General features: G+C 61.6%; 56 protein-coding genes, 1 tRNA gene and 1 pseudogene (1 of these 58 running past the window's edge). 32 read left to right on the forward strand and 26 right to left on the reverse strand.

Annotated features, from left to right (window positions below):
- The 7 genes and pseudogenes from OC537_RS18110 to pepA form a co-directional block, all read right to left on the reverse strand.
- A pseudogene (locus OC537_RS18110) lies at positions 1-660 on the reverse strand (IS3 family transposase); the annotation flags it as partial.
- Between the two features lie 104 nt (positions 661-764).
- Positions 765-1,592 carry a D-alanyl-D-alanine endopeptidase gene (pbpG, locus tag OC537_RS18115; protein ID WP_106885045.1) on the reverse strand — a complete coding sequence of 276 codons (828 nt, stop codon included), beginning with the start codon at positions 1,590-1,592 and terminating at the stop codon, positions 765-767.
- A gap of 137 nt (positions 1,593-1,729) precedes the next feature.
- Positions 1,730-2,395: a DedA family protein gene (locus OC537_RS18120; RefSeq protein ID WP_234690196.1), complete on the reverse strand. Its 666-nt coding sequence runs from the start codon at positions 2,393-2,395 to the stop codon at positions 1,730-1,732.
- An 18-nt stretch (positions 2,396-2,413) separates the two neighbouring features.
- On the reverse strand, positions 2,414-3,706 hold the full coding sequence (locus OC537_RS18125) for a hemolysin family protein (protein WP_262113371.1): 1,293 nt from the start codon (positions 3,704-3,706) through the stop codon (positions 2,414-2,416).
- Between the two features lie 243 nt (positions 3,707-3,949).
- Positions 3,950-6,802, reverse strand: a complete 2,853-nt coding sequence (locus tag OC537_RS18130) for a valine--tRNA ligase (protein ID WP_262113373.1) — start codon at positions 6,800-6,802, stop codon at positions 3,950-3,952.
- Positions 6,803-6,867: 65 nt separating this feature from the next.
- Positions 6,868-7,323 carry a DNA polymerase III subunit chi gene (locus tag OC537_RS18135; RefSeq protein ID WP_025325629.1) on the reverse strand — a complete coding sequence of 152 codons (456 nt, stop codon included), beginning with the start codon at positions 7,321-7,323 and terminating at the stop codon, positions 6,868-6,870.
- A 249-nt stretch (positions 7,324-7,572) separates the two neighbouring features.
- The gene (gene pepA / locus OC537_RS18140; RefSeq protein ID WP_041206455.1) at positions 7,573-9,084 is read right to left on the reverse strand and encodes a leucyl aminopeptidase; all 1,512 of its coding nucleotides are present in this window, start codon (positions 9,082-9,084) and stop codon (positions 7,573-7,575) included.
- 172 nt (positions 9,085-9,256) lie between these two features.
- On the opposite strand from pepA, the gene lptF reads away from it, so the two are divergent.
- Together lptF and lptG are read left to right on the forward strand one after the other, a co-directional pair.
- Positions 9,257-10,369 carry an LPS export ABC transporter permease LptF gene (lptF, locus tag OC537_RS18145; protein ID WP_163147984.1) on the forward strand — a complete coding sequence of 371 codons (1,113 nt, stop codon included), beginning with the start codon at positions 9,257-9,259 and terminating at the stop codon, positions 10,367-10,369.
- 135 nt (positions 10,370-10,504) lie between these two features.
- A complete protein-coding gene (lptG, locus tag OC537_RS18150) occupies positions 10,505-11,575 on the forward strand; it encodes an LPS export ABC transporter permease LptG (protein ID WP_106885041.1) in 1,071 nt (356 codons plus the stop codon).
- A 384-nt stretch (positions 11,576-11,959) separates the two neighbouring features.
- Here lptG and OC537_RS18155 read toward each other — a convergent pair whose 3' ends face one another.
- Complete coding sequence (locus tag OC537_RS18155) at positions 11,960-12,478, reverse strand: RDD family protein (RefSeq protein ID WP_162520007.1); 519 nt, start codon at positions 12,476-12,478, stop codon at positions 11,960-11,962.
- 142 nt (positions 12,479-12,620) lie between these two features.
- On the opposite strand from OC537_RS18155, the gene OC537_RS18160 reads away from it, so the two are divergent.
- Positions 12,621-12,705 (forward strand) — tRNA-Leu (locus tag OC537_RS18160).
- Between the two features lie 64 nt (positions 12,706-12,769).
- Here the strand turns inward: OC537_RS18160 and OC537_RS18165 are convergent.
- A complete protein-coding gene (locus OC537_RS18165) occupies positions 12,770-13,138 on the reverse strand; it encodes a VOC family protein (RefSeq protein WP_262113381.1) in 369 nt (122 codons plus the stop codon).
- A 561-nt stretch (positions 13,139-13,699) separates the two neighbouring features.
- Here OC537_RS18165 and amt point away from each other — a divergent pair.
- The 4 genes from amt to OC537_RS18185 all read left to right on the forward strand — a co-directional run bounded on the left by amt (position 13,700) and on the right by OC537_RS18185 (position 17,568).
- The gene (amt, locus tag OC537_RS18170; protein WP_262113383.1) at positions 13,700-15,127 is read left to right on the forward strand and encodes an ammonium transporter; all 1,428 of its coding nucleotides are present in this window, start codon (positions 13,700-13,702) and stop codon (positions 15,125-15,127) included.
- A gap of 234 nt (positions 15,128-15,361) precedes the next feature.
- Positions 15,362-16,714, forward strand: coding sequence for a 23S rRNA (uracil(1939)-C(5))-methyltransferase RlmD (rlmD, locus tag OC537_RS18175; RefSeq protein ID WP_262113385.1), 1,353 nt, complete (start codon positions 15,362-15,364; stop codon positions 16,712-16,714).
- A gap of 121 nt (positions 16,715-16,835) precedes the next feature.
- Positions 16,836-17,345, forward strand: coding sequence for a GNAT family N-acetyltransferase (locus OC537_RS18180; protein WP_262113788.1), 510 nt, complete (start codon positions 16,836-16,838; stop codon positions 17,343-17,345).
- An 82-nt stretch (positions 17,346-17,427) separates the two neighbouring features.
- On the forward strand, positions 17,428-17,568 hold the full coding sequence (locus OC537_RS18185; RefSeq protein WP_234690142.1) for a fructose-bisphosphate aldolase: 141 nt from the start codon (positions 17,428-17,430) through the stop codon (positions 17,566-17,568).
- Here the strand turns inward: OC537_RS18185 and tppF are convergent.
- A complete protein-coding gene (gene tppF / locus OC537_RS18190) occupies positions 17,562-18,179 on the reverse strand; it encodes a type IVa pilus pseudopilin TppF (RefSeq protein ID WP_262113790.1) in 618 nt (205 codons plus the stop codon). The genes OC537_RS18185 and tppF overlap by 7 nt on opposite strands.
- A 40-nt stretch (positions 18,180-18,219) precedes the next feature.
- On the opposite strand from tppF, the gene OC537_RS18195 reads away from it, so the two are divergent.
- The 7 genes from OC537_RS18195 to deoD all read left to right on the forward strand — a co-directional run bounded on the left by OC537_RS18195 (position 18,220) and on the right by deoD (position 25,455).
- Entirely contained in the window at positions 18,220-19,011 is a 792-nt protein-coding gene (locus tag OC537_RS18195) for a TatD family hydrolase (protein WP_262113388.1), read from the forward strand.
- A gap of 209 nt (positions 19,012-19,220) precedes the next feature.
- A complete protein-coding gene (locus OC537_RS18200) occupies positions 19,221-20,495 on the forward strand; it encodes a NupC/NupG family nucleoside CNT transporter (protein ID WP_106885034.1) in 1,275 nt (424 codons plus the stop codon).
- A gap of 123 nt (positions 20,496-20,618) precedes the next feature.
- Positions 20,619-20,789, forward strand: a complete 171-nt coding sequence (locus tag OC537_RS18205) for a XapX domain-containing protein (protein ID WP_005332215.1) — start codon at positions 20,619-20,621, stop codon at positions 20,787-20,789.
- Between the two features lie 390 nt (positions 20,790-21,179).
- Positions 21,180-21,953 carry a deoxyribose-phosphate aldolase gene (gene deoC, locus OC537_RS18210; protein ID WP_262113391.1) on the forward strand — a complete coding sequence of 258 codons (774 nt, stop codon included), beginning with the start codon at positions 21,180-21,182 and terminating at the stop codon, positions 21,951-21,953.
- An 83-nt stretch (positions 21,954-22,036) separates the two neighbouring features.
- Positions 22,037-23,368, forward strand: coding sequence for a thymidine phosphorylase (gene deoA, locus OC537_RS18215; protein WP_106885032.1), 1,332 nt, complete (start codon positions 22,037-22,039; stop codon positions 23,366-23,368).
- 14 nt (positions 23,369-23,382) lie between these two features.
- Entirely contained in the window at positions 23,383-24,591 is a 1,209-nt protein-coding gene (locus OC537_RS18220; RefSeq protein WP_025325642.1) for a phosphopentomutase, read from the forward strand.
- Between the two features lie 147 nt (positions 24,592-24,738).
- On the forward strand, positions 24,739-25,455 hold the full coding sequence (gene deoD, locus OC537_RS18225) for a purine-nucleoside phosphorylase (protein WP_111912111.1): 717 nt from the start codon (positions 24,739-24,741) through the stop codon (positions 25,453-25,455).
- Positions 25,456-25,758: 303 nt separating this feature from the next.
- Here the strand turns inward: deoD and OC537_RS18230 are convergent, their stop codons facing one another.
- The 3 genes from OC537_RS18230 to OC537_RS18240 form a co-directional block, all read right to left on the reverse strand.
- Positions 25,759-26,700 (reverse strand): DUF2950 domain-containing protein, encoded by a 942-nt coding sequence (locus tag OC537_RS18230; RefSeq protein WP_262113399.1) that lies wholly within the window; start codon positions 26,698-26,700, stop codon positions 25,759-25,761.
- The gene (locus OC537_RS18235) at positions 26,700-28,376 is read right to left on the reverse strand and encodes a DUF3300 domain-containing protein (protein ID WP_262113400.1); all 1,677 of its coding nucleotides are present in this window, start codon (positions 28,374-28,376) and stop codon (positions 26,700-26,702) included. The genes OC537_RS18230 and OC537_RS18235 overlap by 1 nt, the downstream gene beginning before the upstream one ends.
- A gap of 508 nt (positions 28,377-28,884) precedes the next feature.
- Positions 28,885-29,523 carry an AhpA/YtjB family protein gene (locus OC537_RS18240; RefSeq protein WP_106887793.1) on the reverse strand — a complete coding sequence of 213 codons (639 nt, stop codon included), beginning with the start codon at positions 29,521-29,523 and terminating at the stop codon, positions 28,885-28,887.
- 127 nt (positions 29,524-29,650) lie between these two features.
- Between OC537_RS18240 and serB the strand changes: the two genes are divergently transcribed.
- Both serB and OC537_RS18250 read left to right on the forward strand, forming a co-directional pair.
- Positions 29,651-30,655, forward strand: coding sequence for a phosphoserine phosphatase SerB (serB, locus tag OC537_RS18245; RefSeq protein ID WP_262113401.1), 1,005 nt, complete (start codon positions 29,651-29,653; stop codon positions 30,653-30,655).
- Positions 30,656-30,684: 29 nt separating this feature from the next.
- Positions 30,685-31,590 carry an alpha/beta hydrolase gene (locus tag OC537_RS18250; protein WP_262113403.1) on the forward strand — a complete coding sequence of 302 codons (906 nt, stop codon included), beginning with the start codon at positions 30,685-30,687 and terminating at the stop codon, positions 31,588-31,590.
- Between the two features lie 91 nt (positions 31,591-31,681).
- On the opposite strand, the gene OC537_RS18255 is transcribed toward OC537_RS18250, so the two are convergent.
- On the reverse strand, positions 31,682-34,051 hold the full coding sequence (locus OC537_RS18255) for a PilZ domain-containing protein (protein ID WP_139743688.1): 2,370 nt from the start codon (positions 34,049-34,051) through the stop codon (positions 31,682-31,684).
- Between the two features lie 100 nt (positions 34,052-34,151).
- Here OC537_RS18255 and radA point away from each other — a divergent pair, with 100 nt between their 5' ends.
- A complete protein-coding gene (gene radA / locus OC537_RS18260) occupies positions 34,152-35,516 on the forward strand; it encodes a DNA repair protein RadA (protein ID WP_106885025.1) in 1,365 nt (454 codons plus the stop codon).
- 58 nt (positions 35,517-35,574) lie between these two features.
- On the opposite strand, the gene OC537_RS18265 is transcribed toward radA, so the two are convergent.
- Positions 35,575-35,958: a PilZ domain-containing protein gene (locus tag OC537_RS18265; protein ID WP_106887790.1), complete on the reverse strand. Its 384-nt coding sequence runs from the start codon at positions 35,956-35,958 to the stop codon at positions 35,575-35,577.
- A 110-nt stretch (positions 35,959-36,068) separates the two neighbouring features.
- Positions 36,069-36,542, reverse strand: a complete 474-nt coding sequence (gene rsd, locus OC537_RS18270) for a sigma D regulator (protein ID WP_106885024.1) — start codon at positions 36,540-36,542, stop codon at positions 36,069-36,071.
- 338 nt (positions 36,543-36,880) lie between these two features.
- Here rsd and hupA point away from each other — a divergent pair, with 338 nt between their 5' ends.
- Together hupA and OC537_RS18280 are read left to right on the forward strand one after the other, a co-directional pair.
- The gene (gene hupA, locus OC537_RS18275; protein ID WP_005305063.1) at positions 36,881-37,153 is read left to right on the forward strand and encodes a nucleoid-associated protein HU-alpha; all 273 of its coding nucleotides are present in this window, start codon (positions 36,881-36,883) and stop codon (positions 37,151-37,153) included.
- Between the two features lie 113 nt (positions 37,154-37,266).
- Positions 37,267-37,692 carry a hypothetical protein gene (locus OC537_RS18280; protein WP_106887789.1) on the forward strand — a complete coding sequence of 142 codons (426 nt, stop codon included), beginning with the start codon at positions 37,267-37,269 and terminating at the stop codon, positions 37,690-37,692.
- Positions 37,693-37,766: 74 nt separating this feature from the next.
- On the opposite strand, the gene OC537_RS18285 is transcribed toward OC537_RS18280, so the two are convergent.
- Together OC537_RS18285 and dusA are read right to left on the reverse strand one after the other, a co-directional pair.
- Complete coding sequence (locus OC537_RS18285) at positions 37,767-37,916, reverse strand: hypothetical protein (protein ID WP_106885023.1); 150 nt, start codon at positions 37,914-37,916, stop codon at positions 37,767-37,769.
- A 2-nt stretch (positions 37,917-37,918) separates the two neighbouring features.
- Entirely contained in the window at positions 37,919-38,905 is a 987-nt protein-coding gene (gene dusA, locus OC537_RS18290; RefSeq protein ID WP_262113410.1) for a tRNA dihydrouridine(20/20a) synthase DusA, read from the reverse strand.
- A 136-nt stretch (positions 38,906-39,041) separates the two neighbouring features.
- Here dusA and zur point away from each other — a divergent pair, with 136 nt between their 5' ends.
- Genes zur through OC537_RS18305 form a run of 3 tightly spaced genes read left to right on the forward strand, consistent with a single transcriptional unit; the run spans position 39,042 to position 40,184 of the window.
- Entirely contained in the window at positions 39,042-39,500 is a 459-nt protein-coding gene (gene zur / locus OC537_RS18295) for a zinc uptake transcriptional repressor Zur (RefSeq protein WP_025325656.1), read from the forward strand.
- Positions 39,490-39,951, forward strand: coding sequence for a chemotaxis protein CheX (locus tag OC537_RS18300; protein ID WP_025325657.1), 462 nt, complete (start codon positions 39,490-39,492; stop codon positions 39,949-39,951). The genes zur and OC537_RS18300 overlap by 11 nt, the downstream gene beginning before the upstream one ends.
- Positions 39,952-39,956: 5 nt before the next feature.
- Complete coding sequence (locus OC537_RS18305; RefSeq protein ID WP_025325658.1) at positions 39,957-40,184, forward strand: hypothetical protein; 228 nt, start codon at positions 39,957-39,959, stop codon at positions 40,182-40,184.
- A gap of 88 nt (positions 40,185-40,272) precedes the next feature.
- On the opposite strand, the gene brnQ is transcribed toward OC537_RS18305, so the two are convergent.
- Positions 40,273-41,535 carry a branched-chain amino acid transport system II carrier protein gene (brnQ, locus tag OC537_RS18310; RefSeq protein WP_234569036.1) on the reverse strand — a complete coding sequence of 421 codons (1,263 nt, stop codon included), beginning with the start codon at positions 41,533-41,535 and terminating at the stop codon, positions 40,273-40,275.
- 236 nt (positions 41,536-41,771) lie between these two features.
- Positions 41,772-42,482, reverse strand: coding sequence for a tRNA1(Val) (adenine(37)-N6)-methyltransferase (locus tag OC537_RS18315; RefSeq protein ID WP_262113413.1), 711 nt, complete (start codon positions 42,480-42,482; stop codon positions 41,772-41,774).
- 128 nt (positions 42,483-42,610) lie between these two features.
- Here OC537_RS18315 and srmB point away from each other — a divergent pair, with 128 nt between their 5' ends.
- Positions 42,611-43,834 (forward strand): ATP-dependent RNA helicase SrmB, encoded by a 1,224-nt coding sequence (gene srmB, locus OC537_RS18320; protein WP_106885020.1) that lies wholly within the window; start codon positions 42,611-42,613, stop codon positions 43,832-43,834.
- A 183-nt stretch (positions 43,835-44,017) separates the two neighbouring features.
- Here srmB and yaaA read toward each other — a convergent pair whose 3' ends face one another.
- Genes yaaA through tapT form a run of 3 tightly spaced genes read right to left on the reverse strand, consistent with a single transcriptional unit; the run spans position 44,018 to position 46,994 of the window.
- Positions 44,018-44,791 (reverse strand): peroxide stress protein YaaA, encoded by a 774-nt coding sequence (yaaA, locus tag OC537_RS18325; protein ID WP_262113416.1) that lies wholly within the window; start codon positions 44,789-44,791, stop codon positions 44,018-44,020.
- Positions 44,792-44,823: 32 nt separating this feature from the next.
- Entirely contained in the window at positions 44,824-45,933 is a 1,110-nt protein-coding gene (locus OC537_RS18330; protein ID WP_262113418.1) for a PilT/PilU family type 4a pilus ATPase, read from the reverse strand.
- Between the two features lie 26 nt (positions 45,934-45,959).
- Positions 45,960-46,994, reverse strand: a complete 1,035-nt coding sequence (gene tapT, locus OC537_RS18335; RefSeq protein WP_111912129.1) for a type IVa pilus ATPase TapT — start codon at positions 46,992-46,994, stop codon at positions 45,960-45,962.
- Positions 46,995-47,033: 39 nt separating this feature from the next.
- On the opposite strand from tapT, the gene OC537_RS18340 reads away from it, so the two are divergent.
- From OC537_RS18340 to OC537_RS18360, 5 genes are all read left to right on the forward strand, one after another.
- On the forward strand, positions 47,034-47,735 hold the full coding sequence (locus OC537_RS18340) for a YggS family pyridoxal phosphate-dependent enzyme (RefSeq protein WP_262113421.1): 702 nt from the start codon (positions 47,034-47,036) through the stop codon (positions 47,733-47,735).
- An 83-nt stretch (positions 47,736-47,818) separates the two neighbouring features.
- Positions 47,819-48,643 carry a pyrroline-5-carboxylate reductase gene (proC, locus tag OC537_RS18345; protein WP_234690131.1) on the forward strand — a complete coding sequence of 275 codons (825 nt, stop codon included), beginning with the start codon at positions 47,819-47,821 and terminating at the stop codon, positions 48,641-48,643.
- 23 nt (positions 48,644-48,666) lie between these two features.
- Entirely contained in the window at positions 48,667-49,218 is a 552-nt protein-coding gene (locus OC537_RS18350; RefSeq protein ID WP_025325667.1) for a YggT family protein, read from the forward strand.
- Positions 49,218-49,526: a DUF167 family protein YggU gene (yggU, locus tag OC537_RS18355; RefSeq protein WP_111912133.1), complete on the forward strand. Its 309-nt coding sequence runs from the start codon at positions 49,218-49,220 to the stop codon at positions 49,524-49,526. Before OC537_RS18350 ends, yggU begins: the two co-directional genes overlap by 1 nt.
- 4 nt (positions 49,527-49,530) lie before the next feature.
- Positions 49,531-49,950 carry a DUF4426 domain-containing protein gene (locus OC537_RS18360; protein WP_234690130.1) on the forward strand — a complete coding sequence of 140 codons (420 nt, stop codon included), beginning with the start codon at positions 49,531-49,533 and terminating at the stop codon, positions 49,948-49,950.
- Between the two features lie 77 nt (positions 49,951-50,027).
- Here the strand turns inward: OC537_RS18360 and OC537_RS18365 are convergent, their stop codons facing one another.
- The 3 genes from OC537_RS18365 to OC537_RS18375 all read right to left on the reverse strand — a co-directional run bounded on the left by OC537_RS18365 (position 50,028) and on the right by OC537_RS18375 (position 51,774).
- Entirely contained in the window at positions 50,028-50,858 is an 831-nt protein-coding gene (locus OC537_RS18365; RefSeq protein ID WP_262113429.1) for a CPBP family intramembrane glutamic endopeptidase, read from the reverse strand.
- 194 nt (positions 50,859-51,052) lie between these two features.
- The gene (locus OC537_RS18370; RefSeq protein WP_005332293.1) at positions 51,053-51,349 is read right to left on the reverse strand and encodes a hypothetical protein; all 297 of its coding nucleotides are present in this window, start codon (positions 51,347-51,349) and stop codon (positions 51,053-51,055) included.
- A 50-nt stretch (positions 51,350-51,399) separates the two neighbouring features.
- The gene (locus OC537_RS18375; protein ID WP_025325672.1) at positions 51,400-51,774 is read right to left on the reverse strand and encodes a YacL family protein; all 375 of its coding nucleotides are present in this window, start codon (positions 51,772-51,774) and stop codon (positions 51,400-51,402) included.
- Positions 51,775-51,983: 209 nt separating this feature from the next.
- Between OC537_RS18375 and OC537_RS18380 the strand changes: the two genes are divergently transcribed.
- The 4 genes from OC537_RS18380 to OC537_RS18395 all read left to right on the forward strand — a co-directional run.
- Positions 51,984-52,133, forward strand: a complete 150-nt coding sequence (locus OC537_RS18380) for a sugar diacid recognition domain-containing protein (RefSeq protein WP_393935046.1) — start codon at positions 51,984-51,986, stop codon at positions 52,131-52,133.
- Positions 52,120-53,235, forward strand: a complete 1,116-nt coding sequence (locus OC537_RS18385; protein ID WP_262113434.1) for a sugar diacid recognition domain-containing protein — start codon at positions 52,120-52,122, stop codon at positions 53,233-53,235. Before OC537_RS18380 ends, OC537_RS18385 begins: the two co-directional genes overlap by 14 nt.
- A 119-nt stretch (positions 53,236-53,354) precedes the next feature.
- The gene (locus OC537_RS18390; protein WP_111912139.1) at positions 53,355-54,617 is read left to right on the forward strand and encodes a GntP family permease; all 1,263 of its coding nucleotides are present in this window, start codon (positions 53,355-53,357) and stop codon (positions 54,615-54,617) included.
- A 9-nt stretch (positions 54,618-54,626) separates the two neighbouring features.
- Positions 54,627-55,127, forward strand: partial view of a glycerate kinase gene (locus OC537_RS18395; protein ID WP_262113438.1) — the start only. The gene runs 633 nt beyond the window's last position; the window shows 501 of its 1,134 coding nt (coding positions 1-501); its start codon is at positions 54,627-54,629; its stop codon lies off the right edge, out of view.

Below are 55,127 nucleotides of genomic sequence, written 5' to 3' on the forward strand. Positions count from 1 at the left end.
ACGCCCGCCTGGGCTGCACCAGCAGGCGGTGCTCGGCCAATATCTGAAACAGCCTGTCCCGCCCGACCTTGAGCCCGCCATCATCCTGACCCTGCAGCAGATAATGCAGCTTGCGGGTGCCCACCCGCGGCTGGCGTAACCGTACCTGACGCACGTAACGTACCACCTGCAGCCCCTGTGCATGGCGCACGTCTGCAACCCGATTGCGCTTGTAGTAAGCCTGACGGCTTATCCCCAGAAACCGGCAAGCCCTGACGATGGTCAGCCTCTCGACTTGCCGCTGCGAGAGGACTTGCCGGGTCGCTTTTTTACGATGGAGACGCCGTAGTCATTCTTCAGCACATCGACGACGGCCTCAAAGAACTGGGCCTTCTGGCTCATCAGCGCCAGCTGCTGCTCGAGTTCCTTGATGCGCTGTTCGGGCGTCTGGTTGTCGGGGTCAGGCATGGTGATACTCCTGCCGGCGCGCACAGAAGCCCCCTGGCTCCAATCCTGCCGACCATGTTTACGCAACCATACCAGAACGGTGGAGTTGCCCTGAATGCCGTATCGGGCTTGTGCCTGCTGGCAGGTGAGCTCGCCTTTTTCAATCTGCTCGACCAGCGCCAGTTTAAAAGTCAGCGAGTAATCGCGCTGTGTCCGTTTCACACCTTGTCCCATCGGATTCTCCATTGATTGGGGGGAAAGGTGTAAACCATATTCAGGACGGGACACGGGCAACAAAAAAGGATGCCGAGGCATCCTTTTTTACTTGAATCGTTCACTCAGCTCTTCAGCCATTTGCGAATGCGGTTGGCATCGCCGATCGGGGTACGTTTGCCCACAGAGTTGAGCAGCACTATGGCGAGCTCCTGACGGTCCGGTTTGGCGCGCATCAGCAGGCAGCGACCCGCCTCGTCGGTGTAGCCGGTCTTGGAGAGGCGCACGTCCCAGTCCGGGTTCTTCACCAGGGGATTGGTGTTGTTGAACATCAGGCTGTAGGCCGGCGTGCTGAAGCGCATCTCCTTGTTGGTGTCCTGGGTGAACTGGCGGATCAGCGGCTGGCGATAGGCGGCTGTGATGAGCTTGGCGAGATCCCGGGCGGTGGAGACGTTGCGAGTCGACAGACCGGTGGAGTCGTAGAATCGGCTGTTGCGCATGCCGAGTTGCCTGGCCTTGTTGTTCATGGCGCGAATGAAGGCCGAGCGGCCACCCGGGTAGTGGCGGGCGAGGGCAGAGGCCATGCGATTCTCGGAGGACATCAGCGCCAGGTGCAGGGCGTCGCGACGGCTCACCTTGGTACCGAAACGAACCCGGGAGTAGGTGTGCTTGATGTTATCCCTGTCGTTCTGATCTATGGTCAGGGTCTGATTGAGGTTCTGGCGGGCATCCAGCACCACCAGTGCCGTCATCAGCTTGGTGAGGGAGGCGATGGGGCGCACCTGGGCAGGGTTCTTCTGATAGAGGGTCTTGCCCGTGTTGATGTCCATGACCAGGGCACTGCCCGACTTGATTTGCAGTTTGGCCGGGTTGGGCGCCGCCAGGGCTGCCTGCGATCCGAGCAGTCCTATCAATCCACATACCAGCGCGATTGCGCGAATCCGACACCCCATACAACCGACTCCATCCACAGCGAAAAAAGGCGCTAGATTCACTCATTTTTGCCCTCGCTTTACAAGAGCGGGAGGGAGGAATTCGTCACTATTTTCCATAAAAAAGGGCCGCCTGCCGGCGACCCCTGTGATTTCTCTCAATCCCTGGAGATATGGACCTTGCGTCTGCTCAGCCAGCGCCAGATCAGCGCTATCAAGCCGCCCACCAGCAGCACCAGCGGCAGGCAGAGGATGATGCTGAGGAACTGGGACTCATACTGCGCGGCCAGCTTGGTGTGGCTCAGGTAGTAACCCAGCCCGACCAGGGGGCAGATCCACATGATGGAGCTGATGAGGTTCACCACCAGGAAGCGACCCTGGGGTATCTCGTTGGCGCCGACGATGTAGGGATAGGCGGTGCGCACGAAGGCGATGTAGCGGGCGGTGATCAGGGTGATGATGCCGTACTTGTTGAGCAGGTAGTGCACCTTCTCCTTGTGCTTCTCATCCAGGTGGGACATCAGCCTGTGGTACATCTGGGTGTGGCCGAGGAAGCGCCCCTGCATGTAGCCGAGCCAGGTGCCGACGAAGGTCGCCAGGATCAGCAGCGGGACGACAGCGAGCGGCAGTACCCCCTGATAGATGAGCACGCCGGTCAGGATCAGCAGGGTGTCACCGGGCAGGAAGGCGGTCGGGATGAAGCCATTTTCCAACACCAGGAAGGTCAGCAGGACTATGTAGACCATGAAGACCATGTTGGGGTCGGACAGGGTCGCCAGATCCTGATTAATGAAGGCGTGAGCCAGGTGGTAAAACTGCTCCATACATGCAAACTCCGCAGGTTAGCTGGGTTGGTCGGTCAAAGGCATGGCAAGCACCTTGTCGATGCGCAGGCCGTCCATATCCACGATTTCCAGTTGCCACTGTTCCAGGGTGACCAGGTCTCCGGTCTGGGGAAGGCGGCCAAGGAGCAGCATGATAAGCCCTCCGAGGGTGTGATAGTGATGTTTTTCTTCTTCCGGCAGGCGAACCAGTTCCAGACAGTCCTTCAATTCCGGCAGCGGGATCAGGCCGTCGAGCAGCCAGCTGCCATCGGCACGCTGGAAGGCCCAGTTGTCCTCTCCGTCTTCCTGCTGGAAGTCGCCCGCCAGCGTCTCCAGCAGATCCTGCTGGGTGACCAGCCCCTGCAGCTCGCCGTATTCATCCACCACCAGCACCATGTGCTCGGCGTGGGCGCGGAAGTGGTTGAGCAGCTCCAGGCCGTTGAGGGTCTCCGGCAGCAGGCTGCCATCCTGGGTGAGGGCCGCCAGATCGATGGGCTCCCCCTTGATGTAGGCGTGCAGCACCTTGCTGACGTTGAGTATGCCCACCAGATCAGAGAGGCTGCCGTCGCAGACCGGGAAGAAGCTGTGGCGATACTCAACCAGGCGCTGCAGGTTGGTCTCCAGCGGCAGGGAGAGATCCAGGTAGCGGATGTCGCTGCGGGGCACCATCAGGGAGGAGAGGCTGCGTTCGTCGAGGCGGAACACATTGCGCAGCATGGTGTGTTCGTGGTCTTCGATCACGCCGGCTTCGGAGCCCTCCACCAGCATGGCGTGGATCTCCTCCTGGGTGACGTTGTTGCTGTTGTTCTGATCGACCCGCAGCAGGCGCAGGCTGGCGTGGGTGGAGGCGGACAGCAGCCAGACGAAGGGGCGGGTCAGAGTCGCCAGCCAGAGCATGGGGCGGGCCACCAGGCAGGCGATGCGTTCGGCACTGAGCTGACCGAGGCGCTTGGGCACCAGTTCCCCCACGACGATGGAGAGGTAGGTCACCAGTACCACGACAATCACGGTGGCGAGCAAGCTGCTGCTCTTGGGAGACAGCCCCCACTCCTGCAACCACTGCGCGAAGGGCTGGGCCAGCAGGGACTCACCGTAGATGCCGTTGAGCAGGCCTATGCTGGTGATGCCGATCTGGACGGCGGAGAGGAAATGGGTCGGATTCTCCCCCAGCTTGAGGGCGATGGCGGCAGAGCTGCTCCCCTCGCTGGCCATCTTGCTGAGACGGGCCTTGCGTGCGGTGACGATGGCGATTTCCGACATGGCGAAGACGCCATTGAGCAAAATCAATCCAAGCAGGATCAATATTTCCATACTGCAGCAGCACTCCCGGTAGAAAAGATCGCTGGCAGTGTAATGAATTTGCGGGCGATGCGCTTGTGAAAGGAGGTGATTTGGCCCGTGAATTTTTCAATTCCATCCATGACAAGAGGGCATCAGCCCTGAACGGACTCGTCGTCAGATTGGCAGCGGGACTATATATGCGGGCTTGTCATCCGGGGGCGGAAAATGAAAAGCCCCCGATAGACGGGGGCTTTTTGGACTGGCGATGGGCACTTAGAGCGCCGCGATCTCGGCCTGCTGGGCTTCCAGCTTGGTCAGCTGGAGACGGTAATCTTCCAGCTTCTCGCGCTCCTTGGCGATGACGGCGTCCGGCGCCTTGGCCACGAAGGCCTCGTTGCCGAGCTTGCCTTCGATACGGCCGCACTCACCGACCAGACGGGCAACCTCTTTGGCCAGACGGGCCAGTTCGGCCTCCTTGTCGATGAGACCCGCCATCGGGATCATCAGCTCGGTGGCACCGATCAGCTTCTTCACCGACAGGGGGGCGACTTCACCGTCCGCCAGCACGCGGATGGACTCCAGACGGGCCAGGGACTTGAGGAAGGCCTCGTTGTCACCGGCGCGCTGGCTATCCTTGCCATCGCACTTGAGCAGCACGTTGAGGGCGACGCTCGGCGCCACGTTCATCTCGGCGCGGATGTTGCGGATGCCGACGATGAACTCCTTCACCCACTCCTGATCCGCCATGGCGGCATCGTCTACCTTGGCGGCATCGAATTCCGGGAAGGCCTGCAGCATTATGGTGTCGGCGTTGACACCGGCCAGCGGGGCCACCGACTTCCAGATGGTCTCGGTGATGAAGGGGATGATGGGGTGCGCCAGACGCAGCAGGGTCTCCAGCACTGTGACGAGGGTGTGACGGGTGGCGCGCTGCTCGGCCTCTGAGCCCTTGCCCAGCACCGGCTTGGTCAGCTCCAGATACCAGTCGCAGAACTGGTTCCAGATAAATTCGTACAAGACGCCGGCCGCGATATCGAAGCGGTAGGTATCGAGCGCGGTACGGAAGTCACGGATGGCCACCTGCAGCTGGGACTGGATCCAGCGATCCGCCAGGCTGAACTGCATCTCGCCACCGTGCAGACCGCAATCCTGATCTTCGGTGTTCATCAGCACGTAGCGGGAGGCGTTCCACAGCTTGTTGCAGAAGTTGTTGTAGCCGTCCAGGCGCTTCATGTCCCAGTTGATGTCGCGACCTGTGCTGGCCAGCGCCGCCAGGGTGAAGCGCAGGGCGTCGGTGCCGTGGGCCTCTATCCCTTCCGGGAACTGCTTGGCGGTGCGCTTGCCGATCTTCTCGGCCATCTGCGGCTGCATCATGTTGCCGGTGCGCTTCTCCAGCAGATCTTCCAGGGAGATGCCGTCGATCATGTCGAGGGGATCCAGCACGTTGCCCTTGGACTTGGACATCTTCTGGCCTTCTTCGTCACGGATCAGGCCGGTGATGTAGACGGTCTTGAACGGGACCTGCGGCTGGCCGTTTTCGTCCTTGATGAAGTGCATGGTCATCATGATCATCCGGGCAATCCAGAAGAAGATGATGTCGAAGCCGCTCATCAGCACGTCGGTCGGGTGGAAGGTCTTGAGCGCCTCTGTGTTGTTCGGCCAGCCCAGGGTGGAGAAGGTCCACAGGGCGGAGCTGAACCAGGTGTCGAGCACGTCTTCGTCCTGACGCAGTGTGGTCACGGACGGGATGCTGTGCTTGGCTCGCACTTCTGCCTCGTCACGGCCCACGTAGACATTGCCGGCGTCGTCATACCAGGCCGGGATGCGGTGACCCCACCACAGCTGACGGGAGACGCACCAGTCCTGAATGTCGCGCATCCAGGAGAAGTACATGTTCTCGTACTGCTTGGGCACGAACTGGATGCGGCCATCTTCCACCGCCTCGATGGCGGTCTTGGCCATGGGTGCCACGCGCACGTACCACTGGTCGGTCAGCATGGGCTCGATGGGCACGCCGCCGCGATCGCCGTAGGGCTGTTGCAGCACGTGATCCTTGATTTCGGCCAGGAGGCCCAGCTCGTCCAGCCTGGCGACGATGGCCTTGCGGGCGGTGAAGCGCTCCATGCCGGCGAACTCGCTCGGCAGGGCGGCGTCATAGGCGGTGCTGGGGTTGCCGTTGGTGTCGACCACTTCGGCCTCGGCACGCACATGGGCGTCCAGGGTGAAGATGTTGATCATCGGCAGGTTGTGGCGCTTGCCCACTTCGTTGTCGTTGAAGTCGTGGGCCGGGGTGATCTTCACGCAGCCGGTGCCCTTCTCCATGTCGGCGTGTTCGTCGGCGACTATGGGGATCAGACGGTTCACCAGCGGCAGCAGTATGTGCTGGCCGATCAGCGCCTTGTAGCGCGGGTCTTCCGGGTTCACTGCGACCGCGGTGTCACCCAGCATGGTTTCCGGACGGGTGGTGGCGACGATCAGGTGATCCTGGCCCTCGGCGGTCTTGGCGCCGTTGGCCAGCGGGTAGCGCAGGTGCCACATGTGGCCCTTGATCTCGCGGTTTTCCACTTCCAGATCGGAGATGGCGGTGTTGAGCTTGGGATCCCAGTTCACCAGACGCTTGCCGCGGTACATCAGGCCATCTTCGTAGAGACGCACGAAGACTTCCTGCACGGCCGCCGAGAGGCCCTCATCCATGGTGAAGCGCTCGCGCTCCCAGTCCACGGAGTCGCCGAGGCGGCGCATCTGGCGGGTGATGGTGCCGCCGGACTCTTCCTTCCACTGCCAGATCTTGTCGATGAAGGCATCACGGCCGTAGTCGTGACGGGTCTTGCCCTCTTCGGCGGCGATCTTGCGCTCAACCACCATCTGGGTGGCGATACCGGCGTGGTCTGTGCCCGCCTGCCACAGGGTGTTCTTGCCCTGCATGCGGTTGTAACGGATCAGGGTGTCCATCAGGGTCTGCTGGAAGGCGTGACCCATGTGCAGGCTGCCGGTGACGTTCGGCGGCGGGATCATGATGCAGAAGGAGTCTTTGCTGGTGTCGCCGTGGGGCTTGAAGTAACCCTGGGCTTCCCAGTGCTGATAGAGCGCCTGTTCGATGGCGTTGTGATTAAAAGTCTTTTCCATGGTCTCGCCGTATTCTGGATGGATGGAGTCTGGTGTTGAGTCGTCGTGGATCGAGGGTGGCGCAGTCAGGGCTGCGCCGGATCCGGTGCGGCAAGGACGGGCTGATCCCTCATTTCGAGGGTGTGGCCCGCCTGGCGATAGTGCTTGTAGCGCTCGCGGGCTTGCTGCTTCTGCGTTTCGTCAGTGGGGACAAAATCTACCACTTGAGCGAAGTGTCCTGCAAACAAAGGTGTCTGCTCGGCCAGGTTGATGAGGCGGGCATAGCGCCGTTTCGGCGGCTGATGGCCTATCTCCACCGGGGCCTGGCCGCTCTCCCCCTGCAACTGGTGCGGCACGAAACGATCCGGTGGCAGTTGCCACAAGAGTTCGTCCAGGCGCAGGGCCTGGGCCTCGTCGTTGCAAAACAGATAGAGGTGGCCGGCACTCCAGCCATCAGCCGCCAGCTGGCAGGCGAGGCGTTCGACCGCAGACGCCTGCGCGTCGTCCGGCTCACTCATCAGGTAAAAGGTCACTTGGCTCATCAGGTTGGTCCCGTTTGGCTGTGACGGACAGCGATTGGCCGTCTGCGGGGAGCCGTGCCTGGCACGATCTTCCCGGATTCTCTCAATGAAACAAGGAAGAGGCAGGCCTCTTCCTTGTGGTACCACTCCCCTGATGCGGGCATCCGAAGAGAGGGGTTACTCCTTGTCTTCGACATCCGCCACGCCGGCTCGATTGAGCAGGAAAATGCTGGCTCGGCAGGGGCAACCGACTGTCGGGCAAGGATGGTTTTACTCTTTATCCTCAACGTCTGCCACGCCAGCTCGATTGAGCAGGAACTGGGTCAGCAGGGGCACGGGGCGACCGGTGGAGCCTTTATCCTTGCCGCTCTTCCAGGCGGTCCCTGCGATGTCCAGGTGGGCCCAGTTGTACTTCTTGGTGAAGCGCGACAGGAAGGCGGCGGCCGTGATGGTGCCGGCCGGACGGCCGCCTATGTTGGCCATGTCGGCGAACGGGCTTTCCAGCTGTTCCTGATACTCGTCGAACAGCGGCAGGCGCCAGGCGCGATCGCCGGCCTGCTCGGAGGCGTTGAGCAGCTCGTGGGCCAGTGGGTTGTGGTTCGCCAGCAGACCCGAGGTGTGGTGACCCAGGGCTATGATGCAAGCGCCGGTCAGGGTCGCCACGTCGATCACGGTTTCGGGATCATAGCGATCCACATAGGTGAGGGCATCGCACAGCACCAGGCGACCTTCCGCGTCGGTATTGAGCACCTCGACGGTCTGGCCGGACATGGTGGTGAGGATGTCACCCGGGCGATAGGCGTTGCCGCCCGGCATGTTCTCGCAGCCCGCCAGCACGCCGATGACGTTGATGGGCAGCTGCAACTGGGCCAGGGCGTGCATGGTGCCGAGTACGGAGGCGGCGCCACCCATGTCGTACTTCATCTCGTCCATGCCGTCTGCCGGCTTGATGGAGATGCCGCCGGAGTCGAAGGTCAGCCCCTTGCCCACCAGCACTATGGGCTTGGCATCGGCGTTGCCCTTGTACTCTATGATGGCCATCATGGCTTCGTTCTCGGAGCCGCGGGCCACCGCCAGGTAGGAGTTCATGCCGAGTTCGGCCATCTCCTGCTCGCCTATCACCTTGGTGGTGATGTTGTCATAGGCATCCGCCAGACGGCGGGCCTGGGAGGCGAGGTAGGCCGGATTGCAGACGTTGGGCGGCATGTTCGCCACGTCGCGGCAGATGCGCACCCCTTTGGCCACGGCCAGGCCGTGGGTGATGGCGCGCTCGCCTATGGTCAGTTCCCGACGCGTCGGCACGTTGAATACCAGCTTGCGCAACGGGCGGCGCGGCTCGGCCTTGTTGGTCTTGAACTGATCGAAGCTGTAGAGGCCCGCCTTGGTGGTTTCCACCGCCTGGCGCACCTTCCAGTAGGTATCTCGGCCCTTGACGTGCAGCTCGGTCAGGAAGCAGACGGCTTCCATGGACCCGGTCTCGTTCAGGGTGGTGATGGTCTTGTTGATGATCTGCTTGTACTGGCGTTCGTCGAGTTCCCGCTCCTTGCCGCAACCGACCAGCAGTACGCGCTCGCTGAGCACGCCCGGTACTTGATGCAGCAACAGCATCTGGCCTGGTTTGCCTTCCAGATCGCCGCGGCGCAGCAGCGAGCTGAGGTAGCCGTCGCTGATCTTGTCCAGCTGTTCGGCAACCGGAGAGAGGCGGCGAGGCTCAAAAACGCCGACCACGACGCAGGCGCTGCGTTGCTTCTCAGGACTGCCACTCTTTACACTGAACTCCATGGAATCTCCTACATCCTAAAGACAAAAGGCACCATTTATTGAATAATGCGGTGCTTGTTGGGGTATCAGAGGCGGAGCGAACAGCCACAGGCTCCGCAGTTCAAACTGGTAAAAATCCAATATAGGGCCCTATTTTTCAGGCATTCGACTAAAAACACAAGTTTACTTGGGAATGACTGTGATCGTTTTCCGATATTTGTTCAGGGAGACCCTGAAAACCCAGCTAGCGGTGCTGTTCGTACTGCTGCTTATCTTCGTCAGCCAGCAATTTATCCAGATCATTGGCGACGCCGCCGATGGCGAGGTGCCGACGCGCCTGGTTTCCACCCTGCTGCTGCTCAACCTGCCGAATATGGCCCTGTTGATGCTGCCTATCAGTCTGTTTTTAGCCATTCTGTTTGCTCACGGTCGTTTGTATGCGGAAAGCGAGATGACGGTGATGCATGCGGTGGGCTTCAGCCACCGCTTCGTGATGGGCAGCGCCATGCTGCTGGCCCTGCTGACGGCCGCCGTGGCGGCCTTCAACACCGGCTGGATTGCTCCCCAGGCCAAGGAGCGCGAGTACCAGGTGATCGACGAGTTCAAGGCCGATCCGGGTATCTCCTTCCTGCAGGCCGGTCGTTTCATGGAGCTCGACAAGGGGCGCCTGGTGGCCTACATCCAGGATCTGAACGACAAGGGCTCCGAGCTGCAGAAGATCTTCGTGCTGCAGCGCGCCGAAGGGGGCTCTCCCCCTTCAGTGGTGGTGGCCAACGAGGGACAGGTGACGGCCGACAGCAACGGCTTGCAGTGGCTGACCCTGAAGGATGGCTCCCGCTACGAGGGCCAGTTCACCGGCAAGCAGTTCCAGGTCTCCGAGTTCAGCGAATACAGCCTGGTGATCCGTCAGCAGGAGATGGAGCGATCCAATCGCAAGGCGGCGGCCAAGCCGACCCTGGAGTTGCTCGGCACCCAGAGCAACCAGCTGATGGCCGAGTTGCAGTGGCGCCTGTCGCTGCCCTTCTCCATCCTGGTGCTCACCTTCCTGGTGGTGCCGCTGGCCCGGGTCAACCCCCGCCAGGGGCGTTATGCCAAGCTGCTGCCGGCCATACTGCTCTATCTCTCCTATTTCCTGCTGCTCAGTGCCGCTCGTTCGGCCATCGACAGCGGGCGTCTGCCCCACTGGCCCGGCATGTTCCTGGTGCCGCTGATTTATCTGCTGCTGATCGGGGTGCCGCTCAACCTGCAGGGCACCAGCTGGTGGAACGGGGTCAAGGGCCACTTTTTCAAAGGCAAGTCAGCATGATGCTGCAACATAGGAGTTTCTGCTGATGTTCGGCATTCTCGATAGACATGACAGTCGGGTCATTTTTGATGCCGTTCTGGTGCACCGCATTGCAGGAGAAATCAGCATGAAGCTACAAGATAGGGGTCTCGGCTGATGTTCGGCATTCTCGATAGATACATCGGTCGGGTCATCTTCATGTCGATCCTGCTGTGTGAACTGACCCTGGTCGGGCTGGCGGCGCTCATCAAGTATGTGGAGCAGCTCAGGGCCGTGGGGGAAGGCAACTACGACATGCTCAATGCCCTCTACTTCGTGCTGCTCTCCATGCCCAAGGAGGCGGTGCTCTTCTTCCCCCTGGCGGCCTTGCTGGGGGGCCTCATTGGCCTCGGCCAGCTGGCGACCAGCTCGGAGCTGGTGGTGATGCAGGCATCGGGCCGCTCCAAGATCAGCATCGTCATGGCGGCGCTCAAGACGGCTATTCCCCTGATGCTGCTGGTAGGCCTGATGGGCGAATACGTGGCCCCGGCCGCCAAGCGGATGGCGGATGACATCAAGGCGGGCGCCATGTCGGAAGGGCGGCTGACCGTCTCGGCCTACGGGGTCTGGGCGCGGGATGGCAACAACTTCGTCAACATCAACGGGGTGCGCAACGACGGCGCCCTGACCGGCATCACCCTGTATCGTTTCACCCCGTCTCGCAACCTGATCGACGTGGTCCAGGCGCAGGAGGGGGTGTTCGAGCAGCATCACTGGCTGCTCAAGCAGGTGCACATCACCCGTTTCGACGATCCCAAGCAGATCCTTGACGAGAAACATGCCGAGATGGCGTGGCAGTCCGAGCTGACCCCCAAACAGCTGGGGGTGGTGAGCATAGACCCCGAGAACCTGCCCATCTCGGGGCTGCGGGACTACATCGGCTATCTGGATGCCAACAAGCAGGATGCCGGGCGCTACAAGCTGGAGATGTGGCGCAAGCTGCTGTCACCGCTCTCCGTGGTGGCCATGATTTTGCTCGCCTCTTCCTTCATCTTCGGCCCGCTGCGCTCGGTGAGCATGGGGGCCCGGATGCTGATGGGGATCATGACCGGCTTCGCCGTCTATGTGAGCGACCGGGTATTCGGCCCCGTCAGCCTGGTGTATGCGGTGCCACCCATCCTTGCGGCCATAGCCCCCAGCCTGCTGTTTGGCGGCATCTCCTTCTACATCCTAAGCCGCAAGCAGTAGCAAGAGAATGAGAAGTGCGGCGGTGCCAGCCCTATGCTGGCGGCCATAGCCCCCAACCTGCTGTTTGGCGGCATCTCCTTCTACATCCTGAGTCGCAAGCAGTAGAGAGAGAAGGAGAAGTGCGGCGGTGCCAACCCTATGCTGGCGGCCATAGCCCCCAGCCTGCTGTTTGGCGGCATCTCCTTCTATATCCTGAGCCGCAAGCAGTAGCGAGAGAATGAGAAGTGCGGCGGTGCCCCCCATCCTTGCGGCCATAGCCCCCAGCCTGCTGTTTGGCGGCATCTCCTTCTACATCCTGAGCCGCAAGCAGTAGCGGCCTGTATTGGCCAACAAGAAGGGCACCCAGTGGGTGCCCTTCTTGTTTCTCATCTCGTACTCACTGGGTCACTTGTTCAGCTGCTCCAGGTTCTCCTGCTTGCTCAGCACCACCACTTCACACTCGGCCCAGATGTCCTGGAAGGCGCGGGGCCGCTCGCGATTGAACACGCACATCAGGTTGCCGAGGCCGAAGGCCGAGGTCGCGAGCCGGATCAGGGCCTGGGTGATGCGAATGTTGCTACCGTCCAGATTCTGGATGCGCAGGCGCCAGGCACGCATGCCTATGGTCTGGCCGGCACGGGTCCAGAACCAGGTGTAGAAGCCGCAGATCACCAGGGCGAGCCAGGCGCTGTAGAGGGGGCTGGTCAGCAGCCAGGCCGCATCCTTGCCCTCGGGGACTGTTGCCATCCCGGTGGCCAGCAGCAGGTAGGCTACCCCCATGCCGATGAAGCCGGCGATGATCAGCAAGGCGATGACCACCAGGTAGTCATAGAGCAGGGCACCCAGGCGCCGCAGCAGGCCGGCCGAAGGGTGCTGGTGCTGGGGGGGAGGCTGGAGAGAGGAGGGGGTCTTGCGCTTGGCCATGATGATTATTCCATTAATATGATGCGGGCATTCTATGTAACTGGCCGAACATCGGCAAGGCGTTGAATAATTGAGCAAACGGTGGCCGCGCAAGAAAAACACCTTGCATGCCAAAACGCCATTCGTATAATCCCTCGCAGTTGCCCGGGTGGCGAAATCGGTAGACGCAGCGGATTCAAAATCCGCCGTTGCAAGACGTGTCGGTTCGAGTCCGACCCCGGGCACCATCAGATTCCATGACAAAAGGCCATCCTCGCGGATGGCCTTTTGTTTTTCTGCGCTCGCGGCCCTTCAGTCGATATTTTGTGCGATGTGCCACAGCACGCCGGAGGGGTCGTACAGGCAGAACTCCTTCATGCGCCAGGGCTGGGTGGCGATCTCGGTCACCCTGACGCCGTAGCGACTGACGACCTGGCTCGCTTCCACCTGGGCCCGCCAGGCGGCCAGGTCCTCCACCAGGATATGCATCATGAAGTGCTCGGCCAGCGCCTCGTGGTAATGGTCTTGCAGCAGGAAGCTCACCTCCCCGAAATGGAAGTAGGCCACCCCGTCGCCGTCGGAGGCCAGGGTGAACCCGAGATCCTGATAGAACTGCCTGGAGAGGCTGAAGTCGCGGGCAGGCACGAATGCCTTGATTTCGGTCACGGTGAGATTGGGCATGGGTTCCTCGTTCGGGTGACAGGGCAAACCTGGTTGCGCCAGTATGGCCCGGAAGATCGGGCGCAGGCCAGATCAGGCGCTGCATCCCCCTCTGTGATCCCCTCCTTCCCCTCGGATGGGTGAGCTCCCCCCCTCTGTCATCATTTGATTATTTAATGCAAACGCATCTTTCATTTGTTCAATAAATGATCTCGAGGGCAAAACGGGTCAGCCGGGCCCCCATTGCCCCGGGATCCCCCCCGTTTGGCATGCCCAGGTGCCATCTTGGTGCAGTTGCCCGGCGCTGCACAGCCGAAGTGCGCCCCCCTTACTGATAGTGGGCAGGATGCGCCAATATGGTGCATGAAATCGTGAGATTAAAGTCAATCCATTGAAAGTAAAGGATTATATTTTTTGGCCTGCTTTATGCTTTAGATAAGCCAGGTCGCCATGAAGAGCCCGCCGAGTCATGCCCGAGGGGGTGGGCAAGCTGGATGTGACGATGCGTGCAAGTGGCCAAGTTTGACATTCATATCAGGAAATGGACCCGGCCGGGCGCCGGGACGACAAGGAGAGGGCTGTATGTTCAATAGACTCGTAATGACTGGCCTGCTGGCGCTGAGCGCCACCATGGCTGCCCCTGGTTGGGCTGAAGAAGTGGCCGCGCAGGCCGAGGTGGTGCAGGCTGCCGCGACCGTGACCATCAACAAGGGGGACAACACCTGGCTGATGCTGGCGTCCGCCCTGGTGATCCTGATGTCCATCCCGGGGTTGGCCCTGTTCTACGGTGGCCTGGTGCGCGCCAAGAACATGCTGAGCGTGCTGATGCAGGTGTTCACCCTGTTCTGCCTGATCACAGTGCTCTGGGTCATCTACGGCTATTCGCTGACCTTCACCGAGGGCGGGGCCTTCTACGGTTCCTTCGACAAGCTGCTGCTGGTCGGGGTGACGCCTGAATCGATCGCCGCCACCTTCAGCAAGGGGGTGGGGATCAGCGAGTTCATCTATGTGGTGTTCCAGGGGGCCTTTGCCGCCATCACCTGCGGGCTCATCGTCGGTGCCTTCGCCGAGCGGATGAAGTTCTCTGCCGTGCTGCTGTTCGCCGTGATCTGGTTCACCTTCGCCTACATTCCGATGGCGCACATGGTGTGGTACTGGGCCGGTCCGGATGCCTACACGGATGCCGCCGCCGCCGAGGCGGCCGGTGCCACCGCAGGCTATCTGTTCCAGCACGGCGCCCTCGATTTCGCCGGCGGCACTGTGGTGCACATCAACGCGGCGGTCGCCGGTCTGGTCGGTGCCTTCATGGTCGGCAAGCGGGTTGGCTACGGTCGTGATCCCATGGCCCCCCACAGCCTGACCATGACCATGATAGGGGCCGCCCTGCTCTGGTTCGGCTGGTTCGGCTTCAACGCCGGCTCCGCGCTGGAAGCCAACGGCACGGCCGCCCTGGCCTTCCTCAACACCTGGCTGGCGCCGGCGGGTGCCGCGCTCTCCTGGACCTTGGCCGAATGGGTGATGAAGGGTCGTCCTTCCCTGCTGGGTGCCGTGTCCGGTGCGGTAGCTGGTCTGGTGGCCATCACTCCCGCCGCCGGTTTCGTCGGTGTCGGTGGTGCCCTCATCATAGGTCTGCTGAGCGGTGTGGCCGGTCTGTGGGGCGTGCATGGCCTCAAGCGCCTGCTGGGGGCCGATGACAGCCTGGACGTGTTCGGCCTGCACGGAGTGTGCGGCATCCTGGGGGCCGTGCTGACCGGGGTGTTCGCCAGCCCGGATCTGGGTGGCACCGGGGTGTGGGACTATGTGACCAATCAGGTGGCCGAGGGCTACTCCATCCTGACCCAGGTGAAGATCCAGGTCATAGGTGTGCTGGTGACGGTGGCATGGACTGCCCTGGTCTCCGCCGTGGCCTACAAGCTGGTGGATCTGCTGATTGGCCTGCGGGTCAAGGAAGATGCCGAGCGGGAAGGGCTGGATGTCACCAGCCATGGGGAGAAAGCCTACAGCCTGTGATCCCCTCAGGCTACCGTTGACCACCTGCCGCCGGCCTTGTCCGGCGGTTTTTTTATGGCGACCCATGAGGCGCCGCCTATCCAGAGTTCCCTGATCCTGCCCGTTGTTATTTCCTTCAAGGGATGTTTTATGCCTGCAATTTGGCCGGATCTCCGCTAAACTCTGCCACCCTTTATTTGGGGTAGCCGGGTCAGCCCTGCTTCCACCCTTTCTTCTATGCCTTCGGAGCCGCTCATGCCGTTAGTGGGACACCAACATCAGATCGATATTCAGGAACTGACCGACAAGGGGGATGGCAAGGGTCGCCTGTTCGATCGCCCCCTGTTTGTCGAGGGTCTGCTGCCCGGTGAGCAGGCGCTGGTCGAGTTGACCGAGGTCAAGCCGAACTATCTGCACGGCAAGCTGGTCGAGCTGACCCAGCCGTCCGCCGACAGGGTTCCCGATTTCTGCCCCAACACAGAGTGCGGCGGCTGCCAGGTGCGCCCGCTGGCCTATCCGGCCCAGCTCAAGCTGAAACAATCCCTGGTGCAGAGCGCGCTGGAGCAGGTCGGCCTGGGTGAGACCCAGGTCAACCGCATCCTCGGCATGGACAGCCCGTTCGCCTACCGCAACAAGGCGCAGTACGCCGTGCGTGGCAGCGAGGCCGGCGCCGAAATAGGCTTCTACCGCAAGCACTCCCACGATCTCATCACCGCCGACGACTGCGCGGTGCAGGACTCCCTGCATGTGGAGCTCAATGCCCGGGTGCGTGGCTGGATGCGCGCGCACGACATCGCCGCCTATGACGAGGTGGCCCACACCGGCTGCGTGCGCAACCTGATGACCCGCAAGGGCTTCAAGAGCGGCGAGCTGATGGTGGTGCTGGTGACCCTGGGCGAGGCGCTGCCCTTCGAGGCCGAACTGCTGGCGGCCCTGAGCGATCTGCCCATCACCACGCTGGTGCAGAACATCAATGACGAGCGCACCAACCGCATCCTGGGAACGAGCAACCGCGTGCTACTGGGGGAAGGGGTGATCCGCGACAAGATCCACGAGCTCGCGTTCGAGATCTCGCCCCTCTCCTTCTTCCAGAACAACCCGAGCCAGACCGATGTGCTCTACTCCAAGGCGCTGGAATACAGCGAGCTGACCGGCAACGAGACTGTGTTCGACATCTATTGCGGCATCGGCACCATCTCCCTGTTCCTGGCTGGCAAGGCCGCCAAGGTGGTGGGCATCGAGTCGGTGGAGAGCGCCATCAACGATGCCCGCCGCAACGCCGCCCTGAACGGCATAGAGCACACCGAATTCCACGTGGGCAAGGCCGAGCAATTGATGCCCGAGCTGCACGCCCAGGGCGTGACCGCCGATGTGGTGGTGCTGGATCCGCCCCGCAAGGGCTGTGACAAGGCGGTGCTGCAGACCCTGGTCGCCATGGCACCGCGCCGCCTGGTCTATGTCTCCTGCAACCCCCAGACCCTGGCCCGGGATCTCGCCTGGCTGGTCAAGCAGGGCTTCGTGCTGGACGAGGTGCAGCCAGTGGACATGTTCCCGCACTCCATGCACGTGGAAGCCGTTGCCCGCCTGAGCCTGCCAGCGAAAGACTGAGCAGGCTGCTGCGCCATGAGGGCATGGCATTAGCCAGATGGCTCTGATAAAACGACTCCCGTTGGAGTCGTTTTTTTATGGCCGTGGACCGGCATGACAACCAGGCAGGGAGAGCAGGGTGATGATTCGTTTGGCGGACGTGGAGGATGCGGCGGCGCTGGATCACTTCTTTGGACAACTGGATCGGGAGACCCGCTTCATGCTCTATGAGGCGGGGGAGCGCCCCTCAAATATCGAGGGGCAGCGCCAGCGCCTGGCCGCCATGCAGGGGACGGCCAACCAGCGAATGTGGCTGCTGGTGCTGGCCGGAGAGGTGCAGGGGTTTGCCGTGCTCATCGGAGGCGGCCTGGCGCGCAACCGCCACTGCGCCCTGGTGGTGATGGGATTGCGGTCGAGTGCGCGCGGCCAGGGCTGGGGCGAGCGGCTGCTGCGTACCCTGATCGCGAGCGCGCCGGATTGCGGCATCAGCAGACTGGAGCTGGGGGTGATGGCCCATAACGAGGTGGCTCATTCACTTTATCGCAAGTGCGGTTTCCGGGATGAGGGGCTGCGGCGGCAGGCGTATCGGATGGACGAGGGCTATGTCGACGAGATCAGCATGGGGCTGCTGTTGCCGTTCATGGCCCCATGACGCCGCTGGGCCCGTGAGGCTGGTCCGGCGCGCGCGATTGAGGCAGGCTGTATCGGGAGAATAATAGAGACGGGGAGGGCCCATGAAGGGGATGTTGCTGCGTTGGCTGGCTCGCTACGATGCCTGGTGTCAGGAGTGGGGCCTGGTGCCCGAGAACCGGCGCTGCTGCGCGCCGGTGCGACATGATGAGGACGTCAGACAGGGGCGAGGCTGGCCTCACTGAAAATTGCGCGTCACGGCCCCGTTAACGCTGTTGTACTCAAATCCCAACCCGTCCGGATAAGCGGGGAAGCGGCCGATGGAGTCGCGCAGGGTATAGCTGCAGTTGCTGTGTTCTAGGCCTCCAGCCTCTGTTTGATCGTATGCAGGGATGAGTTGCGAAATATAATCTGGTTCGGCACCTGTTTTATCTTCATCCGCCACTGTTTGTTCTGTATCGAGTAGTCCGGTGAAGAGAAGCTCGCAGTCTGCTCTGCTGTTGACAGATATTTCATTGCTTTTTCCGCCAGGGAAAATGGTGTCAATCCCCATACCTGGTCGATTTTCATCGGTCCCTACTGGCCAGCCATAGTGGTTGATGTCGAGATCCTGCCTGCCCATGCCGCTAAAGTTATAGAGTGCCAGCGGCTCCCCCTTCACCTTGACCGCCCAGCCCGCATGGGCGAGTTGCACGGCGCTGGCAAAACTGCCCGCGGTCGCCGAGACGCTGCTCTTGAGCGCATCGTCCTGGATGTTGATGAAGCGGGGCAGGGCGGTGACAGCCAGTATGGCCAGCACCACGATGACCAGCACCAGTTCTAGCAGGGTAAAGCCGTGGGAAAGGTGTTTTGGCATGGAATCAACCCATTGAGTACGACGAACAGGTAAGCGCGATATGGAACTGATAGACACCCACTGCCACCTCGATTTTCCGGTCTTCGATACCGATCGGGAGGCATTGCTGGCCCAGTGGCGCCAGCTGGGGGTGGGCGAGTATATCATCCCCGCCGTGGGAGAGGAAAACTGGGGACGGGTGATGGCGTTGGCCGAGCGTCATCATGACATTCGTTATGGTCTGGGGGTGCATCCCTGGTATGTGGGGGTCCAGACGGAGGGGGCGCTGGCAAGGCTGGAGGCCCTGCTGGCGGGCAAGCCCCGGGGGCTGGTGGCCATCGGCGAATGCGGGCTGGACTTGCGCACCCAGGTGCCCCAGGAGGGGCAGCTTGAGCTGTTCGAGGCGCAAGTGAGGTTGGCCATGGCCCATGATCTGCCTCTCATAGTCCACTCGGTGCGGGCCAACGACACTGTCGCCAAGATCCTGCGGCGCTTCAAACCGGAGAGGGGGGGCGTGATCCACGCCTTCAGCGGCTCCCTGCATCAGGCCGAGGCGTTCTGGCAGCTGGGTTTCAGGCTGGGGATCGGAGGGGTCATCAGCTATGAGCGGGCCAACAAGACCCGGGAGGCGATCCGTGCCATGCCGCTGGAGGCCCTGCTGCTGGAAACCGACGCCCCCGACATGCCGCTGCAGGGGCGCCAGGGGGAGATCAATACCCCGGCCAGCCTGCCGACCATAGCCCGGCTGTTGGCGCAATTACGGCAGCAGCCGCTGGCGGATGTTATTTCGGTGTTACATGAATCCACTCTGCGGCTTTTCCCGCGGTCGACCACAAATTTAACAGCCGATTAACGCCCGATGCCGGTGTGATAAAAAACAGGACCCATAAAAATCGTTTGCGGTCTAATTAAACGACGTTCAGCCCATTTCAGGCTTATAAAATGTGACCAGTATTCTATTTTGTCGCACCGTAATTAGTATAATGCGCACCCTTGATTAGCGGCTTTCATACACAAAACGTTAACAAGCTGGCAGGTGCTACTAAAGAGGAAGTGTTAATAATGAATCTGATAATGGGTCTGGTAGGGATGGCGACGCTCATCCTTATCGCGGTGCTGTTCTCCAGCAATCGCAAGGCAATCAAAATTCGTACCGTGGGCGGTGCCTTCGCCATTCAGGCAGGTCTGGGTGCCTTCGTGCTGTATGTCCCGGTTGGCCGGGATATTCTGGTGAGCGTGTCCGATGCCGTCTCCAGCGTCATCGGTTATGGTCAGAACGGTATCGAATTCCTGTTCGGTGGTCTGGTCAGCAACAAGATGTTCGAAGTGTTCGGTGGCGGTGGTTTCATCTTCGCCTTCCGTGTGCTGCCCGTCATCATCTTCTTCTCTTCCCTGATCGCGGTTCTTTATTACCTCGGCATCATGCAGTGGGTAATCAAGCTGCTGGGTGGTGGTCTGCAGAAGGTGCTGGGTACCTCCCGTACCGAATCCCTGTCTGCCACTGCCAACATCTTCGTCGGCCAGACTGAAGCCCCGCTGGTGGTACGTCCCTTCATCTCCAAGATGACCGACTCCGAGCTGTTCGCCGTCATGTGTGGTGGCCTGGCCTCCGTTGCCGGCTCCGTGCTGGCCGGTTACGCCTCCATGGGCGTCAAGATGGAATACCTGATCGCCGCCTCCTTCATGGCTGCCCCGGGTGGTCTGCTGTTCGCCAAGCTGCTGGTACCGGAAACCGAGACCCCGAGCTACGACGAGAACTCCGCCGATGGCGAGCTGGACGACAAGCCTGCCAACGTGATCGACGCCGCCGCTGCCGGTGCCTCCGCCGGTCTGCAACTGGCCCTGAACGTGGGTGCCATGCTGCTGGCCTTCATCGGCCTCATCGCCATGATCAACGGCATCTTCTCCGGCGTGGGTGGCTGGTTCGGCATGCCTGAGCTCTCCCTGGAGCTGCTGCTGGGCTGGCTGTTCTCCCCGCTGGCCTTCCTGATCGGTGTGCCCTGGAGCGAAGCCGTGGTGGCCGGTTCCTTCATCGGTCAGAAGCTGGTGGTGAACGAGTTCGTGGCTTACCTGAACTTCGCCCCCTACCTGAAGGATGAAGTGCTGATCAACGGCGTGGCCATGTCCGATCACACCAAGGCCATCATCTCCTTCGCCCTGTGCGGTTTCGCCAACCTGTCCTCCGTTGCCATCCTGCTGGGTGGTCTGGGCTCCATGGCACCGAACCGTCGCGGCACCATAGCGCGCTTCGGCCTGAAGGCCGTGCTGGCCGGCTCTCTGTCCAACCTGATGTCTGCCACCATCGCAGGCTTCTTCCTGGCACTGACAGCCATGTAATGCTTGTCTGACAGACAAGTTAAAACGAGCGCCACAGCGAAAAGCTGTGGCGTTCTCGTTTGGGGCGGTGACAACCGTTTTCCTTTCTAGACTAATAATAAAATGAGTCAAATCGGAGGTTTTATGAATGAAGTGCTACTGGCGATTGCTGCCGGCTTTATCGTTGGCGTGTTGTTTTCTTTCCTCAAGTTGCCGATCCCGGCACCTCCCGTACTGTCCGGGGTAATGGGGATTGTGGGGGTCTATCTGGGGGGGATTGCCTACTCCTGGATCCTGACCCGCTTCTTCTCTTAAGCACCTTCCAGTGCTGGATTTGCCGGGTGTGAGGTACCTCTGAAATTGGCAAATCCGGCTTGCAAACACGGGGTATCTCGGCTGAAATAGGCGATGCCAGCAGGGTGCTGGCATTGACTAATGCCCACATGAGGTGGGTGTTGGCGGTCAAATGGAATTGATTGGGAAGTCGGGTCTGCGGTTGTCGGCCTTTCTCAAGTCTTCATGGAACCAAGTCCGCACTTTTGTAAGAAAGTGACAGGGCTCTTGCCTTATTTGCAGCCGTATTGCCTGTGCATTTGCGCTGTAATTCCATATCCCTTTCGCCTGGGATCTTCGTTTGCCGATCCTGTGTGTTCGGTGGCGGCGGATCGCGGCTGAGGGGACTTATCGAGACTTTGGAGACATAGCATGACTGATCTGAAACTGGCCGCCCAACGCGCCCTGAACCTGATGGACCTGACCACCCTGAACGATGACGACACCGATCAGAAGGTCATCGACCTGTGCCGCAAGGCCAAGTCTCCGGCCGGCCTCACCGCCGCCGTCTGCATCTATCCCCGTTTCATCCCTATTGCTCGCAAGACCCTGCGTGAGATCGGCGCCGCCGACGTGCGCATCGCCACCGTGACCAACTTCCCTCACGGCAACGACGACATCGAGATCGCCGTGGCCGAGACCCGCGCCGCCGTCGCCTACGGTGCCGATGAAGTGGACGTGGTGTTCCCCTACCGCGCCTTCATGGCCAGCAATGAACAGGTCGGCTTCAGCCTGGTCAAAGCTTGTAAGGAAGCCTGTGGCGACAAGGCGCTGCTGAAGGTGATCATCGAGACCGGTGAGCTGAAAGAAGAGGCGCTGATCCGTCGTGCCTCCGAGATCTCCATCGATGCCGGTGCCGACTTCATCAAGACCTCCACCGGCAAGGTGCCGGTCAATGCGACCCCGGAAGCGGCCCGCATCATGATGGAAGTGATCAAGGCCAAGAACCCGAAGGTGGGCTTCAAGCCTGCTGGTGGCGTGAAAGACGCAGCCGTTGCCGGTCAGTACCTGGCCATGGCCGAAGAGATCCTGGGCAAGGACTGGGTCTCTCCGCGCACCTTCCGCTTCGGCGCCTCCAGCCTGCTGGCCAGCCTGCTGGCGACCCTGGGCCACGGCGACAAGCCGGCCAATACCAGCGGTTACTAAGCGGTGACAGGGGGCGGCCTGCCGCCCCCTCTTCGGATCCTGTTCGGTCTGTGTTCGTGCAAGGCGCACGGAGGGAATGAAAGATGTTTTTGCCTCAAGAAATTATTCGCAAGAAGCGCAACGGTGAAGCGCTCAGTACCCAAGAGATTCAATTCTTCGTCCAGGGCATTACCAACAACAGCATAGGCGAAGGGCAGATCGCGGCCCTGGCCATGGCGGTCTACTTCAAGGACATGACCATGGATGAGCGGGTCGCCCTGACCTGCGCCATGCGCGACTCCGGCATGGTGCTGACCTGGGATCACCTGAACCTGGGTGGCCCCATAGTCGACAAGCACTCCACCGGTGGCGTGGGTGATGTGGTCTCCCTGATGCTGGGCCCCATGGTCGCCGCCTGCGGCGGCTTCGTGCCCATGATCTCCGGCCGTGGCCTGGGCCACACCGGCGGCACCCTGGACAAGCTGGACGCCATTCCCGGCTACCAGACCTCGGTCGACAACGATCGCTTCCTGAAGGTGGTGAAAGAGGCGGGCGTGGCCATCATAGGCCAGACCGGCGATCTGGCCCCGGCCGACAAGCGTATCTATGCGGTACGGGACATCACCGCTACCGTCGAATCCATCGCCATGATCACCGGCTCCATCCTCTCCAAGAAGCTCGCCTCCGGGCTCGAAGCGCTGGTGATGGATGTGAAAGTGGGCTCCGGCGCCTTTATGCCGACCTTCGAGGCCTCCGAAGAACTGGCCAAGAGCATAGTGGCCGTGGCCAACGGTGCCGGCTGCCGCACCTCTGCGCTGCTGACCGACATGAACCAGGTGCTGGCCTCCAGCGCCGGCAACGCGGTGGAAGTGCGCGAGGCGGTTCGCTACCTGACCGGTGAGTACCGCAACCCGCGCATCCACGAAGTGACCATGGCGCTCTGTGCCGAGATGCTGATCTCCGCCAAGCTTGCGAGCGACGAGCAAGACGCCCGTGCCAAGCTGCAGGCAGTGCTGGACAACGGCAAGGCCGCCGAGATCTTCGGTCGCATGGTGACCGGCCTCGGTGGTCCGGCGGACTTCATGGAGCGTTACGACGCTTACCTGCCCAAGGCCGGCATAGTGCGCCCCGTGTATGCGACGCAGAGCGGTTTCGTGACCGCCATGGATACCCGCGAACTGGGTCTGGCCGTGGTCGCCATGGGCGGTGGTCGCCGCGCCGCCGGGGACAAACTCGATTATGCGGTCGGTCTGACCGACTTTATCCGCCTGGGGCAGAGCGTCGAGGCTGACAAGCCGCTCGCGCTGATCCACGCTCAGACAGAAGCTCAATTTGCCGAGGCCGCCCGCATGGTGCAGGCAGCCGTCAAGATCGGTGACACCCGACCAGAGGCACTGCCCGAGGTTTACCGTCGCATCGGTCTGGCCGATTTGTAACAAGGGGAAGACCCATGAAACGTACCTTTATTCTGATGATGGACTCCTTCGGTATTGGCGCTGCCGCCGATGCCGAGAAGTTCGGAGATGTGGGCGCCAACACCCTTGGCCATATCGCCAAGGCCTGCGCCGCCGGTGAGATTGAAGGCCGTGGTGCCCTCAACCTGCCCAACCTCAACAAGCTGGGCCTGGGCCACGCAGGGGAGCAGGCTTCCGGCTACTTCCCGGCAGGCTTGAAGAAAGATATCGAGGTAGTCGGTGCCTATGGCTTTGCCCAGGAGCTCTCCTCCGGCAAGGACACCCCGTCCGGTCACTGGGAGATCGCAGGCGTGCCCGTGCTGTTCGAGTGGGGCTACTTCCACGATCACCACAACAGCTTCCCCCAGGAGCTGCTGGACGCCATCGTCGAGAAGGCGGGTCTGCCGGGTTACCTCGGCAACTGCCACGCCTCCGGTACCCAGGTGCTTGATGACTTGGGTGAGGAGCATATGCGGACCGGCAAGCCTATTCTCTACACCTCTGCCGACTCAGTGTTCCAGATCGCCTGCCACGAAGAGACCTATGGCCTCGAGAAGCTCTACGAGCTGTGCCACATAGTGCGCGAGCTGCTGGAGCCCTACAACATAGGCCGCGTCATCGCGCGTCCGTTCGTGGGCAGCGGCAAGGGCAACTTCAAGCGTACCGGCAACCGTCACGACTACTCTGTGCTGCCGCCGGCGCCGACAGTGCTGGACTACATGAAGGATGCGGGGGGACAGGTGGTCTCCATCGGCAAGATTGCCGACATCTATGCCCAGCAGGGCATCACCAAGCAGGTGAAGGGCACAGGCCTGACCGAGCTGTGGGACAGAACCCTGGAAGAGGTGAAAGCGGCCGGTGACAACACCATCGTCTTCACCAACTTCGTGGACTTCGACTCCTCCTACGGCCACCGCCGTGACGTCAAGGGCTACGCCGATGCGCTGGAGTATTTCGACTCCCGCCTGCCGGAGCTGTTCGAGATACTGCAAGACGGCGATGTGGTGGTGCTGACCGCCGACCACGGCTGCGATCCGACCTGGAGCGGCACCGACCACACCCGTGAATACATTCCTGTGCTGTTCTACGGCAAACCGGTCAAGGCCGGTTCCGTCGGTCGTCGCGAGACCTTCGCCGACATCGGCCAGAGCATTGCGGCCTACCACGGTCTGCCCAAGCTGCAATACGGCACCAGCTTCCTGTGATGCCGGTCCTGGGCAGGGCGGCATCTCAGGTGTGCTCTGCCCGGTTGCAGCAGGGTCTCTGCTTTTTGTAACTGACCCGCCCGCCACTTCGGCGGCGGGCAATTTTAAAAACAATAAAACTCAACCTAGTGTGAAGGAATCAAGAGAATGGCAACTCCTCATATCAATGCAAAAGATGGCGCCTTTGCTGACACAGTGCTGATGCCGGGCGACCCCCTGCGTGCCAAGTACATCGCCGAGACCTTCCTGGAGAACGTCGAGCAGGTGTGTGACGTGCGCAGCATGCTCGGCTTCACCGGTACCTACAAGGGCCGTCGCATCTCCGTCATGGGCCACGGCATGGGCATTCCGTCCTGCTCCATCTATGCCAAAGAGCTGATCACCGACTATGGCGTGAAGACCCTGATCCGCGTGGGCTCCTGCGGCGCCGTGCGTGAAGACGTCAAACTGCGTGACGTGGTGATCGGCATGGGTGCCTGCACCGACTCCAAGGTCAACCGTCTGCGCTTCAAGGATCACGACTTCGCCGCCATCGCCGACTTCGACCTGGTTGCCAATGCCGTGCAAGCCGCCAAGAACAAGGGCACTCCGGTGCGCGTGGGCAACATCTTCTCCGCCGACCTGTTCTACACTCCGGATCCCTCCATGTTCGACGTCATGGAAAAATACGGCATCCTGGGTGTCGAGATGGAAGCCGCCGGCATCTACGGCGTGGCCGCAGAGTACGGTGCCAAGGCACTGACCATCTGCACCGTCTCCGACCACATCCGTACCGGCGAGCAGACCACCTCCGAAGAGCGTCAGCTGACCTTCAACGACATGATCGAAATCGCGCTGGACTCCGTCCTGCTGGGTGACAAGTAATCCCCATTCACATCATGCAAAACGGCGACCTCGGGTCGCCGTTTTTTTATGCTTCATTTGGGGAGTCAGCCCGGAGGGCCTGGTGTGCCGTCTATACACTCTGGTTGCGCACCGCGAGAGCAGCACCATGAAACCAATGCATATCCTGACTCAGCTGATCTTCATTCTGATGCCGAACATCGCGTGGGCCAGCGAGGGGGCGGCTGGCCCCGCATCCCCTCCGGTGATCTCAATCACTCCGCTCTGGGCCCTGCTATTCGCCAAGATCCTATGGTAGAGAAAGAGCCCTAATCACCCTCTTGGCTAATCACCCTCGTTACTCACTACTAGCGACCAGCTCTCATCGGGATCGAACAGCTGGATCGCCTCAACGGCCGTTGCCGTGTCTGCCCCCAGATCCTTTTGATAAACCCGCCCCTCGTGATTCACCATGAAGGTCATCACCCCGCTGTTGGCATAATCGGCCGGCCAGGCGATCAGGGCGACACCGTCTCTTAACAGCCCTTCGACAAAGTACTCTTTACTCCCCCCATTGGCCGCAGCTCCTTGGGCATACAAGATACGGTAGTAGTAGCCATGATAGGGTGTACGTTGACCGACCACGGCCTTGTAGCCCTCTGCGGCGGCACTGACGACCTCCTCTCCGGCCGGGCTTGCTGGTTCACCCTCGCCCACAGGCCAATAGAGTCCATTTTGTTGTCCTGCATCACTGCGTAGTTTGGCCGCAAAGAGTCCCGCAGTTTGGCCATCATGCCCCATGGCGGCGTACTCTATCTGCGCGTCGATAAAGCCACGGCACACCGCAATCGCCCCCAACTCATTCCGACCGATGCGGCGATAGGCGATCTCTTTGGCACCTGCGGCGCCATCGAGATACCACTTGCCATCTGCTGCCACGAGGGGGATGGGCAGTGGCCAATCCGACTCCCCCACGACCAGGATCATTTTATCCTTACCTTCGGCCACCAGTTGGTGCTTGCTCTTGAAGCTCGCGACGAAGGCGGTGCGATCATTGGCGTCGGCCACCTCATCCCCCGAGGTGATGGCCTCCTCACTATTTTCGCCGAGCAACAGCGTCAGTGCGGTGACATCGTTCCGCTCCAGGGCCGTGATCAGGGCCTGCACCGCCTCATCCGGGGTGGCGAAGGTGCGTTGTGCCATGGCGCTTGCGTCGCAGGCAGCGGTCAGGGCCAGCAGGGCCAACCCCCATGAGGGGGCCCAACTCCATTTCAACAAACGCTTCATTATCGCGTACTCCGTCTGGGTTGAGTGTTGCGCCCGGCATGCGCGCTACTAGCCACACTTTCACGGCCACGATGGCTGGCGGCGCGCTCGGTTCTGCCCGAATTCTGCACCCCTTGGAAGGCACTCTTTGAGGCAGCAGGTGCTCTGCGTGTCGCCGTCTGTGTTGCGCTCTTGCTGTGGGTAGCGCGTGGCTGGATATGGCCGCGATCACGCGCCCCAGCGGTCTGCGGAGTGATTTGCTGCCGCTTGACCTTGTCTCCTGCGTAGTTGCCCTGGCGCGGCGTGCGTTGGGCTACATTCGACTCCCTGTTCACCTGTCTAGCGTCGCGTGTCGCCTTGGCGTTTTCGCTTTTGGGCTGGCGGTTGGCTCCCGCATAGCTCCCCTTCGGCGCTGTTGCGCGAGCCTCCCTGTTCACCTCATTGACTGCGCGTGGTGCGCCGGCGTATTCGTTTTTAGGTTGGCGATTGGCCCCCGCATAACTCCCCTTAGGTGTGGCATCTCGTCGGCCCCCTGCCTCGTTATTCAGCGAGCGTGGCTCCAGGGTAGCCAGCTCAGCACGCTGGGGGCGCGCCGCTGTGATGGGACTGTCGGCTTGGCGCAGGTAGTTATTGGGGCCGCGCTCAAACTTGTTGAAGTAATCGTTCCCCTTGGCATTGATATAAATATTGTTGTTGGAGCCCCGCTGATAGTTGGCCGGACGGTTGTAGCCATTGGCGGGACGAAAACCATTGCCATAGTTGGGGTTATAACGATAGGGAGCGTAACCGCCGGGATAATCGGATCCCCAGCGCGGGTAATAATAATCGCCCTCATCATCATCGTCGTTGAAGACCTCGTTGACCAACATGCCCGCACCAAAGGCGAGCAAGCCCGTCACGACCATATCACCGCGGTCGTACTCATCCTCGTCATCATCATTTTCTACCACTGTCGTGGTCGTTGTCGCAGGCGCGGTCGTTGTCGTGGTTTCTGTTGTCACCGGCGCGGGAGCTGGCCCGGCAGCTGGCGGGCTATAGGCGGCGGTTGGGTCGTATTGCGGGACGTAAACGACGTCAGGGTTGGCAGGCGCAATGGTGACAATCTGCTGATTGTTCTGTTCATCCTTGGCCACTTTCATCTGCTCCGAGTCTTTCAGGTTGCCCACCTCCATCGCCTGTTGACGCAGGCGCTGAACGGCTGCCAATACGCCCGGTTCATCGGCCAGGAAGGCGCTGCCCAGCTCAGTCGTCCACTCCATCTTCAGGCACATCATGTCCATGACGGTTGGGAAGTGCATCAGCGACATGGTGGGCGGCGTAAAGCCCAGCGGCGCAATGGCGGCGGTCAGCTCTTTCCCCTTGAGATTGGGGTGGGCGACCAGCCAGTTGCCGGCATCGAGCACCTCTTGCGGATTGGTGGCGCTGGCCAGCACCTGAGCCAATACCGCATCAGGGTAAAGGGCTACGGGCGCAAGCAGGGTCTCGAGAGCCTCTGGGGTATATTTCGATGCTTGTGTGTTAATCGGCTGAGGCTGAGGCTGCGTTTGCGGTGCGACCGCAGCGCTGGCTGTGCTGGCGGCCGCGCTGGGCTGGACGCTTTGCGCGGCGGGGGGGGGCTCCTCTTTGCATGCCGCCAATACCGTGCTGAGGGCGATCACGGCCGCCAACGCGCTACGGCGAAATAGGGGTTGCTTCATGATCTTGCTTCCTTCTGCTGGAGTGGCTGATGCGCCTCTTGCCTGATGATTTCTACAAATGTTGTATCTCAATGCATTCAATGCGGGCGTTTCATACCGAAAACATAAACCACTAATCGAGATCACACCCAAAACCGGCTGGAAAGGCGTGAAAAATTCGTTTGCTCCTGTCCCAAGCTACCCCTGAACACCTTAACGTGACCAGAATCAGATGGACAAACCTGAGAAGTGAAGGGCTATGGGATACCGCCTTCGGTGGCGCTAGAGATTCAATCTATGCACTTGTGGATGGAGAGGATCTAGGCGCAGCACAATGGGACTGCGGATGCAGCGCAAATGGCTGGACAGGCGGGTCAAGGAACTGCGGCATGAAGTGATCGTGGATCGTCACTTCGTCAACGAGCGCTTCAGCGACGACGGCGGAACCAAGCGACTCGATACTCTGCTCGATCAGCTACTCGAACCGCTGGGGGTAATAACAAGAGCAACGCGTTTCGCGAACGGCGCCTTATTCGATGCCGGGCGGCGGGGCGTTGTCGGCGGAGGCCTGGCTCTGCACCGCTCTCTTCTTGTGCTTGCGGACCCGCATGTAGTTGCGGCGCACCCCGTAGGAGATGAGCAGGCCGGCCAGCAGCATCACCAGCAGCATCAGTCGCTGTTTCTCCTGACTCACCTTGAGATGGGTATCCTGCGCGGCGAGCAGCCGTTGCTCTTCCAGGGTGATCCTCAGGTAGCCCAGGGTCAGGTTTCCCTCCTGGATCTCCTGCACGAACTGGGTGCGCCCCTTGCCCTGCTCCGGCAGTGACTTGTTGTCGGTGCCGATGGGCAACAGGTTCTCGAGGGGAACGGCCTGATCCGACTGGGCGAGGGGGATGCCGCGGGCGTCGTAGAGGGTGACGTCGAGGATGTCGGGCTCGGCGGCCAGATCCTGTGCCAGGCGCTCCAGCTCGCTCTCCTTGTCCTCCTTGATCCAGCGTCGCATGTCCCGGGCGGCGTAGGCGACCAGCGCCTGGGCCCTATCCCGCGCCGCGCTGTGCAATGCGGCCTGGCTTGCTCCCTGCATGTGGATCATCAGCACCAGCACCCAGAGACCGAGCAGGATCCCCGCTGCCAGGCTGATAACACGTTTGATGGGGAGATGACGCACAGCGCTGAGCCTCTTGGGGGGAATGGACAATGGTGGCGGGATCTTGGCGCTTGCCTGTACAAAAAGCAATACGCTACTCTGGGCCCGCATGATGAACCCCATGATCTTCAAGGAAGGCGTCTCTCTTATGTTGTTGTCCCAACTCCCCCGCACCCCGCACGACTGGTCCCAGGCTCTGTGCGGTGCTCCCTGCTGGCAACTCACCCCCGAAGCCCTGCTGCCCGCGGCCAGTGCCCATGACGGCGCCTGGCTGGTGCTGTTTGGCAAGGCGCTAGGTGCCCGCCACCTGACACAAGTGGCGACGCTGCTGGCAGACCATAGGGTCGAGGCCAGCCTCTATCCGGTGGGGGAGCAGGCCGGTGTGCCCCTGCTGCTGCTCGGCGCTAGCCGTTTCTCCCCCGAGCTGGTGCTGGCCCTCAAGGGGCAGGAGTGGGACATAGATGCCTGCCATCTCGCCACCTTGCCCACCCTGGGGGCTCCCGGGTTGCTGGTGATGGACATGGATTCCACCGCGATCCAGATCGAGTGCATCGACGAGATAGCCCGCCTGGCGGGTGTGGGTGAGCAGGTGGCGGCCGTGACGGCGGCGGCCATGCAGGGCAAGCTGGAGTTTGCCGACAGCCTGCGCAGCCGGGTCGCCCTGCTGAAGGGCGCCCCTGTCGCCATCCTCGATGAGGTGGCGGCCGCCATGCCCTGGATGCCCGGCTTGCAGCTGATGGTCGACACCCTCAAGCAGGCGGGCTGGACAGTGGCAATCGCCTCCGGTGGTTTTACCCGTTTCGCCGGCGAACTGCAGCAGGCGCTGGGGCTGGACGCCATCTTCGCGAACGAGCTGGCGGTGGAGGGGGGCATGCTGACCGGCCAGGTGAGCGGTCCCATAGTGGATGCCGCCGCCAAGGCCGAGGCGCTGCTGCAATTGGCGCGGGAGCATGGGATCCCCGCTGCCCAGACGGTGGCGGTCGGCGATGGCGCCAACGATCTCAAGATGATGGGGGTGGCAGGGCTCGGCATCGCCATTCACGCCAAACCATTGGTGCGGGCCCAGGCGGCCGCCACCCTCAATCATCATGATCTGGAAGGGGTGCTCTGCCTGCTCGGCGCGCTCGCCTGCCGCGACAGGCGCTGGAGTTGAAACCCGCTCAAGGAGGAGCAGAGAACAAGATGGAACTGTTGCAACAATCCCTGTTTGTCACCTGTGGCGAACATCGGCTCCATGTGCGCCATATCCAGCCCGGTGTCGCCGTCCATGCCGATCCCATCCTGATGGTGCACGGCGCCATCGAGAACGGGCGTATCTTCTACACCGAATCCGGCAAGGGGCTGGCCTGTTTTCTGGCCAGACACGGCTATCAGGTGTACGTGGCCGATCTGCGTGGCCGAGGCCAGAGCACGCCAGCCATCGCCGAGCGTGCCGGTCACGGCCAGCATGAGTTGATCACCGAGGATCTGCCCGCACTGCAGCACTGGGTGGCGGCGCGCCATCCCGCAGCCAGGGTGCACTGGATGGCCCACTCCTGGGGCGGGGTCATCATGGCCTCGACTCTGGTGCGCTTCCCCGAGCTGGCGGATCAGATAGCGAGCCTGGTGTTCTTCGGCACCAAGCGGGGGGTCTCGGTGCAGAGCCCCGAGCGCTGGCTGAAGGTGGACCTGATCTGGAACCGGCTGGCGCCCTGGCTGGCGCGCCGCCAGGGTTTTCTGGCTGCCCGCAAGTTGAAGATAGGGGCCGATGATGAGCCCTTGCGTTACCTGCAGGAGACCATTCCCTGGGTGAAATGCGGGCCCTGGCAGGATCCCCACGATGGCTTTGCCTATGACGAGGCCGCCGCCAGGGTGAGCTGGCCGCCGCTCTGGATGATCTCGGCCAAGGCGGACAAGGTGTTGGGGCACCCCACAGATGTGCGCCGCTTCAGCGCCGAGATGGGGTCGGCGACCCGCCACACCCGCCTCGGCCGGGATAACGGCAACCGGCTCGATTACGATCACATCAACATGCTGACGGCGCCCCAGGCCCAGGAGGATCACTTCCCCGAGATCCTCGCCTGGCTGCTCAACCCCCAGGCGGCCTGAGCGCTCGCTGAAACGGGCAGCCATCTGCCCGCCACCGGCCCCTGATGCCGACACCTGACGGGTGAGGGCACCAGGGGCTGGCCTCTTCGGGCTACTTCGCCGGGGGCTTGATGCCGAGCCGGAACAGGGTGGCCTCTGTGGTATCGGTCAGCTCGCCGACCCCCACCACGCTCCACAGCTCCTCTTCCAGCTGCTTGGCCTTGTGAATGGCGAACTTGGCGATGTAGTCCAGCTCGCCCGCGATGAAGCTGGTGTCGGGGCGACCGGTGCGGGAGATGCCGACCAGCACCGAATAGAACTCGCCCTGCTGCAGGGCCAGCTCGATGAAGCGGCGCTTCGCCTCCGGTGAGGAAAAGCTGCTGGCCAGGTGGCTGCGAAACAGGGGAGCCCCGCCCTGGGAGTGCAGGCTGGCGATGTAGACCTCTTCCTCCTCAGGCTTGTCTTCCCGCGCCATGGTGCGCAAGGGGTTGAGCAGCACCGTCTTGAGCAGAGCCCCCTGGAACAGGGGGTAGAGGTTCAGCTGCTTCTCCTGCCCGGCGCAGGCCTGCAACAGGCGGGAGAGGCTGCGCGGTCGGGGGGCCATGCCCACGGCGGCAGGCCTTGCGGCCGCCTTGAGCTTGTTGACATAGACCGGCGAGTTGAACAGGTGGTGGGTATAGAGGTTGCGCAGCGCCCGTGCCATGCCGCGGTAGCGCTTGTGCTCCCGGGTGGTCTTGAGCTTGTTCTGGTTGCTCTCGATCAGCAGGCTGAAGAACTGATGGCCTATGTGGCGCTCCGCCGTGCCTTCGATGCACAGATGCAGCACGGTACGGCTCAAATTGAGGCTGACCAGCCGGTAGGGCAGGCGCTGCAAGTCCATGGTCTTGGCGAGCTCCTGCAACCTGGGCAGGGCGACAGTGACTGTTTCCCCCTTCTCCCCCTCGAATGCCTCCTCCAGCTCGATCTGCATGCCATGGGCCGAGATGTCACGGGTCCAGCCGATCCAGGCGCGGTCCTTGTGCCTGAGCACTATCGCCGTCTTGTGAACGTAACGGGCCTCCTTGCGCAGTTGCACATAGTGCAGCGTCTCTATCTCGAAGGGGGCCGCCTGGGTGTCGTGGCCGAAGCGTTGCAAGGCGTTGGCATTGGGCTGCTGGCTGTCGTAGTGGAACTCGCTGCGCTGGTGGTCCAGCCCTATCTCCTGCAGCAGGCCGACATAGCCTATCTGGCCGAGGCGCTCGCGCAGCAGCATGTCCTGCAACTGGTGCGACTCCCCCTGCTGGCTGTCGAGGTCGGCTTCGCTCAGGGTGCAGGCCTCCAGGCTGAACTTGTAGACGCGCCAGCTGGGGCGACGTGCCCCGACCTGGAAGAAGAGGGCGGCCAGGCCGCTCTGCTGCAACTCTTCGCGGGTGGCGGAGAAGAAGTAGAGGTGACTGCGCACCGAGTGGGTGAAGCTGTAGATCAGGGTCTCGCGCAGTCCCCCTTTGGCGGGCAACAGGGAGGGCATGCGCGCCGCCGTGAAGAGGCTGGCGAGCATGTCGCGGTTCTTGGCGTCACGCCAGTACTCGAGGATGTGCTGGTTGTTCTCGGTGCGCAGAGCGATCTCGAGGCCCGGGATGTCGCCCCGCCCGAAGTAGAGCGGCATGCCGGTCATGCGCGGCAGGTAGAACTGCTCGTATCCCTTGATGATGGCGGCCGACAGCAGGTAGTCGACGCTGACCCGATAGCGACTGCGGTTGCGCTCGATGAAGTCGCGCAGGAACTCGTCGAAGGCGGGATGCTCGCCGCTCTTCACCAGCCGCAGCCAGAATTTCCCCTCTTTCTGCTCCTGCCCCAGGATCTGGTAGCTGATCGGCTGGTGCAGTATGGGGAGGGGGTTCTCGCGCTCCAGTCCGGTGAAGAAGACCTCTATGTGGTCGCCGGTCTGGTAGTCGGGCAGATAGGGAACCGAGACCCGGATCCCGCCGAGGGATAGATCCGAGCTCTTGGCCAGCAGCTTCTCCCCGTTCGCCAGCCTGAGTACCATGGGGGAGCTGAAGTGCATCCGCTCCTCCTGCCGACCGTAGTGGCTGGCGAAGGGGATGGCGTTGACATCGAAGGGGCTGAACGGGCTGACGGGCAGGGAGAGGCTCTCGCTGCGCCCCTGATTGAGCTTGTACCAGGCTTGCAGCGCCTCGTAGACCCCCAGCGTGTAGCTGTCCCGGTAGAGATAGCACTGGGACTGGAACTGCTCGACGGCCTCGGCGGGCATGAAGTGGGTCACCCCTTCAAACTCGTGCACCTGGCAGAGGGCCCCCAGCTCGTTGCGCATGTCGATCACGCGCCGACAGGGGGTGCACTTGCGCTTGAGTTCCATCTTCAGCAGGAAACGGCCGTTGGTATTCTCGTTCTGGGTCAGGCGGTTGAAGATCTCGTCGAAGTCCTTTTCCCGGAGCAGGGGGACAAGTTGTTCTATCAGGTGTAGTGGTTGTTCTGAATCCATGTATTCCTGCCGCGGAAAGTCACTTTTCCGATTCTGGGTTTGATCTGCCGGTCGCAAACCAGTATATCAAGCAGGAATTCATCCTGTCCCCGAGTTATCCATGGCCAAAAACAAAACCGCCTATGTTTGTTCCGAATGTGGCGCCGACTTCACCCGCTGGCAAGGTCAGTGCAGCGAGTGCAAGGAGTGGAACACCATCACCGAGGTCCGGCTGGGCGTCGCTACCCCCGGCAAGAGTGCCCGCTACACAGGTTATGCCGGCGCCGTCGGCAGCCAGGTGCAGACCCTGGCCGAAGTTGCGACCACAGAGATCCCCCGCTTCAGCTCGGGCTTCAAGGAGCTGGATCGGGTGCTCGGCGGCGGTGTGGTGCCAGGCTCGGCCATCCTCATCGGCGGCAACCCGGGGGCGGGCAAATCGACCCTGCTGCTGCAGACCATGTGCGGTCTGGCGCAGCGGATGAAGACCCTGTATGTGACCGGGGAGGAGTCCCTGCAACAGGTGGCGATGCGAGCCAGCCGGCTGGGCTTGCCCACCGACAAGCTGCGCATGCTGTCGGAAACCAGCGTGGAGCAGATCTGCATCATTGCCCAGCAGGAGCAGCCGCAGATCATGGTCATCGACTCCATCCAGGTGATGCATGTGGCGGATGTGCAGTCATCCCCCGGCTCCGTCTCCCAGGTGCGCGAGTCTGCGGCCCTGCTCACCCGCTACGCCAAGCAGAATCATGTCGCCATCTTCATGGTGGGTCATGTCACCAAGGACGGTACCCTGGCCGGCCCCAAGGTGCTGGAGCACTGTGTCGACTGCTCCGTGCTGCTGGATGGTGCCCACGACTCGCGCTTTCGGACCCTGCGCTCCCACAAGAACCGCTTCGGTGCGGTCAACGAGCTTGGCGTTTTCGCCATGACGGGGCAGGGGATGAAGGAGGTGAGCAACCCCTCCGCCATCTTCCTGAGCCGTGGTGACGAGCAAGCCCCCGGCTCCATCGTCATGGTGATCTGGGAGGGGACGCGCCCCCTGCTGGTGGAGTTGCAGGCGCTGGTGGACTACTCCCAGGTTTCCAATCCGCGCCGGGTGGCGGTGGGGATGGATCACAACCGTCTCGCCATGCTGCTGGCGGTGCTGCATCGTCACGGTGGCTTGCAGATGGCGGATCAGGACGTCTTCATCAACGTGGTCGGCGGGGTCAAGGTCGAGGAGACCAGTGCGGATCTGGCGCTGCTGCTGGCCATGGTTTCCAGTTTCCGGGATCAGCCCCTGCCCAAGGATCTGGTGGTGTTCGGCGAGGTGGGGCTGTCTGGGGAGATCCGGCCCGTGCCCTCCGGCCAGGAGCGGTTGCAGGAGGCGGCCAAGCACGGTTTCCGCCGCGCCATAGTGCCTCATGCCAACGCGCCCAAGCACCCCATCGAGGGGATGGAAGTGGTGCCGGTGAAGAAGCTGTCCGATGCCCTCGAGGCCTTGTAACCGCGTAAAAGAGCACAAAAAAGGAGCCAGTTAGGCTCCTTTTTTTATTGATGACGGATCAGGAGGGGGGATTGTGCTCCCTGTGCTCTTGCAGCAACTGCTCCAGCTCGCGATACAGCAGCTGCTCCTCACCTATGTTCAACTCGATCATCCGCTTGAGGTGAGTGGCGCTGTCGATGTCGATGTGGTGGCAGTAGAAGCCCAGCTTCTTGCTGGCCTCGTGGGTCAGTTCGACCTGCATCTTGATCTCGATGTCACTGCCGCCCAGCATGAAGCAGATCTCGTACTCCTTGTCGTCGCTGCCGACCCAATCCTCGGGCCTGATGAGCAGGGCGCCCTGCAGGGAGACATCCACCAGCTGGGTACGCCACTGGTGCACCCCTTGCGTCAGCTTGGCGGCGGTCAAATAGAAGATTCGGGTAAAGTGGCGGCGCTCGGCCATGTTCATCTCCGGTCTGCGTGCGAGCACAGTGCTAACCATCCATGCCCAGAGTGTAATCTAGCCGGCGCATCAGGATGTTGAACTGGCTCCGATATTGAGCATCAGACCCGCTAGCGGCTGAGGGATTCGACCACCTGAAGCGCCTTGACCAGCCTGTCCTCCTGCTTGAATCTGTCCTCCAGTACCGGACCCAGCTGATTCAGATCTTCATCGAGCTGCAACAGCTGGGCCTCGTCGGCATTGCTGTATTTGTCGTTGAACTCCAGGGCAAACTCGGTGCAGGCGCGGATATGGGGATAGATGCGTTTGGCCAGTTCCAGCTTGTCACCGCTGGCTTGCTCGAAGGCGGTGACCACGTGATTGTAGATCTCGAAATGGCCGGCGCTGACGTAGTCGACCAGCTGCTCGCAGAAGCGTTGCAGTTCGACATGACCGGGAAGGGAGCGTTGCTTGGACTTGGTGGGCATGAGCCCGGCCAGTCGCATGTACTCGACCAGCAATGCCTGCCTGGCATCCAGCCAGTCATCGATTGCCCTGTGCTTGCCTGCCAACGCGCGCTTGGTTTGTTCCAGTTCAGTTAACATAGTCCCTCCATGGGCATGGCATGAAGCGCGATGGCTGCAGGCCTTCGGTCATTCTCAGCGACTGACGACACTCCTATAACTAGGGAAAATCCTGTTGACCGTCAATAGGAGTGTGGGGATATTGTTACATCAGGCGGGGGTTTGCATACAAGTCTCCGTCGGTTTCTGGTCCCGTGTCGCTTGTCAGGAGGACGCAGGGGCGAGATATGTGACTATTTCCGCAGATCTTGATGAAAACCCCAGCATTCAAGCCAATCCGGCTGATAAAGCCTTTGCCTGAGTGTTTTTTTTTGAATAGAGTGGCCCGGTGCTAAATGCCCGATCATAAAGGAAATGTTATGAACAAAGCTCAACTTGTCGATGCAATTGCCGCCAAAGCAGACCTGAGCAAAGCTCAGGCCAAAGTTGCTCTGGAAGAGATCATCAATGGTATTACCCAGAGCCTGAAAGAGGGCGATGCCGTTCAGTTGGTGGGTTTTGGTACCTTCAAGGTCAACCATCGCGCGGGCCGCACCGGTCGCAACCCGCAAACTGGTAAAGAGATCCAGATTGCAGCCGCCAATGTGCCGTCCTTTGTGGCAGGCAAGGCGCTGAAAGACGCCGTCAAGTAATCGCGTAAAGTAATCAAATGAAACCCGGCACCTGCCGGGTTTTTTCTTGCCATCTTCGTTAAAATTTGTTTCAGATACACTCAGGATATGGCATGCGCTGTAGTGAGGTGGATATGGAACAGAAGAATGCCATCCGGCAGGTGGCCGTGCCCTGGGCACCCTCCCGCCAACTACCCCCCGGCCTGGTTGTGGCCGAACTGCATCAGGATATCTGGAGTGACAATCTGACGGTTGTGTTGGGGCGTGCCCGCAGCATAGATCTGCCGCCGCAGCCGCTGTGCCGGGTCAGTTTCCGCCATATCTTCGCCGTGAGGGTGATGGAGGATTGCGATCTGGCGGAAGGGCGGGACAGCCACGTCATCGAGGAGCAGATCCAGCTGATCACGCCGTCCCGCTTCGCCAGCTGGTTCCATCAGGAGTCCGATGGTCTGCACCTGGACGAGGACTTGCAGCACTATCGCATCTCGACCTGGGATTACTGCGCCGACGTGCTGACCTCCTCCCCTCCGGAATTGCAGTTTGTGGCGCTGGAGGAGTGAGCGGGCGCCACCATCCAGATAAAAAAGCCGGAACATCGCTGTTCCGGCTTTTTCTTGCCTGAGGGCCGACGGGGTCAGCCGAGCAACTGCTCCCTGTGCAGACCGAGCACTATCAGGAGCCCGAGCAGGTAGAAGGCGCTGAGCTTGATGCCGAGGATGGCCAGCATGCCGGCACAGAGGCGAACCAGCGCCTTGTGCAGCCAGGAACCGGTGAAGCGATACATGTTTACTCCACCGATGCGGTCGGGGCGAATTCGGGCACCTTGGCCATGGCGTCCAGCACCACCTGGATGCCGGCTCCGGGTTTGCAGGCGTTCTCGCTCAGGTGGCGGCGCCAGGCGCGGGCCCCCTGCATGTTCTGGAACAGGCCCAGCATATGACGGGTCATGTGGGAGAGGTAGTTGCCCTTGGCCAGCTCCTGCTCCATGTAGGGCAGCATCATGCGCACCACCTCGTGGCGGCTCGGCACCTCGCCCCCCAGACCGAATATCCGACTGTCGACTTCGGCCAGGATATAGGGGTTCTGGTACGCCTCGCGCCCCATCATGACCCCGTCCACCTGTTGCAGGTGCTCCAGGGTCCGTTCGAGGGAGTTGACCCCGCCGTTGAGGGCTATGGTCAGCTCGGGATAGTCCTGCTTGACCTGATAGACGCGCGGGTAGTCCAGCGGCGGGATCTCGCGGTTCTCTTTCGGGCTCAGGCCGCTCAGCCAGGCCTTGCGGGCGTGGACGATGAAGGTTTCGCACCCGGCATCGCGCACCTGCTCGATGAAGGCCTGCAAGAACTCGTAGGAGTCCTGTTCATCGATGCCGATGCGGGTCTTCACTGTCACCGGAATGCCCACCACATCGCGCATCGCCTTGACGCAGTCGGCCACCAGGGCGGGCTCCCCCATCAGACACGCGCCGAAACGGCCGTTCTGGACGCGATCGGAGGGGCAACCCACGTTGAGGTTGATCTCGTCATAGCCGCGCTCCTCGGCCAGCTTGGCACAACGGGCCAGGTCCGCCGGATTGCTGCCACCCAGCTGCAGGGCGAGGGGATGTTCCTGTTCGCTGTAACCCAGATAGTCCCCTTTGCCATGGATGATGGCGCCCGTGGTCACCATCTCGGTATAGAGCAGTGTCTGGCGGGTCATCAGACGGTGGAAATAACGGCAATGCCGATCGGTCCAGTCCAGCATGGGGGCGATGGAGAAGCGCTGCGCCTGCATAAAAATCATCCGGGTTGGCAAAATAAGGGGCCGGATTCTACCACAAGGTGAGACGGCCTCAGAAAATGAATTTTGTCGCCGCGCACAGGGGGCCCTGTGATAGTATCCGGCTAATTGACAGGGTATCTGCGTGATCATGAATCAAGACCTACTTCTACAACGAGCGGAACGTCTCTGCGACCAGCGGGGGATTCGTTTCACCCCGACCCGGCGCCAGGTGTTCCGGCTGCTTGCCGCCCATGGCAATGCCATCAGCGCCTACGATCTGCTGGCCCAGTTGCAGCAGACCGAGGCACATGCCAAACCCCCCACCGTCTACCGGGCGCTCGACTTTCTGCTCGAGCAGGGGTTCGCCCACAAGGTGGAGTCGCTCAACGCCTTCATCTTCTGCTGCCACTTTGACCATGCCCATCCCATGCAGCTGCTGATCTGCGATCGCTGCAAGGAGGTGGTGGAGCTGCACGATCCGGCCATCGACAGCGCCTTTTCCGAGCAGGCTCACCAGCATGGTTTTACTATTACCAACAAGACCATAGAGGCCCATGGTCAATGTGCTCGTTGCTCTGACACCCTAGGAAGTGAAGATGAAGGCTGATTTTGTAAACCCGTTCCTGCTCTCCCTGCTCAATGTGCTCTCTACCATGGCACAGCTGGAGCTTAAACCCGGCGCACCCAAGCGCAAGACGGACGAGCTGGCGCGGGGGGATGTCTCCGGCCTCATCGGCATGGTGGGTCCGCAGACCCGGGGATCGCTCTCCATCAGCTTCGAGAAGGGGCTGGCGCTGGAGATCATGCGCCGCATGCTGGGGGAGGCACCGGCCACCATCAACGAAGAGGTGACCGACATGGTGGGCGAGATCACCAACATGGTGACCGGCGGCGCCAAGCGCATGCTGGGGGAGAAGGGCTATGAGTTCGACATGGCGACCCCAATCATAGTCTCCGGCCCCAATCACACCATCACCCACAGGGCTGACGGTGCCAAGATCATGATGCCGTTCGATTCCGAATACGGCCGTGCCACCATAGAGATCTGCTTCGAGTAACCGCCATGTGGACGATGCTGAAATGGACTGTCATCTGTGGGGTGCTGCTGCTTATCCTGTCGGATATCCAGATCAGCACTTCCCTCTACAAGTACGAAGACAACAGCGTGCAGATCAACTTCCCGCGCTGGCAGAGTGAGCAGCCCTGGGGCACCCTGCGCTGGCATGCCGGCCAGGTCGAGAGCCACTGGTACGGCCTGGCCGGCAAGCCCAAGCCGGCATCCGTGCTCTGAGCACAAACCCGATTTGCCATGCACCCGTTGCAAAAATGAAAGAGGCCAGCGAAAGCTGGCCTCTTTTTTATGTCGTTGGGGATGAGGATCAGGCGGCTTCGGCGGCCAGCTTGTCACCACCGCGCACCAGGGTGCCCAGGCCGCAGGCCAGCAGGGTAGGCAGCAACCAGGCCAGGCCCTTGTCGAACAGCGGCAGGAAGGCGAACGCATCCATCTTCATGCCGGCGGCACCCAGACCGTCCAGGCAGCCGAACAGGAAGGCAACCAGCAGCACGGAGCGGAACACCAGGCGGGGGCGCCCGAAGTAACCCTTCAGGAAGGTGACCAGCACCAGGGCTACGGCCACCGGATAGATGGCGACCAGCACAGGGATGGAGAGGCTGATGAGCTGGCTCAGGCCGACGTTGGCCACCACGGCACAGACGACACCCAGCAGTACCACCAGCTTCTGGTAGCTCACGCCGGTGAGATTGTGGAAGAAGTCGGAGCAGGCGGAGATCAGGCCCACGGCAGTGGTGAAACAGGCCAGGGTGATGATGGCTGCCAGGATGAACTGACCCGGCTGACCGAACAGGCTCAGCACGTAGGCGTTGACGATGGCGCCGCCATTGCTGACGTCGGTGGCGACACCGGCCGCGGTGTTACCCAGCTGGAACAGGGAGACATAGACCACGGACAGGCCGATGGCGGAGATGATGCCGGCGATGGCCAGGTACTTGAACTGGCTCTGATAGTCGTGAATGCCTTTCTTGCGCAGCAGATCGACGATCAGGGCGCCGAACATCAGAGACGCCAGGGTATCCATGGTGTTGTAGCCTTCCAGGATCCCTTTCACCAGGGGGCTGTGCTGATAGTCGCCGGACGCGGCGGGCATGGTGCCCTGGGGGGCGACGAAGACGCCGACGGCCAGGGTCAGCAGCAGCAGCATCAGCACGGGGGTCAGGTATTTGCCGATGGCATCCATCAGCTTGCCCTGATTGAGGGAGACCAGGATGGCGATACCGAAGAAGACCACGGTGTAGGCGGCCAGACCGGATTGACCCATGTCGCCGAGGAAGGGCTTGAGACCCATCTCGTAGGCAACCAGGCCGGTACGGGGAGCGGCGAAGGCCGGGCCTATGATGATGTAGATGGCGACGGCCAGCGCGGTGGCAACGCCTGTGGGCAGCAACTTGGTCATGCCGGCCCAGCCGTTGCCGGCCTTGGCGACGGCGAGAATGGTGATGAGGGGCAGGCCCACGGCGGTCACCAGGAAGCCCAGCATGGCCAGAGAGAGGTGCTCACCCGCCATGTAACCGGCCAGGGGCGGGAAGATGATGTTGCCTGCGCCCAGATAGAAGGCGAAGGTCATGAAGCCCAATCCGAGTACATCGGACAATGTGAGTGATTTCGTCAAGTTCAACCTCGTCTGTCTTGTAAACTATTGCTTGTTATAGTTTTTTATTGGTCAGTGACCGGCGTTGTTCAGGGGTAAAAAAAAGGAGCCCCGCTGCTTTTTTCATCGCCACCAGTGGTTTGAGCTGGTCTTGAGCGGGCGCTCGTTTGCTAGTCAGCATAATGATGTGAAAAAATAGTTCAAGGCGAAATTTACATCTTCAAATAGAAGGGGTGGGTTAGTTGGATGTATCTGTCGGAATAGCCTCCGGCAGTAGAATGGATCACAATTTCACCCTGCTCACACCTGCTTAATCCTCTGCCAAGTAGCAATAAAACGCGATTTGCCTCTTTCCCCTCCCTGGTGATAACAGCTGTATAACAAAGACTGTACAGATCATAATCTGCCGAGATGCATAAAATTTCATCTGCCATGGCGGTGGGCAGCACCAGCGCCAGCCGTCCATTCTGACTCAGCAGGCGACGGCTTGCCGCCAGCAGCGCATGGGGATCGAGCGCGCCAGTGTGACGGGCTAGCGCCCTGGCCGGATCGCTAAATACCTGACCTGCCACGAAATAGGGAGGGTTGGAGACGATGAGATCGTAAGGGGGCGCCTGATAATCCTGAATGGCGCTCTCTATGATGCTGACCCGGGTGGTCCAGGGGGAGGCCGCCACGTTATCCCTGGCCTGGCCCGCTGCATCCTTATCCAGCTCCACCCCGTCGATCCGGCAGTCGTTCGTGCTGCGCTGTGCCAGCATCAGGGCGATCAGGCCGCTGCCGGTGCCGATATCGAGCACCCGGTGCGCCTGTTCGACTGGCGCCCAGGCTCCCAGCAGTATGCCGTCGGTGCCCACCTTCATGGCACAGCGGTCATGGTCGATGTGAAATTGTTTGAAGGTAAAACCGCTGCTACGCCCCATCTGACCCTCGTTGCTCGTCTGCCATGGCGAAAATGGTCGGCGATTATAGCGGCTAAGCCACAGTCGCCATAGGAGCCGGCGGCATAATCGCCTATAATCTGCCGCTTCCTTAATGACCGAGTATTGCCATGAGCCAGTCCTTTGATGATTTCGACCTGAATCCAGCCCTCAACCGGGCCTTGGCCGAGATGGGTTTCACCCGCCCCACCACCATTCAGCAGATGGTGCTGGAGCCAGCCCTGGACGGCCGCGATATTTTGGCATCAGCTCCGACCGGTACCGGCAAGACAGCCGCCTTCCTGCTGCCCGCCATGCAGCACCTGCTGGACTTCCCGCGTCGCAAGCCGGGCCCGTGCCGCATGCTGATCCTGACTCCGACCCGCGAGCTGGCGCTGCAGGTCAGTGCCCATGCCAGGGCGCTGGCGGTGCATACCCACCTCAGCATCGAGACCATCATCGGCGGCGTCAGCCATGAAGAGCAGCTGCCTGCCCTGACCAAGACCACCGACATAGTCGTGGCCACCCCGGGTCGCCTGCTGGAGTACATAGAAAAGGAAGAGTTCGAGAGCCACGACATCGAGGTGCTGGTGCTGGATGAAGCGGACCGCATGCTGGACATGGGCTTCATCAAGGATGTGAACCGGATCGTGGCCGAGGCGCGCTACCGCAAGCACACCATGTTGTTCTCCGCCACCCTGGAAGGGGCCGGTCTCGAGAAGTTCGCGAGCGAGATCCTCAAAGATCCGGTGGAGCTGCATGCCGAGCCGCCCCGCAGCGAGCGCCGCCCCATCACCCAGTGGGTGCACCTGGCCGATGACGCCGCCCACAAGCTGGCGCTGCTGATCCACATTCTGAAGGATCCCCAGACCCAGAAGGCCATCGTCTTCGTCAAGACCCGCGAGCGGCTGGCGGAGCTCTCCGGCCAGTTGCAGGCTGCCGGTGTCTCCTGTGCCTGGATCCGTGGCGAGATGGAGCAGAGCAAGCGAGTCGAGTCGATCCGCAAGTTCCATGAAGGGGAGGTGCCCTTCCTCATCGCCACCGATGTAGCCGCCCGGGGCATCGACCTGCCCAACGTCAGCCACGTCATCAACTACGACATGCCCTACGGCACCGACGTCTACGTCCACCGTATCGGCCGTACCGGTCGCGCCGGCAACCGTGGCTGCGCCATCAGCCTGGTAGAAGCCCACGACATGGCCATGGTCGCCAAGATAGAGCGCTACACCGAGGAGCGCCTCAAGCGCCGGGTGATCGATGAGCTGCGCCCCAGGCACAAGGAGGCGCGGGTGCCGGTGAAGAAGAAAAAGCCGAAGGATGGCAAGAAAAAGAGCGCCAAGAAGAAAAAGAAGTAATGCCCCATTGACGCTGCAACGGCCATCCTCGGATGGCCGTTTTGCTGCCTGTCACCCGGGCCCGTGGAGATAAGCGCGCAGAAAAAAGCCGACGCATGAACGTCGGCCAACAAAAAGTGCTTACAACAGAGGATTCATAGGTTCAGACCCGGGGATCCCGAACTTGGTTCCCTCCATTTGTAATTAATTTTCAGCGCGCTTGAACATCAGGGTGCGATCGTCGGATTCTTCTGGCACGAAATAGTAGCCAGCCTCATTGAACCCGGTCAGCTGGGTCACCTCGGTCAGCCTGTGCTTGATGATGTGGCGGGCCATCATGCCGCGGGCCTTCTTGGCGTAGAAGCTGATGATCTTGAACTGGCCATTCTTCTCGTCCTTGAACACCGGAGTCACTATGCGGCCCTTCAGGGCGCCCGGGCGAACCGACTTGAAGTATTCGTCAGACGCCAGATTGATCAGCACCTCGCTGCCCTGTGCGGCCAGCACCTTGTTCAGGTGCTCTGTGATGATGTCACCCCAGAACTGATAGAGATCCTTGCCGCGCTCGTTGTCGAGGCGGATCCCCATCTCCAGCCGGTAGGGCATCATCAGATCCAGCGGTCGCAACACCCCGTAGAGGCCGGACAGCATGCGCAGGTGCGCCTGGGCAAAGTCGAGGTCGGCCTCGCTGAAATCCTCAACGGCCAGACCGGTGTAGACGTCACCCTTGAAGGCCAGCAGCGCCTGGCGGGCATTGCTCGGGGTGAAATCCGGCTGCCACTGGGCAAAACGGGCGGCGTTGAGTCCCGCCAGCTTGTCGCTGATCTTCATCAGGCTGGCGATCTGATCCGGTGCCAGCTGCCTGGCCCTGTGGATCAGCCGGGCGGAGTGATCCAGCAGCTCGGGCAGGGTGAAACGGGAGGTCACCAGCGGCGACTCGTAATCCAGCGTCTTGGCCGGGGAAACCACAATCAGCATAACTGTCCTTTACTAGCGGTGACACACGCCCCTCATTCATCCAGGGTCACGTTGTCGAGTGTGCCTGCACCCAGCTGCTCGCGACCCGACAGCTTGATCAGCAGTCGCAGGTCGTTGGCGGAGTCGGCATGGGCAAGGGCCTCACTGTAGCCAATTTGGCCGGCGCAGAACAGGGCGAACAGCGCCTGATCGAAGGTCTGCATGCCGAGTTCGCCGGATTTGGTCATCACCTCCTTGAGCCTGTGCACCTCTCCCTTGCGGACTATGTCGGTGATGAGCGGGGTGTTGAGCAGTATCTCGAAGGCGGCGACACGGCGCTGCCCGTGAAGGGAGGGCAGCAGTTGCTGTGCGACTATGGCGCGCAAGTTGAAAGAGAGATCGAACAGGAACTGGCGATGCTTCTCCTGCGGCACCAGATGGAGGATGCGATCCAGCGCCTGGTTGGCATTGTTGGCGTGCAGGGTGGCGAGACAGAGGTGGCCCGTCTCGGCAAACTGGATGGCCAGCTCCATGGTCTCCTGGGTGCGGATCTCGCCGATGAGGATGACGTCCGGCGCCTGGCGCATGGAGTTCTTGAGGGCCACGTTGAAGGACTCGGTATCGATCCCCACCTCCCGCTGGGTCACCAGGCAGCGCCCATGCTGGTGGACGAACTCCACCGGATCCTCCACCGTCAGTATGTGGCCGTCGCCGTGCTGGTTGCGGTAGCCTATCATGGCCGCCTGGGTGGTGGACTTGCCGGCCCCGGTGGCGCCGACGAACAGCACCAGGCCGCGCTTGGCCATGGCGACCTCCTGCAGTATGAGGGGCAGCGTCAGTTCCTCGAAGGTGGGAATGCGGGTCTCGATGCGGCGCAGCACCATGCCAGGCAGATCCTGCTGCCAGAAGGCGCTGACCCGAAATCGCCCCAGCCCCTCGCGGTGAATGGCGTAGTTGGCCTCCCGGGTGTGCAGGTAGCGCTCGAAGTGCGCCTCATCCAGGCTCTCCCTGACCAGCGCCAGTGCCGCCTGCTTGTCCAGCGGGCTCCCCCCGAGTGGCGCCAGACGCCCGTTGACCTTGAGGGTGGGAGGGGCATCGACCGTGATGAAGAGATCCGAGCCCTTTTGTTCAACCAGTGCAGCGAGCAGAACATCCATGTTCATAGCGACTCCTTGGGTGTGGAAGCGTCTTAAATGCTGTTGGGATCGGCCGCCTTGGCCTTGGCATCGAGGGCGGCAACGACGCCCCGGTTGACCAGCTGCTTGAGGCTCTGATCCATGGTCTGCATGCCGTGGGTCATCCCGGTCTGGATGATGGAGTAGAGCTGGGCGACCTTGTCTTCCCGGATCAGGTTTCGCACCGCCGGGATCCCCAGCATGATCTCGTGGGCCGCCACCCGGCCGCCGCCGATCCGCTTGAGCAGGGTCTGGGAGATGACAGCCCGCAGGGACTCGGAGAGCATGGATCTCACCATGTCCTTCTCCGAGCCGGGGAAGACGTCGATGATCCTGTCTATGGTCTTGGCCGCCGACGAGGTGTGCAGGGTGCCGAACACCAGATGGCCCGTCTCCGCCGCCGTCATGGCCAGGCGTATGGTCTCCAGATCGCGCATTTCCCCCACCAGAATGATGTCCGGATCTTCACGCAGGGCCGAGCGCAGGGCGTTGGCGAAACTCTTGGTATCGCGATGCACCTCGCGCTGGTTGACCAGGCAGCGCTTGTTCTCGTGCACGAACTCGATGGGATCCTCGATGGTGAGGATGTGGTGGTGGAAGTTGTCGTTGATGTAATCGACCATGGCCGCGAGCGTGGTGGACTTGCCCGAACCGGTCGGGCCCGTGACCAGCACCAGGCCGCGGGGAAACTCCGCTATCTTGCGAAACATCTCCGGCGCCCCCAGATCTTCCAGGGTCAGGACTGTGCTCGGTATGGTACGAAACACGGCGCCAGAGCCCCGCGACTGCTGGAAGGCGTTGACCCGGAAGCGCGCCATGCCGGGCACCTCGAAGGAGAAGTCCACCTCGAAATTCTCCTCCAGCTCCTTGCGCTGGTGGTCGTTCATGATGTCGTAGATGAGGGCGTGCACTTCACGGTGATCCAGGGCGGGCAAATTGATCTTGCGAACCTCCCCATCAACCCTGATCATCGGGGGAACCCCGGCCGAGAGGTGTAGATCCGAGGCCTTATGCTTTACACTGAAAGCCAATAACTCTGTGATATCCATAGATTTGTTATTCTCCCATCACAAGATCACGAACGAAATATGAGCCAGATTGCCCAGCACCTGCTTCAGGTAAAGGAACGTATTGTACAGGCCGCCAGGCGCGTTGGCCGTGGCGCCGATCATATCCAGCTGCTTGCGGTCAGCAAGACCAAGCCGCTTGAAGACATCCAGGCCGCCTATGCCGCCGGTCAGCGCCGCTTTGGCGAATCCTATGCCCAGGAGGCCGCGCTCAAGATAGATACCCTGCGTGAGCAGGCGGCCTGCCAAGACATAGAGTGGCACTTTATCGGCCCGCTGCAATCGAACAAATCCAGGCAGGTGGCGGAGCGATTCGATTGGGTGCAAAGCGTCGATCGTGACAAACTCATCGAGCGCCTCAACAACCAGCGTCCAGTAGGGTTGGCACCGCTAAATGTCTGTCTGCAAATCAATATTAGCGGAGAGAGCAGCAAATCCGGTACGTCGGAGCAAGAGATTTTCCGGCTGGCCGCCCTGGTTGACCAGAGCGAGCGACTGGTGCTGCGTGGCCTGATGGCGATCCCGGAGCACACCAGCGACGAGGCGGTTCTGGCCGCGCAGATGCGGCGCATGCAGGCTCTGTTCACCGAGCTTGCGCAACAATACCCGAGCGTCGACACCCTTTCGATGGGCATGACCGAGGATCTCGAGGCCGCCGTCGCCCATGGCAGCACCATGGTCCGGGTCGGCACCGCCATCTTCGGTGCCCGCGATTACTCATAAACAGAAGCACGGGGTGCAACCTGCCTTCGCCTTCGTCGGCGCAGGTGAACCGCCGTGTTGGCAGCCAATAACAGGAGTGTTTGATGCAACATAGAACCCTCGCCTTCATCGGGGCGGGAAACATGAGCCGCAGCATCATTGCCGGTCTGATCCAGGCCGGTTATCCGGCCGAGCGGATCACCGCCGCCAACCCCAGCCGGCCCAAGCTGGACGAGCTGGCTGACCAGTTCGGCATCCGCATCACCCAGAACAACGCCGAGGCGGCCCGTGAGGCCGAGGTCATAGTGCTGGCGGTCAAACCCCAGCTGATGGCGGCCATGCTGGAGGCACTGGTGGCCGAGCTGGGCTCCCTCGAAGGCAAGCTGCTCGTCTCCATCGCCGCCGGTATCAAGGTCGAGCGGTTGCAGGAGATGGCGGGGGGACATGCCCGCATCATCCGCACCATGCCCAATACTCCTTCCCTGCTGGGATTGGGGATGACGGGCCTCTATGCCCCGACCGGCATAGCGCAGGCGGATCGCGACTTCGCCGAGCAGATGATGCAGGCCGTCGGCAAGACCCTCTGGGTCGCGCAGGAGAGCGGCATCAACGGCGTCATCGCCGCTGCGGGCAGTGCCCCGGCCTATTTCTTCCTGTTCATGCAGGGGATTGCCGAGGAGGCGGAAGCCATGGGCTTCACTCCCGAGCAGGCCCGTCTGCTGGTGCAGCAGACCGCCCTTGGCGCCGCCGCCATGGTGGAGCAGAACCCCGAGCTCTCCCTGCAGGCCCTGCGCGAGCAGGTCACCAGCAAGGGCGGCACCACGGCCGAGGCCGTCAAGACATTCCAGGAGCAGGGGCTGAAGCCACTGACCGCTCGTGCCATGCAGGCGGCCGTCACCCGGGCTGCCGAGATGGAAACCCTTTTCTGAACCTTTTTTAGCAAGGAGCCCGGATGAACACGGCTTACTTTTTGATTAACACGATTTTTGATCTCTACCTCATGGTGGTGCTGCTGCGAGTCTGGTTGCAGTGGGCCCGCGCCGATTTCTACAACCCCATGAGCCAGATGGTGGTCAAGGTGACCAACCCCCTGGTGATCCCGCTGCGCCGCATCATCCCCGGCTTCGGCGGGCTGGACATGGCCTCGGTACTGCTGGCGCTCATCATCGCCTTCGCCAAGCTGGCGCTGCTCAAGAGCATGAACGTGCTGCTGACCGACTGGCTGACCCTCAGCCTGTTTGCCGTGCTTACCATTCTGAAGAAGACAGGCTCCATGATCTTCTGGGTGCTGCTGATCCGCGCCATCCTGAGCTGGGTCAGCCAGGGCCGCAACCCCATCGAGTACGTGATGCATCAGCTGACCGAACCCTTCCTGGCACCTATCCGCCGCATACTGCCGGCGCTGGGTGGCCTGGATCTCTCCGTGCTGGTCGCCTTCATCGCGCTGCAGGCCATAAACTATCTGTTGGGGGATCTGTTCGGTCAGCTGTGGTGGATGATCTGATGCCAGCCGTCCTGCTGGAAGGGGACGCGCTGATACTGCACCTGATGATCCAGCCCAAGGCGAGCCGGGATCAGATCGTCGGCTTGCACGGGGACGAGCTGAAAGTGGCCATCACGGCGCCGCCGGTGGATGGTCAGGCGAACAGCCATCTGATCAAGTATCTGGCCAAGCAGTGCAAGGTGGCCAAGGGGCAGGTCCGCATAGTGCGGGGGGAGCTGGGACGGCACAAGACGGTCGCCATAGAGGCACCGAGGCAGATCCCCGCCGAGATCGCCGCCCTGCTGGAGAGTGGAACAGGAGAAGGATAACATCATGAAAACAGTCTGGATGAGCTGCCTGCTGGCGCTCTTGATGACGCTGCCGGTGCGGGCCGAGCAGATGAAGGAGCTGGGCCCCTGGCAGGTGCACTACAGCGCCTTCAACTCCAGCTTCCTCACCCCTGAGGTGGCCAAGGCCTATGGCCTGGAGCGCAGCCGCTACAACGGCATCGTCAACATTGCGGTGCAGAACAAGCAAGGGGTGGCTCAGGCGGTGGGCATCAGCGGCGAGGCCAAGAACCTCACCGGCACCATACGTATCCTGAGCTTCCAGGAGGTGAAGGAGGGGGATTCCATTTACTACCTGGCGGTGCTGCCCTACCGGAACGAGGACACCTACCAGTTCACCCTGAAGATCATGGGGGAGGGGCAGCAGCAGACGCTGACCTTCCAGCAGACCTTCTACGTCGACTAGCTTCCGGATACGATGAAAATGCCCCGAACCCACAGGTTCGGGGCATTTTTTTATCCGGCGAGAGCCTGCCTCCGTATCTAGCGGCTGGCCAGCGGGTAGGTGAACAGGGCCAGGTGGGCGAAGTTGAACAGGAAGTGCAGCAGTATGGCGACGCTCAGGCGGCCGCTGAGCTGGAATGCCAGGCCGTAGCAGGCTCCCGCCAGGGCGGCAAACAGCACCAGCAGCGGACCACCGGCCAGGTGCGCGGCTCCGAACAGCAGGCTGGCAATCAAGAGACCGAGCCAGGGCTTGCTGTGACTCGCCGCCCCTTGCTGGATGAGGCCGCGAAACAGCGCCTCTTCCGCCACGCAGGTGAACACCAGGTTGTTGAACGCGAACAGCCACCACCAGTGGGGCAGCCCCACGTCGGGCTTGAGTGCCCCCAGTTGCCAGGCGGTGATCAGCAGGGCCGCCAGCGGCAGTATGAGCAGGGCCAGCGGTCGCCAGCGCATAGTGCCGCCCGGGCCGAGCAGGGCGGGCCAGGCCAGCAGCAGGCCGAAGAAGATGAGCGGCTTGTCCAGATTGAGGTAGAGGGTGAAGGGGACGCTGGCGGGGCCGGCCTGTACCCGATCCAGCACCTTGAGGTTGTCAAAGCCCGGCACCAGGTGCAGCGTCAGGGCCATGGCCCACAGCAGCACCAGCGTCAGTGCGACGCCACGCCAGGGTTGGGGCAGGCGGGGCGTGCGCCAGGCCAGCAAGAGACCGGCGAGGCTGACCAGCGCGGCGACGGGGCTGAGTCGTTCCAGCCAGAGGGCGGTCAGCAGGGCGACCCCCAGCAGGATCAGACCGCTCCTCTGCTGGCGGGCCAGGCAGAGCAGTACGGCCAGTCCCAGAGCGAGCCAGATGAGGGTGTCAGGGAGTGGTAACATTGAGTCTCCTTTTGGGTTCCAAGGGGCGCACCTTAACCAGCCTCTGTCTCTCGCACAAGGCGCAATGGACTGGTCGGAGCCCTGGCGTGCTCCTTCTTGCCGATGGTTCTGGCCGGTCTGGACAATAAAAAAGCCGGAGCAAAGGCTCCGGCTTTGGGATAGATGGTGGCCCGGATCAAGGGGCCCAAGCCAGATTAACGGCCGGATTCGGCGATGACGCGGGCTATGATGTCGGCGCGCTTGGTCGCTTCCAGCTCGCCCAGGGCGATGAGGCCGGCCTTGAAGATGACGTTCTTCGGCAGGCTGACGTCGTCCAGGGTGGTGATGGCTTCGACGTGCAAGCCGTTCAGGCGGCTGGCATCGCGCGGGCTCAGGTTGACCTGGGTATTCATCACCTGCTTGCCCTTCTTCTTGGCAGGCACGGCGGCTTTCTGGCTGGATTCCTGTTCTTCGTCTTCCGGCAGTTCGTCATCAAAATCGTAAATGGACATAGTCAATCCTGTTGGGTTGCAAGGGGCATGCTCGCCCGAAATGTGGGTATTCAGCCCATATCCTCGTTGCGGATAAAGGCGCGCCAGGAGCCGAGCACCTGGGCAAAGTCTTCCAGTCCGCACATGGCCAGCTGCTCATCATCGTAGTAGGCGAGATCGTCGAGATCCTCATCCAGCTCGATATTGAGGACGTTGGCTTTCACCTCGGCCTCCTCAGGGGTGAGCAGCAGCGAATAGTCACCGCCGTGACGCCTGTACTCCGTGCGGGTTCGATTGGAGAGCTGGTCGATGATGGAGAAGAGCTCGTCGAGGGTCTCCTCATCCTTGCCAACTTCATCGATCAGCCACTGACCTATGGCCTCATGGCCCATGGAGAACCGGGCGCGATAGCCACCGAACGGGTCGCGGCGAAATTCATAGTCCATAGCGGAGTCCCTATCGGAAGGGTGGAGCCACCACAACACGGAGCGGCGTGACGCCGGATCCATGATCCAGGGTGGGGCACAGATAGCGTAAAGTGGCCTATTCTAGCGATCCCCCCCGCGCTTGTCTTGATGATGTGGGATCTTTAACGGGTCTGTCCCCCCGATCCAGGCCACCCGGGGGCCCTGTCAACGAATGGTATGGAGAGGCAATGCAGCTCAATGACACCCTTGCCCGTCAGATAGTGAGCCGGGCGATGAAGATATTGTCGTTCTCGGTCAAGGTGATGGACGAGCATCGTCTAATCATCGCCTCCGGCAACCCTCTGCTATCTATCCGGAGATGTTATGCAGCTCAATGACACCCTTGCCCGTCAGATAGTGAGCCGGGCGATGAAGATACTGTCGTTCTCGGTCAACGTGATGGACGAACGCGGCCTTATCATAGCCTCCGGCAACCCGGAGCGGCTCCATCAACGTCACGAGGGGGCCGTGCTGGCGCTGACCGAGAATCGGGTGGTGGAGATCAGCGAAGCGACCGCCCAGCAGCTCAAGGGGGTGAGGCCCGGCATCAACCTGCCCATCGCCTATCAGGGGGAGCTGCTCGGGGTCATCGGCATCTCGGGGGATCCGGAGGAAGTGCGTGCTTACGCCGAGCTGGTGCGGATGACAGCCGAGCTGATCCTGGAGCAGGCGGCGCTCACCGAGCAGTTGCAGTGGGACAAGCGCCACAAGGAGGAGCTGGTGCTGCAGCTCATCCGCGGCGAGGGACGGGCCGATCAGCTGCAGCAGGCGGCCCGCTTCCTCGATCTCGATCTGGCCCAGCCTCGCGTCGTCGCCGTGCTGGCGCTGGAGGAGGCCGATCCCGCCCGGCTGCGGGAGCTGGTGCACTTGCTGGAGAATCCGGAGCGGGACAATCTGGTGGCCATCAACGGCCTGGACGAGATAGTGGTGCTCAAGCCGGCCCAGCTCAGCGACGGCATCTGGCAATCGGCGCAGGAGCGCAGCCGCATCAAGCAGCTGCTGGCCCGCATTCCCCATTTCAAGGTGCGCATCGGGGTGGGTGATTACTTCGGCGGGACGGGCGGATTGGCGCGCTCCTACCAGACAGCCCGCGACACCCTGCGCCGCGGCATGAGCCAGGCGCCGCGCAAGCAGGTCTACTTCTTCGAGGATTACCGCCTGCCGGTGCTGCTCGGCAGCCTGGCGGACTCCTGGCAGGCGGATCAGCTGCGGGCTCCCCTGCTCAAGCTGGCAAAGGAGGATGCAAAGGGAACGCTGCAAAAGACACTGCGCCAATATTTCTTGCAGGATTGTGATCTGCATCCCTGTGCCGAAACGCTGTTCATCCACCCCAACACCCTGCGCTATCGCCTGACCCGGATAGAGCAGATAACGGGCTTAAGTTTCAACAAGTTAGATGACAAGTTCCTGCTCTATCTCGGGCTCAATCTCGACGGCTGATTTGTTCATATGAACAAAATAGAAGGCTACTGAAGCACAAGCTTTGGCTTTTCCGCCAAAGCATTCCGGGCGGGGATCACCATAATGGCCGCCACTTACTTCCACTCAAGGTGCCCGTCATGATCCCTGTATCCGCGCTCGGTGCTCTCGCTGCGCTCTCCATCGCCATCTTCCTCATTCTGAAGAAGGTGCCGCCCGCCTACGGCATGATAGTCGGTGCCCTGGCCGGTGGCCTGATCGGCGGCGCCGACCTGACCCAGACCGTCGCCCTGATGATCGGCGGCGCCCAGGGGATCACCACGGCCGTGATGCGGATCCTGGCGGCCGGTGTGCTGGCAGGCGTCTTGATCGAATCGGGGGCCGCCACCACCATCGCCGAGACCATAGTCCGCAAGCTCGGCGAGACCCGTGCCCTGCTGGCGCTGGCGCTGGCCACCCTGATCCTGACCGCGGTCGGCGTCTTCGTGGACGTGGCCGTTATCACTGTCGCCCCCATAGCGCTCGCCATCGCCCGTCGCGCCGATCTCTCCAAGGCCGCCATACTGCTGGCCATGATAGGGGGCGGCAAGGCGGGCAACGTCATGTCCCCCAACCCGAATGCCATAGCCGCGTCAGACGCCTTCCATCTGCCCCTCACCTCAGTGATGGCGGCTGGTATCATCCCGGGCCTGTTCGGTCTGGTGATGGCCTACTGGCTGGCCAAGCGCCTCAATAATCGGGGCAGCAAGGTCGCGGCCGACGAGGTGGTGAACTTTGACGGTGGCAAGCTGCCCGGCTTCTTCGCCGCCATCAGCGCCCCCCTGGTCGCCATACTGCTGCTGGCCCTGCGCCCGGTGGCCGGTATAGTCGTGGATCCCCTCATCGCCCTGCCCCTCGGCGGCCTGGTCGGCGCCCTGATGATGGGCAAGTTCAGCAAGGTGAACCAGTTTGCCGTCTCGGGTCTGGCCCGCATGGCGCCGGTGGCCATCATGCTGCTGGGGACGGGTACCCTGGCGGGCATCATCGCCAACTCGGGTCTGAAGGATGTGCTGATCAGCGGCCTGACCGCCTCAGGTCTGCCTTCCTACCTGCTGGCCCCCATCTCGGGCGCCCTGATGTCGCTGGCGACCGCCTCGACCACGGCAGGCACCGTGGTGGCCTCCAACGTGTTCAGCTCCACCCTGATCGAGCTGGGTATCAGCAGTCTGGCGGGGGCCGCCATGATCCATGCCGGAGCCACCGTATTTGACCACATGCCCCACGGCTCCTTCTTCCATGCCACCGGTGGCAGCGTCCACATGGGGGTGGGTGAGCGCCTCAAGCTCATTCCGTACGAAACTGCGGTCGGTCTGACCATTGCAACTGTCTCCACCCTGATGTTTGGCGTGTTTGGCCTCGCCTAAGGAATTGATATGAAAATTGTTATTGCCCCCGATTCATTCAAGGAGAGTCTGAGCGCCATGGCGGTGGCCGATGCCATCGAGGCCGGTTTCAAGCTGGTGCTGCCGGATGCCACCTATGTCAAATTACCCATGGCCGATGGCGGCGAGGGCACAGTGCAGTCCCTGGTGGATGCCACCGGTGGTCACATACTGCCGGTCGAGGTGACCGCGCCCCTTGGCAACAAGGTGCAGGGTTTCGTCGGTCTGCTGGGTGATGGCAAGCGTGCCGTCATCGAGATGGCGGCGGCCTCAGGTATCCATCTGGTGGCACCGGAGCAGCGCAACCCGCTGCTCACCTCCAGCCTGGGGACAGGTGAGCTGATCCTGGCCGCGCTGGAAATGGGGGTCACTCATCTCATCCTCGGCATCGGTGGCAGTGCCACCAACGACGGCGGTGCCGGCATGATCCAGGCGCTCGGCGGCAAGCTCTTGAAAGAAGATGGCACCCCCATAGCCCTGGGTGGCGCAGGT

Origin of the sequence: Aeromonas sp. Marseille-Q5825 (assembly GCF_946892685.1) — a bacterium.
Classification (GTDB): domain Bacteria; phylum Pseudomonadota; class Gammaproteobacteria; order Enterobacterales; family Aeromonadaceae; genus Aeromonas; species Aeromonas rivipollensis.

Excerpts from the sequence above, each read along its gene's own strand:
- pbpG (WP_106885045.1), bottom strand. The coding sequence starts at position 1,592 with ATGGGGTGTCGGATTCGCGCAATCGCGCTGGTATGTGGATTGATAGGA.
- lptF (WP_163147984.1), top strand. The coding sequence starts at position 9,257 with ATGACTGTGATCGTTTTCCGATATTTGTTCAGGGAGACCCTGAAAACC.
- OC537_RS18200 (WP_106885034.1), top strand. The coding sequence starts at position 19,221 with ATGAATCTGATAATGGGTCTGGTAGGGATGGCGACGCTCATCCTTATC.
- pepA (WP_041206455.1), bottom strand. The coding sequence starts at position 9,084 with ATGGAGTTCAGTGTAAAGAGTGGCAGTCCTGAGAAGCAACGCAGCGCC.
- OC537_RS18195 (WP_262113388.1), top strand. The coding sequence starts at position 18,220 with ATGGAACTGATAGACACCCACTGCCACCTCGATTTTCCGGTCTTCGAT.
- rlmD (WP_262113385.1), top strand. The coding sequence starts at position 15,362 with ATGCCGTTAGTGGGACACCAACATCAGATCGATATTCAGGAACTGACC.
- brnQ (WP_234569036.1), bottom strand. The coding sequence starts at position 41,535 with ATGACCTTCGCCTTCTATCTGGGCGCAGGCAACATCATCTTCCCGCCC.
- OC537_RS18235 (WP_262113400.1), bottom strand. The coding sequence starts at position 28,376 with ATGAAGCAACCCCTATTTCGCCGTAGCGCGTTGGCGGCCGTGATCGCC.
- OC537_RS18250 (WP_262113403.1), top strand. The coding sequence starts at position 30,685 with ATGGAACTGTTGCAACAATCCCTGTTTGTCACCTGTGGCGAACATCGG.
- lptG (WP_106885041.1), top strand. The coding sequence starts at position 10,505 with ATGTTCGGCATTCTCGATAGATACATCGGTCGGGTCATCTTCATGTCG.
- hupA (WP_005305063.1), top strand. The coding sequence starts at position 36,881 with ATGAACAAAGCTCAACTTGTCGATGCAATTGCCGCCAAAGCAGACCTG.
- OC537_RS18300 (WP_025325657.1), top strand. The coding sequence starts at position 39,490 with ATGAAGGCTGATTTTGTAAACCCGTTCCTGCTCTCCCTGCTCAATGTG.
- OC537_RS18330 (WP_262113418.1), bottom strand. The coding sequence starts at position 45,933 with ATGAACATGGATGTTCTGCTCGCTGCACTGGTTGAACAAAAGGGCTCG.
- serB (WP_262113401.1), top strand. The coding sequence starts at position 29,651 with ATGTTGTTGTCCCAACTCCCCCGCACCCCGCACGACTGGTCCCAGGCT.
- OC537_RS18380 (WP_393935046.1), top strand. The coding sequence starts at position 51,984 with ATGCAGCTCAATGACACCCTTGCCCGTCAGATAGTGAGCCGGGCGATG.
- OC537_RS18130 (WP_262113373.1), bottom strand. The coding sequence starts at position 6,802 with ATGGAAAAGACTTTTAATCACAACGCCATCGAACAGGCGCTCTATCAG.
- rsd (WP_106885024.1), bottom strand. The coding sequence starts at position 36,542 with ATGTTAACTGAACTGGAACAAACCAAGCGCGCGTTGGCAGGCAAGCAC.
- yggU (WP_111912133.1), top strand. The coding sequence starts at position 49,218 with ATGCCAGCCGTCCTGCTGGAAGGGGACGCGCTGATACTGCACCTGATG.
- OC537_RS18255 (WP_139743688.1), bottom strand. The coding sequence starts at position 34,051 with ATGGATTCAGAACAACCACTACACCTGATAGAACAACTTGTCCCCCTG.
- OC537_RS18180 (WP_262113788.1), top strand. The coding sequence starts at position 16,836 with ATGATTCGTTTGGCGGACGTGGAGGATGCGGCGGCGCTGGATCACTTC.
- OC537_RS18135 (WP_025325629.1), bottom strand. The coding sequence starts at position 7,323 with ATGAGCCAAGTGACCTTTTACCTGATGAGTGAGCCGGACGACGCGCAG.
- OC537_RS18340 (WP_262113421.1), top strand. The coding sequence starts at position 47,034 with ATGAGCCAGATTGCCCAGCACCTGCTTCAGGTAAAGGAACGTATTGTA.
- deoC (WP_262113391.1), top strand. The coding sequence starts at position 21,180 with ATGACTGATCTGAAACTGGCCGCCCAACGCGCCCTGAACCTGATGGAC.
- OC537_RS18205 (WP_005332215.1), top strand. The coding sequence starts at position 20,619 with ATGAATGAAGTGCTACTGGCGATTGCTGCCGGCTTTATCGTTGGCGTG.
- OC537_RS18125 (WP_262113371.1), bottom strand. The coding sequence starts at position 3,706 with ATGGAAATATTGATCCTGCTTGGATTGATTTTGCTCAATGGCGTCTTC.
- yaaA (WP_262113416.1), bottom strand. The coding sequence starts at position 44,791 with ATGCTGATTGTGGTTTCCCCGGCCAAGACGCTGGATTACGAGTCGCCG.
- OC537_RS18315 (WP_262113413.1), bottom strand. The coding sequence starts at position 42,482 with ATGGGGCGTAGCAGCGGTTTTACCTTCAAACAATTTCACATCGACCAT.
- OC537_RS18385 (WP_262113434.1), top strand. The coding sequence starts at position 52,120 with ATGCAGCTCAATGACACCCTTGCCCGTCAGATAGTGAGCCGGGCGATG.
- OC537_RS18155 (WP_162520007.1), bottom strand. The coding sequence starts at position 12,478 with ATGGCCAAGCGCAAGACCCCCTCCTCTCTCCAGCCTCCCCCCCAGCAC.
- OC537_RS18365 (WP_262113429.1), bottom strand. The coding sequence starts at position 50,858 with ATGTTACCACTCCCTGACACCCTCATCTGGCTCGCTCTGGGACTGGCC.
- OC537_RS18305 (WP_025325658.1), top strand. The coding sequence starts at position 39,957 with ATGTGGACGATGCTGAAATGGACTGTCATCTGTGGGGTGCTGCTGCTT.
- radA (WP_106885025.1), top strand. The coding sequence starts at position 34,152 with ATGGCCAAAAACAAAACCGCCTATGTTTGTTCCGAATGTGGCGCCGAC.
- tapT (WP_111912129.1), bottom strand. The coding sequence starts at position 46,994 with ATGGATATCACAGAGTTATTGGCTTTCAGTGTAAAGCATAAGGCCTCG.
- proC (WP_234690131.1), top strand. The coding sequence starts at position 47,819 with ATGCAACATAGAACCCTCGCCTTCATCGGGGCGGGAAACATGAGCCGC.
- OC537_RS18230 (WP_262113399.1), bottom strand. The coding sequence starts at position 26,700 with ATGAAGCGTTTGTTGAAATGGAGTTGGGCCCCCTCATGGGGGTTGGCC.
- OC537_RS18185 (WP_234690142.1), top strand. The coding sequence starts at position 17,428 with ATGAAGGGGATGTTGCTGCGTTGGCTGGCTCGCTACGATGCCTGGTGT.
- dusA (WP_262113410.1), bottom strand. The coding sequence starts at position 38,905 with ATGCAGGCGCAGCGCTTCTCCATCGCCCCCATGCTGGACTGGACCGAT.
- OC537_RS18220 (WP_025325642.1), top strand. The coding sequence starts at position 23,383 with ATGAAACGTACCTTTATTCTGATGATGGACTCCTTCGGTATTGGCGCT.
- OC537_RS18390 (WP_111912139.1), top strand. The coding sequence starts at position 53,355 with ATGATCCCTGTATCCGCGCTCGGTGCTCTCGCTGCGCTCTCCATCGCC.
- zur (WP_025325656.1), top strand. The coding sequence starts at position 39,042 with ATGAATCAAGACCTACTTCTACAACGAGCGGAACGTCTCTGCGACCAG.
- tppF (WP_262113790.1), bottom strand. The coding sequence starts at position 18,179 with ATGCCAAAACACCTTTCCCACGGCTTTACCCTGCTAGAACTGGTGCTG.
- OC537_RS18285 (WP_106885023.1), bottom strand. The coding sequence starts at position 37,916 with ATGTATCGCTTCACCGGTTCCTGGCTGCACAAGGCGCTGGTTCGCCTC.
- deoD (WP_111912111.1), top strand. The coding sequence starts at position 24,739 with ATGGCAACTCCTCATATCAATGCAAAAGATGGCGCCTTTGCTGACACA.
- OC537_RS18375 (WP_025325672.1), bottom strand. The coding sequence starts at position 51,774 with ATGGACTATGAATTTCGCCGCGACCCGTTCGGTGGCTATCGCGCCCGG.
- OC537_RS18165 (WP_262113381.1), bottom strand. The coding sequence starts at position 13,138 with ATGCCCAATCTCACCGTGACCGAAATCAAGGCATTCGTGCCTGCCCGC.
- OC537_RS18350 (WP_025325667.1), top strand. The coding sequence starts at position 48,667 with ATGAACACGGCTTACTTTTTGATTAACACGATTTTTGATCTCTACCTC.
- OC537_RS18370 (WP_005332293.1), bottom strand. The coding sequence starts at position 51,349 with ATGTCCATTTACGATTTTGATGACGAACTGCCGGAAGACGAAGAACAG.
- OC537_RS18265 (WP_106887790.1), bottom strand. The coding sequence starts at position 35,958 with ATGGCCGAGCGCCGCCACTTTACCCGAATCTTCTATTTGACCGCCGCC.
- deoA (WP_106885032.1), top strand. The coding sequence starts at position 22,037 with ATGTTTTTGCCTCAAGAAATTATTCGCAAGAAGCGCAACGGTGAAGCG.
- amt (WP_262113383.1), top strand. The coding sequence starts at position 13,700 with ATGTTCAATAGACTCGTAATGACTGGCCTGCTGGCGCTGAGCGCCACC.
- OC537_RS18360 (WP_234690130.1), top strand. The coding sequence starts at position 49,531 with ATGAAAACAGTCTGGATGAGCTGCCTGCTGGCGCTCTTGATGACGCTG.
- OC537_RS18280 (WP_106887789.1), top strand. The coding sequence starts at position 37,267 with ATGGAACAGAAGAATGCCATCCGGCAGGTGGCCGTGCCCTGGGCACCC.
- OC537_RS18120 (WP_234690196.1), bottom strand. The coding sequence starts at position 2,395 with ATGGAGCAGTTTTACCACCTGGCTCACGCCTTCATTAATCAGGATCTG.
- srmB (WP_106885020.1), top strand. The coding sequence starts at position 42,611 with ATGAGCCAGTCCTTTGATGATTTCGACCTGAATCCAGCCCTCAACCGG.